The 56,431-nt window shown below is 69.9% G+C and carries 54 protein-coding genes (2 of these 54 running past the window's edge); 32 read left to right on the forward strand and 22 right to left on the reverse strand.

Annotated features, from left to right (window positions below):
- From RAC81_RS10755 to RAC81_RS10780, 6 genes are all read right to left on the reverse strand, one after another.
- On the reverse strand, positions 1–955 hold the 5' portion of the coding sequence (locus RAC81_RS10755) for an aspartate aminotransferase family protein (protein ID WP_375082336.1). 440 nt of this gene lie to the left of the window's left edge; 955 of the gene's 1,395 nt are visible here — the first part of the coding sequence; the start codon lies at positions 953–955; the stop codon falls past the left edge of the window.
- The gene (locus RAC81_RS10760; protein WP_096713803.1) at positions 952–1,419 is read right to left on the reverse strand and encodes an Lrp/AsnC family transcriptional regulator; all 468 of its coding nucleotides are present in this window, start codon (positions 1,417–1,419) and stop codon (positions 952–954) included. The genes RAC81_RS10755 and RAC81_RS10760 overlap by 4 nt, the downstream gene beginning before the upstream one ends.
- A gap of 86 nt (positions 1,420–1,505) precedes the next feature.
- On the reverse strand, positions 1,506–2,666 hold the full coding sequence (locus RAC81_RS10765) for an acyl-CoA dehydrogenase family protein (protein WP_375082337.1): 1,161 nt from the start codon (positions 2,664–2,666) through the stop codon (positions 1,506–1,508).
- On the reverse strand, positions 2,663–3,421 hold the full coding sequence (locus RAC81_RS10770) for an alpha/beta fold hydrolase (protein WP_375082338.1): 759 nt from the start codon (positions 3,419–3,421) through the stop codon (positions 2,663–2,665). Before RAC81_RS10770 ends, RAC81_RS10765 begins: the two co-directional genes overlap by 4 nt.
- A 56-nt stretch (positions 3,422–3,477) precedes the next feature.
- Positions 3,478–4,407, reverse strand: coding sequence for a sugar kinase (locus tag RAC81_RS10775; RefSeq protein ID WP_375082339.1), 930 nt, complete (start codon positions 4,405–4,407; stop codon positions 3,478–3,480).
- Entirely contained in the window at positions 4,404–5,612 is a 1,209-nt protein-coding gene (locus RAC81_RS10780; RefSeq protein WP_375082340.1) for an MFS transporter, read from the reverse strand. The genes RAC81_RS10775 and RAC81_RS10780 overlap by 4 nt, the downstream gene beginning before the upstream one ends.
- Before the next feature lie 390 nt (positions 5,613–6,002).
- Between RAC81_RS10780 and nrdH the strand changes: the two genes are divergently transcribed.
- From nrdH to nrdF, 4 genes are read left to right on the forward strand one after another with little or no spacing between them, the layout of a single operon-like run.
- Positions 6,003–6,236 (forward strand): glutaredoxin-like protein NrdH, encoded by a 234-nt coding sequence (gene nrdH / locus RAC81_RS10785; RefSeq protein WP_067118559.1) that lies wholly within the window; start codon positions 6,003–6,005, stop codon positions 6,234–6,236.
- A gap of 6 nt (positions 6,237–6,242) precedes the next feature.
- Complete coding sequence (gene nrdI / locus RAC81_RS10790) at positions 6,243–6,704, forward strand: class Ib ribonucleoside-diphosphate reductase assembly flavoprotein NrdI (protein WP_096713798.1); 462 nt, start codon at positions 6,243–6,245, stop codon at positions 6,702–6,704.
- The gene (nrdE, locus tag RAC81_RS10795) at positions 6,701–8,845 is read left to right on the forward strand and encodes a class 1b ribonucleoside-diphosphate reductase subunit alpha (protein ID WP_375082341.1); all 2,145 of its coding nucleotides are present in this window, start codon (positions 6,701–6,703) and stop codon (positions 8,843–8,845) included. Before nrdI ends, nrdE begins: the two co-directional genes overlap by 4 nt.
- A 32-nt stretch (positions 8,846–8,877) precedes the next feature.
- On the forward strand, positions 8,878–9,858 hold the full coding sequence (gene nrdF, locus RAC81_RS10800; protein WP_096713796.1) for a class 1b ribonucleoside-diphosphate reductase subunit beta: 981 nt from the start codon (positions 8,878–8,880) through the stop codon (positions 9,856–9,858).
- Positions 9,859–9,920: 62 nt separating this feature from the next.
- Here the strand turns inward: nrdF and RAC81_RS10805 are convergent, their stop codons facing one another.
- Positions 9,921–11,093 carry a serine/threonine-protein kinase gene (locus RAC81_RS10805; protein WP_375082342.1) on the reverse strand — a complete coding sequence of 391 codons (1,173 nt, stop codon included), beginning with the start codon at positions 11,091–11,093 and terminating at the stop codon, positions 9,921–9,923.
- A gap of 5 nt (positions 11,094–11,098) precedes the next feature.
- A complete protein-coding gene (locus RAC81_RS10810; protein ID WP_375082343.1) occupies positions 11,099–11,362 on the reverse strand; it encodes a DUF6458 family protein in 264 nt (87 codons plus the stop codon).
- A 139-nt stretch (positions 11,363–11,501) separates the two neighbouring features.
- On the opposite strand from RAC81_RS10810, the gene RAC81_RS10815 reads away from it, so the two are divergent.
- Positions 11,502–12,164 carry a helix-turn-helix domain-containing protein gene (locus RAC81_RS10815; protein WP_375082344.1) on the forward strand — a complete coding sequence of 221 codons (663 nt, stop codon included), beginning with the start codon at positions 11,502–11,504 and terminating at the stop codon, positions 12,162–12,164.
- 9 nt (positions 12,165–12,173) lie between these two features.
- On the opposite strand, the gene RAC81_RS10820 is transcribed toward RAC81_RS10815, so the two are convergent.
- The 3 genes from RAC81_RS10820 to RAC81_RS10830 are packed head-to-tail and all read right to left on the reverse strand — an operon-like array spanning position 12,174 to position 15,538.
- Positions 12,174–13,484 carry an FAD-dependent oxidoreductase gene (locus RAC81_RS10820; protein WP_375082345.1) on the reverse strand — a complete coding sequence of 437 codons (1,311 nt, stop codon included), beginning with the start codon at positions 13,482–13,484 and terminating at the stop codon, positions 12,174–12,176.
- A gap of 14 nt (positions 13,485–13,498) precedes the next feature.
- Positions 13,499–15,178 carry a glucose-6-phosphate isomerase gene (gene pgi, locus RAC81_RS10825; protein WP_375082346.1) on the reverse strand — a complete coding sequence of 560 codons (1,680 nt, stop codon included), beginning with the start codon at positions 15,176–15,178 and terminating at the stop codon, positions 13,499–13,501.
- A gap of 18 nt (positions 15,179–15,196) precedes the next feature.
- Positions 15,197–15,538 (reverse strand): ATP-dependent DNA ligase, encoded by a 342-nt coding sequence (locus RAC81_RS10830; protein WP_375082347.1) that lies wholly within the window; start codon positions 15,536–15,538, stop codon positions 15,197–15,199.
- Between the two features lie 185 nt (positions 15,539–15,723).
- Between RAC81_RS10830 and RAC81_RS10835 the strand changes: the two genes are divergently transcribed.
- Positions 15,724–16,050, forward strand: a complete 327-nt coding sequence (locus RAC81_RS10835; RefSeq protein WP_375082348.1) for a hypothetical protein — start codon at positions 15,724–15,726, stop codon at positions 16,048–16,050.
- Between the two features lie 4 nt (positions 16,051–16,054).
- Here RAC81_RS10835 and RAC81_RS10840 read toward each other — a convergent pair whose 3' ends face one another.
- A complete protein-coding gene (locus tag RAC81_RS10840) occupies positions 16,055–16,666 on the reverse strand; it encodes a flavodoxin family protein (protein ID WP_375082349.1) in 612 nt (203 codons plus the stop codon).
- A 147-nt stretch (positions 16,667–16,813) separates the two neighbouring features.
- Between RAC81_RS10840 and RAC81_RS10845 the strand changes: the two genes are divergently transcribed.
- The gene (locus RAC81_RS10845; RefSeq protein ID WP_375082350.1) at positions 16,814–17,017 is read left to right on the forward strand and encodes a hypothetical protein; all 204 of its coding nucleotides are present in this window, start codon (positions 16,814–16,816) and stop codon (positions 17,015–17,017) included.
- Here RAC81_RS10845 and RAC81_RS10850 read toward each other — a convergent pair whose 3' ends face one another.
- Genes RAC81_RS10850 through RAC81_RS10860 form a run of 3 tightly spaced genes read right to left on the reverse strand, consistent with a single transcriptional unit; the run spans position 17,018 to position 18,505 of the window.
- Complete coding sequence (locus RAC81_RS10850; RefSeq protein WP_375082351.1) at positions 17,018–17,620, reverse strand: GNAT family N-acetyltransferase; 603 nt, start codon at positions 17,618–17,620, stop codon at positions 17,018–17,020.
- Positions 17,621–17,654: 34 nt separating this feature from the next.
- Positions 17,655–18,095: an ImmA/IrrE family metallo-endopeptidase gene (locus RAC81_RS10855; protein WP_375082352.1), complete on the reverse strand. Its 441-nt coding sequence runs from the start codon at positions 18,093–18,095 to the stop codon at positions 17,655–17,657.
- Between the two features lie 35 nt (positions 18,096–18,130).
- On the reverse strand, positions 18,131–18,505 hold the full coding sequence (locus RAC81_RS10860) for a helix-turn-helix domain-containing protein (RefSeq protein WP_375082353.1): 375 nt from the start codon (positions 18,503–18,505) through the stop codon (positions 18,131–18,133).
- Positions 18,506–18,599: 94 nt separating this feature from the next.
- Here RAC81_RS10860 and RAC81_RS10865 point away from each other — a divergent pair, with 94 nt between their 5' ends.
- The 3 genes from RAC81_RS10865 to RAC81_RS10875 are packed head-to-tail and all read left to right on the forward strand — an operon-like array spanning position 18,600 to position 20,240.
- Positions 18,600–18,824, forward strand: coding sequence for a hypothetical protein (locus RAC81_RS10865; protein WP_375082354.1), 225 nt, complete (start codon positions 18,600–18,602; stop codon positions 18,822–18,824).
- Positions 18,825–18,873: 49 nt separating this feature from the next.
- The gene (locus tag RAC81_RS10870; RefSeq protein ID WP_375082355.1) at positions 18,874–19,803 is read left to right on the forward strand and encodes an aldo/keto reductase family oxidoreductase; all 930 of its coding nucleotides are present in this window, start codon (positions 18,874–18,876) and stop codon (positions 19,801–19,803) included.
- A gap of 38 nt (positions 19,804–19,841) precedes the next feature.
- Complete coding sequence (locus RAC81_RS10875; protein WP_375082356.1) at positions 19,842–20,240, forward strand: PLD nuclease N-terminal domain-containing protein; 399 nt, start codon at positions 19,842–19,844, stop codon at positions 20,238–20,240.
- On the opposite strand, the gene RAC81_RS10880 is transcribed toward RAC81_RS10875, so the two are convergent.
- From RAC81_RS10880 to RAC81_RS10895, 4 genes are read right to left on the reverse strand one after another with little or no spacing between them, the layout of a single operon-like run.
- Positions 20,237–21,226 (reverse strand): epimerase, encoded by a 990-nt coding sequence (locus RAC81_RS10880; RefSeq protein WP_375082357.1) that lies wholly within the window; start codon positions 21,224–21,226, stop codon positions 20,237–20,239. The two genes, RAC81_RS10875 and RAC81_RS10880, sit on opposite strands and share 4 nt — an antisense overlap.
- The gene (locus tag RAC81_RS10885) at positions 21,223–21,849 is read right to left on the reverse strand and encodes a DUF4166 domain-containing protein (RefSeq protein ID WP_375082358.1); all 627 of its coding nucleotides are present in this window, start codon (positions 21,847–21,849) and stop codon (positions 21,223–21,225) included. Before RAC81_RS10885 ends, RAC81_RS10880 begins: the two co-directional genes overlap by 4 nt.
- Positions 21,850–21,888: 39 nt before the next feature.
- On the reverse strand, positions 21,889–22,851 hold the full coding sequence (locus RAC81_RS10890) for an NYN domain-containing protein (protein WP_375082359.1): 963 nt from the start codon (positions 22,849–22,851) through the stop codon (positions 21,889–21,891).
- Positions 22,844–23,839, reverse strand: coding sequence for a Gfo/Idh/MocA family protein (locus RAC81_RS10895; protein ID WP_375082360.1), 996 nt, complete (start codon positions 23,837–23,839; stop codon positions 22,844–22,846). Before RAC81_RS10895 ends, RAC81_RS10890 begins: the two co-directional genes overlap by 8 nt.
- Positions 23,840–23,951: 112 nt before the next feature.
- On the opposite strand from RAC81_RS10895, the gene RAC81_RS10900 reads away from it, so the two are divergent.
- The 8 genes from RAC81_RS10900 to RAC81_RS10935 all read left to right on the forward strand — a co-directional run bounded on the left by RAC81_RS10900 (position 23,952) and on the right by RAC81_RS10935 (position 32,939).
- Positions 23,952–25,364 carry an NtaA/DmoA family FMN-dependent monooxygenase gene (locus RAC81_RS10900; RefSeq protein WP_375082361.1) on the forward strand — a complete coding sequence of 471 codons (1,413 nt, stop codon included), beginning with the start codon at positions 23,952–23,954 and terminating at the stop codon, positions 25,362–25,364.
- A 151-nt stretch (positions 25,365–25,515) separates the two neighbouring features.
- Complete coding sequence (locus RAC81_RS10905) at positions 25,516–27,150, forward strand: TIGR04028 family ABC transporter substrate-binding protein (protein ID WP_341933860.1); 1,635 nt, start codon at positions 25,516–25,518, stop codon at positions 27,148–27,150.
- 10 nt (positions 27,151–27,160) lie between these two features.
- Positions 27,161–28,108, forward strand: a complete 948-nt coding sequence (locus RAC81_RS10910; RefSeq protein ID WP_375082362.1) for an ABC transporter permease — start codon at positions 27,161–27,163, stop codon at positions 28,106–28,108.
- Positions 28,105–28,995, forward strand: coding sequence for an ABC transporter permease (locus tag RAC81_RS10915; RefSeq protein WP_375082363.1), 891 nt, complete (start codon positions 28,105–28,107; stop codon positions 28,993–28,995). Before RAC81_RS10910 ends, RAC81_RS10915 begins: the two co-directional genes overlap by 4 nt.
- Entirely contained in the window at positions 28,992–30,656 is a 1,665-nt protein-coding gene (locus RAC81_RS10920; RefSeq protein WP_375082364.1) for a dipeptide ABC transporter ATP-binding protein, read from the forward strand. The genes RAC81_RS10915 and RAC81_RS10920 overlap by 4 nt, the downstream gene beginning before the upstream one ends.
- The gene (locus RAC81_RS10925; RefSeq protein ID WP_375082365.1) at positions 30,653–31,708 is read left to right on the forward strand and encodes a putative FMN-dependent luciferase-like monooxygenase; all 1,056 of its coding nucleotides are present in this window, start codon (positions 30,653–30,655) and stop codon (positions 31,706–31,708) included. Before RAC81_RS10920 ends, RAC81_RS10925 begins: the two co-directional genes overlap by 4 nt.
- Positions 31,705–32,298, forward strand: a complete 594-nt coding sequence (locus RAC81_RS10930; protein ID WP_375082366.1) for a CMD domain protein — start codon at positions 31,705–31,707, stop codon at positions 32,296–32,298. Before RAC81_RS10925 ends, RAC81_RS10930 begins: the two co-directional genes overlap by 4 nt.
- Entirely contained in the window at positions 32,295–32,939 is a 645-nt protein-coding gene (locus RAC81_RS10935; RefSeq protein ID WP_375082367.1) for an alkylhydroperoxidase domain protein, read from the forward strand. The genes RAC81_RS10930 and RAC81_RS10935 overlap by 4 nt, the downstream gene beginning before the upstream one ends.
- On the opposite strand, the gene RAC81_RS10940 is transcribed toward RAC81_RS10935, so the two are convergent.
- On the reverse strand, positions 32,936–33,880 hold the full coding sequence (locus tag RAC81_RS10940) for a zinc-binding alcohol dehydrogenase family protein (RefSeq protein ID WP_375082368.1): 945 nt from the start codon (positions 33,878–33,880) through the stop codon (positions 32,936–32,938). The two genes, RAC81_RS10935 and RAC81_RS10940, sit on opposite strands and share 4 nt — an antisense overlap.
- Before the next feature lie 54 nt (positions 33,881–33,934).
- The gene (gene hrpA / locus RAC81_RS10945) at positions 33,935–37,861 is read right to left on the reverse strand and encodes an ATP-dependent RNA helicase HrpA (protein WP_375082369.1); all 3,927 of its coding nucleotides are present in this window, start codon (positions 37,859–37,861) and stop codon (positions 33,935–33,937) included.
- 85 nt (positions 37,862–37,946) lie between these two features.
- Between hrpA and RAC81_RS10950 the strand changes: the two genes are divergently transcribed.
- The 3 genes from RAC81_RS10950 (at position 37,947) to RAC81_RS10960 (ending at position 41,671) form a co-directional block, all read left to right on the forward strand.
- Positions 37,947–39,158, forward strand: a complete 1,212-nt coding sequence (locus tag RAC81_RS10950) for a heparan-alpha-glucosaminide N-acetyltransferase domain-containing protein (protein WP_375082370.1) — start codon at positions 37,947–37,949, stop codon at positions 39,156–39,158.
- A 67-nt stretch (positions 39,159–39,225) separates the two neighbouring features.
- Entirely contained in the window at positions 39,226–39,798 is a 573-nt protein-coding gene (msuE, locus tag RAC81_RS10955) for an FMN reductase (protein WP_096713769.1), read from the forward strand.
- A gap of 55 nt (positions 39,799–39,853) precedes the next feature.
- Positions 39,854–41,671, forward strand: coding sequence for a thioredoxin domain-containing protein (locus RAC81_RS10960; protein WP_375082371.1), 1,818 nt, complete (start codon positions 39,854–39,856; stop codon positions 41,669–41,671).
- Between the two features lie 2 nt (positions 41,672–41,673).
- On the opposite strand, the gene RAC81_RS10965 is transcribed toward RAC81_RS10960, so the two are convergent.
- Positions 41,674–43,230, reverse strand: coding sequence for a dolichyl-phosphate-mannose--protein mannosyltransferase (locus RAC81_RS10965; protein WP_375082372.1), 1,557 nt, complete (start codon positions 43,228–43,230; stop codon positions 41,674–41,676).
- Between the two features lie 63 nt (positions 43,231–43,293).
- On the opposite strand from RAC81_RS10965, the gene rsmI reads away from it, so the two are divergent.
- The 11 genes from rsmI to RAC81_RS11020 all read left to right on the forward strand — a co-directional run.
- Positions 43,294–44,115, forward strand: a complete 822-nt coding sequence (gene rsmI / locus RAC81_RS10970; RefSeq protein WP_375082373.1) for a 16S rRNA (cytidine(1402)-2'-O)-methyltransferase — start codon at positions 43,294–43,296, stop codon at positions 44,113–44,115.
- On the forward strand, positions 44,112–44,729 hold the full coding sequence (locus RAC81_RS10975) for a class I SAM-dependent methyltransferase (RefSeq protein WP_375082374.1): 618 nt from the start codon (positions 44,112–44,114) through the stop codon (positions 44,727–44,729). The genes rsmI and RAC81_RS10975 overlap by 4 nt, the downstream gene beginning before the upstream one ends.
- 66 nt (positions 44,730–44,795) lie before the next feature.
- The gene (locus RAC81_RS10980; RefSeq protein ID WP_375082375.1) at positions 44,796–45,893 is read left to right on the forward strand and encodes a LacI family DNA-binding transcriptional regulator; all 1,098 of its coding nucleotides are present in this window, start codon (positions 44,796–44,798) and stop codon (positions 45,891–45,893) included.
- Between the two features lie 131 nt (positions 45,894–46,024).
- On the forward strand, positions 46,025–47,689 hold the full coding sequence (locus RAC81_RS10985) for an ABC transporter substrate-binding protein (protein WP_375082376.1): 1,665 nt from the start codon (positions 46,025–46,027) through the stop codon (positions 47,687–47,689).
- Positions 47,686–48,666: an ABC transporter permease gene (locus tag RAC81_RS10990; protein WP_375082377.1), complete on the forward strand. Its 981-nt coding sequence runs from the start codon at positions 47,686–47,688 to the stop codon at positions 48,664–48,666. Before RAC81_RS10985 ends, RAC81_RS10990 begins: the two co-directional genes overlap by 4 nt.
- Complete coding sequence (locus RAC81_RS10995; protein WP_341933880.1) at positions 48,663–49,577, forward strand: ABC transporter permease; 915 nt, start codon at positions 48,663–48,665, stop codon at positions 49,575–49,577. Before RAC81_RS10990 ends, RAC81_RS10995 begins: the two co-directional genes overlap by 4 nt.
- Positions 49,574–51,301: an ABC transporter ATP-binding protein gene (locus RAC81_RS11000; RefSeq protein ID WP_375082378.1), complete on the forward strand. Its 1,728-nt coding sequence runs from the start codon at positions 49,574–49,576 to the stop codon at positions 51,299–51,301. The genes RAC81_RS10995 and RAC81_RS11000 overlap by 4 nt, the downstream gene beginning before the upstream one ends.
- Positions 51,302–51,334: 33 nt before the next feature.
- Positions 51,335–52,504: a glycoside hydrolase family 1 protein gene (locus tag RAC81_RS11005; protein WP_375082379.1), complete on the forward strand. Its 1,170-nt coding sequence runs from the start codon at positions 51,335–51,337 to the stop codon at positions 52,502–52,504.
- Between the two features lie 61 nt (positions 52,505–52,565).
- On the forward strand, positions 52,566–54,107 hold the full coding sequence (locus RAC81_RS11010) for a molybdopterin-dependent oxidoreductase (protein ID WP_375082380.1): 1,542 nt from the start codon (positions 52,566–52,568) through the stop codon (positions 54,105–54,107).
- A 51-nt stretch (positions 54,108–54,158) separates the two neighbouring features.
- Positions 54,159–55,748 (forward strand): methionine--tRNA ligase, encoded by a 1,590-nt coding sequence (gene metG, locus RAC81_RS11015; RefSeq protein WP_375082381.1) that lies wholly within the window; start codon positions 54,159–54,161, stop codon positions 55,746–55,748.
- Between the two features lie 12 nt (positions 55,749–55,760).
- Positions 55,761–56,431 carry the 5' portion of a TatD family hydrolase gene (locus RAC81_RS11020; protein WP_375082382.1) on the forward strand. It continues 208 nt past the right edge of the window, so 671 of the gene's 879 nt are visible here — the first part of the coding sequence; the start codon lies at positions 55,761–55,763; the stop codon falls past the right edge of the window.

Here is a 56,431-nt window from a genome sequence, read left to right on the forward strand (position 1 = left end):
CGTGCGAGAAGGGCTCGTAGATCCGATCGCTGACGATCGTCGCGCCGATCGGGGAGTAGCCGCTGGTCATGCCCTTCGCGCAGGTGATCATGTCGGGCACGTATCCGAGCCCGGTGCAGGCGAACGTGTGCCCGAGGCGGCCGAACGCGCAGATGACCTCGTCCGACACGAGCAGCACGTCGTACTTGTCGCAGATCTCGCGGACGCGGGCGAAGTAGCCGGGAGGCGGTGGGAAGCATCCGCCGGAGTTCTGCACGGGTTCGAGGAAGACCGCCGCGACGGTCTCCGGGCCTTCGAACAGGATCATCTCCTCGATGCGGTTCGCGGCCCAGAGGCCGAACGCCTCGAGGTCGTCGCTCGGGCCGCCCATCTCGGCCGCCCGGTAGAAGTTCGTGTTCGGCACGCGGAAGCCGCCCGGCGTCACCGGCTCGAACATCGCCTTCATGGCGGGGATGCCGGTGATCGCGAGCGCTCCCTGCGGGGTGCCGTGATAGGCGACGGCGCGCGAGATGACCTTGTGCTTGGCGGGCTTGCCCTGCAGCTTCCAGTAGTGCTTGGCGAGCTTGAAGGCCGTCTCGACGGCCTCGCCGCCGCCGGTCGAGAAGAACACGCGGTTGAGGTCGCCGGGGGCCTCGTCGGCCAGCCGATCGGCCAGCTCGATCGCGGCGGGGTGCGCGTACGACCACAGCGGGAAGAACGAGAGCTCGGATGCCTGGGCAGCCGCGGCCTCGGCGAGACGGCGACGACCGTGGCCGGCGTTCACCACGAACAGCCCGGCGAGCCCGTCGATGTACTCCTTGCCCTTCGCGTCCCAGATGCGGTGCCCCTCGCCCTTGACGATGATCGGCACGCCCGACTTCTCCATGGTGGACTGCCGGGTGAAGTGCATCCAGAGGTGGTCTTTCGCCATCGCCTGGAGTTCGGGCTCGGACGGGGTGGTGCGGGTGGTGCTCATCTGGTCCCCCAGTTGTAGAGCTGCTTCTGCAGCTTGGCGTAGATGAAGGTCTCGGTCGACAGGACGCCGTCGATCGGACGGATGCTGTCGTTGATCAGGGCGAGCAGGTCCTCATCGTCCTCGCAGACGACCTCGGCGAGGATGTCGAAGGCGCCGACCGTGATCACGACGTAGTCGATGGCCTGGATCGCCGCGATCTCCTCGGCGACGACGCGGGTGTCGCCGGAGACGCGGATGCCGATCATCGCCTGACGGCGGAAGCCGAGCTGCATCGGGTCGGTCACGGCGACGATCTGCATGACGCCGGCCTCCGTGAGGCGCTGCACGCGCTGACGCACGGCGGCTTCGCTCAGCCCGACGGCGCGGCCGATGTCGGAGTACGAGCGGCGCCCGTCCTCCTGCAGCAGCTCGATGATCGTCTTGGACACATCGTCGAGGGTGGGATGCTTCTTCGAGGACGGCATGATGCGATCCTCGCACCGAGAACGACTCTCGGCAACCGATTCCGCAGATCCGTGTCGCACGGAGTGCGGATTCGCTCCGTCGGAGGTCAGGACTCCACGGGGCCGAGCCAGGCCGTCGCCGCGGTCGAGTGCGCGGATTCGGGGTCGGAGGGGTGGAAGGCTCCGGCGAGCACGTCGCGGTACAGGCGCGAGAGCTCGTTGGCGGAGAAGTAGGACCCGCCGCCGGCCACGAGCATCGCCTGATCGACGACGTGCTTCGCCGTCGTGATCGCGCGGTGCTTGAGTCCGGAGAGGAGGGTGAACCAGCGGGCGCCGTGGTCGGCTCGGTCGTCGACGTCGCGGGCGAGCGCGGCGATCTGCGGGGGCAGGGCGTCGTAGGCGAGACCCATGTCGGCGACGCGCCAGCGGATGTCGGGATCCTGGCTGTACGAGGTGCCCGTGCGCTTCGACCGCCGCGTCCTGGCGGTCTGCACCGCGAGGTCGAGCGCGCGGCGGGCGATGCCGGTGTAGACGGAGGCGAGGAGGATCTCGAACACCGAGAAGATGCCGAACACGATCGGATCGGGGCTCGGTCCCGCGTCGATGCGGCGCACCACGTGCGCGGCATCCGCGATAGCTCCGTCCAGACGCGTCGTCCTGCTCTGCGTGCCGCGCATGCCCAGGGTGTCCCAGTCGTCGCTCGTGACGACCGCGTCGCTGCGCTCGACGAACGCGAAGACGAGCTTCGGTGCGTCCTCGCTCGTGGTGTCGAGGCCGTGCAGGCCCAGCCTCGTCCACACTGGGGCGAGCGAGGTGAAGATCTTGGTGCCGGTGAACGCGTACCCGCCGTCGCCCGTGGGCACGGCATCCGTGTCGCTGCCGAAGAGCACGAGGTCGTTGCCGCCCTCGCTGATGCCGAAGGCGAAGACCTCGCCGGCGACGGCGCCGTCCTGCACGAACTCCAGGCCGGGGACGCCTCGGTCGCTGAAGACCTTCGCGACGCCGGTCCAGACGAGGTGCATGTTGATCGCGAGAGCGGTCGCCGGTGCCGCCGTGGCCAGGCGCTGCTGCAGGACGGCGGCCTCGGCCAGCCCCAGGCCGGCGCCGCCCCGCTCGGCTGGCACGAGGATCGAGAGGTATCCCGCCTCGCGCAGCTCGTCGAGGTCCTGCTGGGGGAAGGTGTTGTCGCGGTCGTGCAGCGGCGCGCGCTCCCGGATGCGGTCGAGCAGGTCGTCGGGCAGGAACACCGACGGGTCGAATGCGCTCATGCGAGTGCCTCCTTCAGTTGACGGATCGATTCCTCGGGCCTGTCACGGTGGAGCGAATGCCCCGCGCCCTCGACGACCGACATCGTGATGAGGGGGTTCGCGGCGAGCACCGACCGCGCGACCTCACCGGTGAAGATGCTGTACACGGCCGGGTCGGAGCCGATCACGTGGGTCGGCACGGTCAGGCGCGCGGCGTCGGCCGTGACGTCCCACGGGGTGTTCTGCACACTGGTCTGCTCGACGGCCCAGGCGCTGGTGCGGTGCACGGCGTCGACCTTGAGCTCCCAATCCTGCGGATGCCAGTGCGGGTGCTCCTGCCGTACGAGCTCGATCCGGTTGTCGGCGAATGCGCGCTCCTGGCTCTTGCGCACGATCGCCGCATCGCGGCCGCCGACGAGGATGGCCGGGTCGAGCAGCACGAGTCGCGCGGTCCATGAGGGAGAGGATGCCGCGGCGACCGTGCTCGCGGCTCCTCCGAGCGAGTGGCCGACCACGGCATCCCATCGCCCGCCGCCCGTGGGCAGGGTCGAGACGAGATCGGCGCCGTACGCCTGCACCGAGTAGTCGAGGGCGCGGGGCGCGTCGCCGTGGCCGCGCAGGTCGATCGCGGTCGCGTGCCATCCGGCTGCGGCCAGCGCGTCGCCGAGACGCCACATCAGCGCTCCCGAAGAGCCGAGGCCGTGCACGAGCAGGACGCGGCGGGCGGACGACGGATCGCCCCAGCAGAGGCGGGGGAGGGTGAGCGGCGAGGCCATGCCCTCAGCCTACGACCGCCATCCGACAGCCGGTCCGGTGCGACTGCGCCGGGCTCTCAGTCGAGGGGCGGCAGGTCTCCGTGCGTCGTGAGCACGCGGGCCGCTGCCGCGTGTCCCGCTGACAGGCGCTCCGCCAGGTCGGCGCCCTCGAGCGTCGCCGCCAGGAATCCCGAGGCGAACGCGTCGCCCGCGCCGACCGGTTCGACGACCTCGACGCGCGGCGCGGGAACGAACACCGGCTCGTCGTCGCCGGAGAACGCGGTGGCGCCCACGTCGCCGTCCTTCACCACGAGCAGTCCGCAGTGCGGCAGGTGCGCGCGGATGTCGGATGCGGTCGGGGTGCCCCAGATGCGCTCCGCCTCGTCGCGGCCGACGAACGCGATGTCCGCGGCGTCGGCGAGGCGGGCGAGCGTGTGCGCTGCGTCCTCCCTGCTCCACAGGGCGCGACGGTCGTTGACGTCGAACGAGACCAGGGCCCCGGCCGCGCGGGCGTCGACGTACAGCTGGTCGACCATCTCGCGGCACGTGGCGGAGAGCGCGGGCGTGATGCCCGTCGTGTGCACGATGCGCACCCCGGCGAGGGCGTCGGCGTCGAGGAAGCCCCGGTCCATGAGGGAGGCGGCTGACCCACGGCGGTAGTAGTAGACCGACGACGATTCGACGCCGGGGTCCTTGAACATCACACCGGTCGGGGTGGCGTCGTCGGTCGTGACCCACAGGTCCACGCCGCGGCCGGAGAGCTCGGCGGCGATGCGCTCGCCGAACGGGTCGGCGCCGAGACGAGACGCCCAGGCGGCCCGGTGGCCGGCCGCGACGAGACCGACGGAGACGTTGCCCTCGGCGCCGGCGATGCCGAACGCCGCGGTCTCGGTCTCGACGAGGGGAGCACCGATGGCGGTGACGAGCCCCATGGACTCGCCGACGCAGACGACCTCGACGGGGGTCTCCGCATCGTTCGGGTGCGAGGAGGGGAGTGCTGTGCTCATGAGGGTGTGACCGCCAGGGGTTCGGTGTCGGGATGGGGGCTCGCGTCGCGGTGACGCAGGTCGGGGAAGGAGCGGACGAAGACGACGGAGACGATGAGGCCGACCGCGGCGAAGATCGTCGCGGCGAGGTAGGCGCCGCGAGGGTCGGTCGCGTCGACGAGGAAGCCGGCCACGGCGGATCCGGCGGCGGCCCCGATCAGCTGGCCGGTGCCGGTCCACCCGAACGCCTCGGCCGTCTCGCTGAACTTGACGCTCGCCGAGGTGATCGCGAAGAGCACGGCGAGCGCGGGGGCGATACCGATGCCCGCGACGATGAGGGTGCCGCCCAGCCAGAAGACGTTGAGCGAGATCATCGTGAGCGCGAGGCCGACGGTCACGATCAGCAGGCGGCGCGCCATGGCCCAGGGGCCGATCGGGATGTGTCCGAAGGCGAGCCCGCCCGCCAGGCTGCCGACCGAGAACACCGCGAGGACGAGCCCCGCGGCGAGGCTGCCGTGCTCGAACGTCGCGACCACTCCGACCTCGACGGCGGCGCAGGCGCCGATCAGCAGGAACCCGACGACCGTGGCGAGGAGCACCGGGGGTTTGAGCACCACCTTGCCGAGGGCGTTGCGGCTGCGGGGGATGCGCACCCGGCCGACCTCGGGGGAGAGGATGAACCACGCCGCGCCGCCGACGAGGATGACGGCGACGAGCAGCAGGCCCTCCATGGTGCCGACCTGGGTGGAGACCAGCGTGATGACCACGGGCGCCAGGATCCAGATGATCTCCTGCAGCGAGGCGTCGAGGGAGAACAGCGGCGTGAGCTGCGACGAGTTCACGAGCTTGGGGTAGATCGTGCGGACGGCGGCCTGGATGGGCGGGGTCGCGAGCCCGGCGACCATGCCGAACGCCATGTAGCCGGGGACGGTGAGGGGCAGCAGGGCGAGCGCGACCACCGCGATCACGCACACCGTGCTCGTGAGGGTGAGGACGCGACGCATTCCCCAGGCGCCCATCCAGCGGCTCGTGATGGGCCCGGCGACGGCCTGGCCGACACTCGTCGCAGCGAGCACGAGACCCGGCGATCCGTAAGACCCGGTCTGCTGCTCGACGTGCAGGAGGATCGCCAGCGAGGTCATGCCGCTGGGGAAGCGCGCGGTCAGCTGCGCCGCGATCATGCGCGCCACTCCCGGCGTGCGAAGAAGGTCCTGGTATCCCGCCACCCGACAACGCTACCGGCACCGGGGCGACCCTCGTGCGGGCGGTCGGACCCCGACACGCCGCGACACGCCGAACCGCACTTTCCACAGAAAATCGGATGTCGGTGGTCGGCCGTATCGTGCCCCCTGTGGATGGATCGCTCACAGGGTCCTCCCAGCCGCGATTTCTCGCGGTTCGCGATGTCCGCGGGCGGCCCTCCGCCTGTGGAAGAAACGGTGGAGAACCTGTGTTGTATCAGTGGAGAGCGGTGGAAAACTACACGGATGTAACTACTACCCCTTGTGGTCGCTCTGAATGTCCGTCCCTATATGTAGTATTGAGTTCCCGGTGAGGGTCTACCGGACAAACGCCTGATCACCACAGGCCAGAGATTTGAGGGGAAGCCGAAAAAGATGTCGATCACGGTCTACACCAAGCCGTCCTGCGTCCAGTGCAACGCGACCTACCGCGCTCTCGACGCGAAGGGTATCGAGTACGAGATCCACGACCTGTCGGAAGACCCGGCAGCCCTCGAGCAGGTCAAGTCGCTCGGCTACATGCAGGCTCCCGTCGTCGTCACCGACGAGGACCACTGGTCGGGCTTCCGTCCCGACAAGATCGACGAGCTCGCCTCGCGCCTGGCCTGAGGCACCATGAGCGCCGTCGCGACCGCTGCGCCGCTCCTGGTCTACTTCTCCAGCGTGTCGGGCAACACCGCACGCTTCATCGAGAAGCTGGGTCTCCCCGCCCGGCGCATCCCTCTCCACCGGCAGGAGGAGGACCTCGTCATCGACGAGCCCTTCGTGCTGGTCACTCCCACCTACGGCGGGGGTGAGGGGAGAGGCGTCGAGCGGGGAGCCGTTCCCAAGCAGGTGATCCGGTTCCTCAACGACGAACGCAACCGACGCCACATCCGCGGAGTCATCTCCGCAGGAAACACCAACTTCGGCGACGCCTTCTGCCTCGCCGGCGACATCATCAGCCGCAAGTGCCACGTGCCTCACTTGTACCGGCTAGAGATCTTCGGCACACAGGACGACGTTGATCGCGTGAGCGACGGATTGGAACGACGGTGGGTATCGCAGTGGAAGAGCATGCAGGACACGGCGCAGTGACGGAGACCGCGGCGTTCAAGGTGAACCCCGCGTACGAGGGCCTGGACTACCACGCCCTCAACGCGATGCTGAATCTCTACGACGCGAACGGGAAGATCCAGTTCGACGCCGACAAGCGGGCGGCGCGGGAGTACTTCCTCCAGCACGTCAACCAGAACACGGTGTTCTTCCACTCCCTCAAGGAGCGGCTCGACTACCTCGTCGAGAAGGAGTACTACGAGGGCTCCGTCATCGACAAGTACTCGTTCGAGTTCATCCAGAAGCTCAACGACCTCGCCTACTCGAAGAAGTTCCGCTTCGAGACCTTCCTCGGCGCGTTCAAGTACTACACGAGCTACACGCTGAAGACGTTCGACGGCAAGCGCTACCTCGAGCGGTTCGAGGACCGCGTCGTGATGACGGCCCTCGGCCTGGCCGACGGCGACGAGAAGCTCGCGGTGAACCTCGTCGAGGAGATCATCTCCGGTCGCTTCCAGCCGGCCACCCCGACCTTCCTCAACGCGGGCAAGGCGCAGCGCGGCGAGCTGGTCAGCTGCTTCCTGCTGCGCATCGAAGACAACATGGAGTCGATCGCCCGCGGCATCAACTCCGCCCTGCAGCTGTCGAAGCGCGGCGGCGGCGTGGCGCTCCTGCTCTCGAACATCCGCGAGTCCGGCGCCCCGATCAAGCAGATCGAGAACCAGTCCTCCGGCATCATCCCCGTGATGAAGCTGCTCGAAGACAGCTTCAGCTACGCCAACCAGCTCGGTGCGCGTCAGGGCGCCGGTGCGGTGTACCTCAACGCCCACCACCCCGACATCATGCGCTTCCTCGACACGAAGCGCGAGAACGCCGACGAGAAGATCCGCATCAAGACGCTGTCGCTCGGCGTCGTGGTGCCCGACATCACGTTCGAGCTCGCGAAGAACGGCGAGGACATGTACCTCTTCTCGCCGTACGACGTCGAGAAGGTCTACGGCGTCCCGTTCGGCGACATCTCGGTCACCGAGAAGTACCGCGAGATGGTCGACGACCCGCGCATCAAGAAGACGAAGATCAACGCGCGCGAGTTCTTCCAGACCGTCGCCGAGATCCAGTTCGAGTCCGGTTACCCGTACGTCATGTTCGAGGACACGGTGAACAAGGCGAACCCGATCAAGGGTCGCATCAACATGTCGAACCTCTGCAGCGAGATCCTGCAGGTGAACACGCCGACGACGTACAACGACGACCTGTCGTACGACCAGATCGGCAAGGACATCTCCTGCAACCTCGGCTCGATGAACATCGCGCTGTCGATGGATGCCGACGACCTCGGCCAGACGGTCGAGACCGCGATCCGCGCGCTCACCGCGGTGAGCGACCAGAGCCACATCCGCTCGGTGCGTTCGATCGAAGACGGCAACGACCGTTCCCACGCGATCGGCCTCGGTCAGATGAACCTGCACGGCTACCTCGCTCGCGAGCACGTCTACTACGGCTCGGAGGAGGGTGTCGACTTCACGAACATCTACTTCTACACCGTGCTGTACCACGCGCTGCGTGCCTCGAACAACCTGGCGATCGAGCGTCAGCAGACGTTCGACGGCTTCGAGGACTCGAAGTACGCGTCGGGCGAGTTCTTCGACAAGTACATCGACCAGGCGTGGGTGCCGGCGACCGAGAAGGTCAAGGAGCTCTTCGCGGGCAAGCACATCCCGACGCAGCAGGACTGGGTCGAGCTGAAGGAGAGCATCCAGAAGCACGGCATCTACAACCAGAACCTGCAGGCGGTGCCGCCGACCGGCTCGATCTCGTACATCAACAACTCGACGTCGTCGATCCACCCGATCGCGTCGAAGATCGAGATCCGCAAGGAAGGCAAGCTGGGTCGCGTCTACTACCCGGCAGCGTTCATGACGAACGACAACCTGGAGTACTACCAGGACGCGTACGAGATCGGCTACGAGAAGGTCATCGACACGTACGCCGCCGCCACGCAGCACGTCGACCAGGGCCTGTCGCTGACGCTGTTCTTCAAGGACACCGCCACCACTCGCGACATCAACAAGGCGCAGATCTACGCATGGCGCAAGGGCATCAAGACGATCTACTACATCCGTCTGCGCCAGCTGGCGCTCGAGGGCACCGACATGACCGAGTGCGTCTCCTGCATGCTCTGACCCGTCGACAGTCACCCGGAACGAGAACGAACATGACTCCCCACTCCCCGCTCAAGCTGGTCGACAGCGTGCAGGCGATCAACTGGAACCGCATCCAGGACGACAAGGACCTCGAGGTCTGGAACCGTCTGGTGAACAACTTCTGGCTGCCCGAGAAGGTGCCGCTGTCGAACGACGTCCAGTCGTGGAACACGCTGACCCCTGACGAGCAGTTGCTCACGATGCGCGTCTTCACGGGTCTGACCCTGCTCGACACCATCCAGGGCACGGTCGGCGCCGTGTCGCTCATCCCCGATGCGATCACCCCGCACGAGGAGGCCGTCTACACGAACATCGCGTTCATGGAGTCGGTGCACGCGAAGAGCTACTCCTCGATCTTCTCGACGCTCGCGTCGACCAAGGAGATCGACGAGGCGTTCCGGTGGTCCACCGAGAACCCGAACCTTCAGAAGAAGGCTCAGATCATCATGGACTACTACCAGGGCGACGACCCGCTCAAGCGCAAGGTCGCCTCGACCCTGCTCGAGTCGTTCCTGTTCTACTCGGGCTTCTACCTGCCGATCTACTGGTCGTCGAAGGCGAAGCTGACGAACACGGCCGACCTGATCCGCCTCATCATCCGTGACGAGGCGGTGCACGGCTACTACATCGGCTACAAGTTCCAGCGCGGTCTCGAGACGGCCACGCAGCAGCGCCGGGATGAGCTCAAGGACTACACGTTCTCGCTGCTCTACGAGCTGTACGACAACGAGGTGCAGTACACGCAGGACCTCTACGACGGTGTCGGCCTGACCGAGGACGTCAAGAAGTTCCTGCACTACAACGCCAACAAGGCGCTCATGAACCTCGGCTACGAGGCCATGTTCCCCTCGACGGTGACGAACGTGAACCCGGCGATCCTGTCGGCGCTCTCGCCGAACGCCGACGAGAACCACGACTTCTTCTCGGGGTCGGGCTCGTCGTACGTGATCGGCAAGGCCGAGGCCACGGAAGACGAGGACTGGGACTTCTGACCCGCCCCTGACCGCAACAGCGGTTCGCCGCCCGCGAAGTCGCTCGAGCCCCCGCCCGCTCCTCAGTCGAGAGGATGCAGGCGGGGGCTTGCCCACGTCACAGGTGCGGATACGGGGGAGCCGTAACCGGTGTCGTCGGCGCCCGCGGCGGAGCTCAGCGCGGTGATGAGCAGTATCCCGCCGAACATGATCGCGGCAGTGACGACGAGCGCGACGACGATGGCGCGATGAAGGCGGTTCGCCCTCTCGACCTCGGCTTCCACGACCGGTTCATCGGGCACCTCCGCGCAGCGCAGCAGCCGCGCGAGGTCGGGGGCGGTCGTCTCCGCGAGATGAGCCGCGGGAGGACGTCGGCGCCGGTCGCGGCGCAAGGGCCCAATTCGCGTCGTCGCCGTCCCGAGGCGGGAGGCCCTGTCGGCCACCTCGGACGCGGACAGTCGTGCGGAAGGATCGATCGTGGTCATCGCGCTGATCAACGACTTCCACCCGTAGCCGAGTGCGCCCGGAATGGCCGGCGCTGACGAGAGCCGTCCGACGATGGTGTTCTGCAGGGAGTCGGTGTCGAACGGGTGCCGCTGCGTGAGCGCTTCGAGAACGACCAGCCCGAGCGAATAGACGTCGGAGGCGGGTCCGGTCGCTTCCCCTCGGACCTGCTCCGGCGCCAGGTAGGCGGCGGTGCCCATGATCGCGCCGGGAGCCGTGAGTCGTGCCGCGTCGACGAGGTGCGCGATGCCGAAGTCCGCCAGTACCGCTTCGAAGGGCGCCTCAGCGTCGCCGGTCGGTCTCAGGAGAACGTTGGCCGGTTTGATGTCCCGGTGGACTATGCCCGCGGCGTGCACAGCGGCGAGCCCGGCGGCGATCTGATTCAGCCACGCCGCCAGCTCCTGGCCGTCGAGAGGGCCCTGGTCCATCCGCTCGCGAAGCGTCGGTCCAGGGACCAGCTCCATCACGAGGAACGCGTGGTCCGCGGCGCCGATGTGTGCATCGTAGAGGGTCACCAGCGACGGGTGGTCGAGCGCGGCCAGCGCCAGTGCTTCGGCGTTTCGCCGCTGTGAGGCGACCTGGTCGGTCGCGTCGATCGAGAAGAGCTTCACTGCGACGTCTCGGCCGAGGATCTCATCTCGAGCGCGATAGACCCTCGCCATTCCGCCTGACCCGATGCGCTCGATCAGGCGGTATCGCCCCGCGAGCAGCCCACCCGTCTCAGGGAGAGCTGCTCGCAGGAGGTCGGTCATGCCCGTCAGACGATCGGGTCACCGTTGTCGCTGGTGCGACGGGTCGTGACGCGCTCACCCGTGGCGGGGTCGACGGCGGAGCGCGCCGTCGAGACGGTCGAGCGACGGCGCATCACCAGCACGAGGCTGATGAGGAACACCACGACGCCGGCTGCCATCAGGATGTAGCCGATGAGATCGAGGTTGACGACTCCACCCAGGTCGACGTTCACTGCGAACGCCAGGATGGCTCCGATCACGAACAGAGCGATTCCGCTTCCGATGCCCATGCTGATCCTCCTTGAGAGTCATTGCCCTGTGTTAGGTTGACCTAACAGTGGGCTGTCGCGGGTGCGACGTTCGCTCAAACTGTATTGAGTAATCGGGTGGCCCGGCATGGGCTGGCGCCCGCTTCCGGGGTGGTGCATAATGACCGATCTGCAACGACGATCGGATGCGTTCGCCGCCCTCGCCGATCCCAATCGGCTACGAGTGGTCGACCTCCTGACCGTCGGCGACCTGTCGCCGAGCGAGATCTCCGCTCAGCTGGGAATGGCGTCCAATCTCGTCGCCTTCCACCTGGGAGTCCTGGAGGACCGGGGGATCGTGCGTCGCACCAGGTCCGAGGGCGATCGACGGAGGAGCTACCTGAGATTCCTTCCCGAGGTGTTCCAGTCGATGGAGCCGGCTCCCGTGCATGTGCGGGGCAAGGTCATCTTCGTCTGCACGGCGAATTCCGCACGCTCGCAGCTGGCCGAAGCACTGTGGTCGACGGTGAGCGACCTGCCGGTGCTCTCCGCGGGAACGGATCCCGGCTCCGCGGTGAACCCCGGCGCACTGGCGGCTGCTCGCCGACACGGCTTCGACCTCGTCCGTGACGCGCGACCGAAGACTCTCGACGAGGTCGTCCACCGCGGCGACTACCTGATCAGCGTGTGCGACCGCGCGCACGAGAAGCTCGCAGGCCGCGATGACGCGCACTGGTCGATCCCGGACCCCGCGGTCACCGGAACGGAGGCAGCCTTCGACAGGGCGGTGGAGGATCTGCGCGACCGGGTCGCTCGGGTCGCTCCCCGGTTGATCGCCGCCTGAGAAAGCAGCTCAGGAGGTCGACCGCGCCGGGCATCCGCGTGTCGTCAACGGTGTAGCACCGGCCGCGTGCCGGACGATCCCGCGGCGCTGAGCACGGCTCGCGCGGCGCGCTCGCCGGAGGCGAGTGCGCCCTGAATGGACGCGGTGTCGCGGTGGTCCCCGGGCGATGTAGAGTCGCTCGGCATGGCGCGGCGGTCGCGCCGGCCCCAACGGCGCCGGCTGGGCCGGGAGGGCGTCTGCGATGTCGTCCCGCCGCAGCAGCTCCCAGGCAGTCACGTCAGCGCCCGAGATCTCTCCGAGGTGACGGCGCACCTCGCGCTCGGCCGGTGCGTCGCCGTCGCGCGGCAGCAGGCACGTCGCGGCGACGAGGTGCCGCCCGGCGGGCGCGTACGACGGCACCGTGTGCGTCATCACGACGGTGTTCACGACGGGGCCTCGTCGACGACCGTCGACCGTGAGCAGTGCGGAGCGGGTCGGCGGCTCGTCCGTGGCGAACCACCATGTCTGCAGACCGTTCGCCGCCGGCCGGTGCAGGTCGGTGAGGTCGGCCACGGCATCCGCCCCGACAGCGATGACGACGCGGGCTGCGCGCTCGGTGTCGCCGCCCGCGACGCCGATCTCGACACCCTCGCCGGACATCGAGATCCGCTCCGCGCGGGAGAGGAGGCGGATCTCGGCGCCGGCGGCTCGGACTCGTGCGGCGAGCTGGGCGGGCACCTCAGCGATCCCTCGCGCGGGAAGTCCGGGCCGCCCGAACGCGAAGTAGCTCACGAGCAGCCTGGCGAACGCGTTCGACGTCGCGCCGCGATCCTCCGCCAGCACTCCGGCGAGGAACGGCTCGAGCACGGCGGTGCGCAGTGGCCCGCGCAGCCCCGCGGCATCCCATCCCTCGCCCAAAGAGACGTCGCCGTCTGCGAGGCGCGAGAGGGGGAGCACGAGCGCGGGTGTCACCCAGCGCGCGAGCGCCACGGCATCCGCAGGACTGACGAGGCCGCTGGCGAGCGTCGCCGGGATCGACAACGGATGCCGGAGCGGATGCCGCAGTTCCACGACCCGGTCTTCCGTCCGTACCCGCACGCCCACCGGGAAGCGCCCCATCGACAGTGCGCCGAGGTCCACGCTTCGTCGGAGCGCAGGGTACGCCGGATTGAGTACCTGGAACCCGCGATCCAGTCGGAAGCCGTCGACGAGGTCGGTGCGCTGGCGTCCGCCCACGACGTCGCCCGCCTCGATCACGACTAAGTCGAGCCCTCGTTCTGCGAGCAGCCCCGCGCAGCGCAGTCCCGCGAGTCCCGCCCCGATCACGACCACGTCATGCATGGCGGTGGTCCTCGTCAGCCCCGGTGCGCGCGGTAGTACTCCAGCAGCGCCTTCGTCGACGGGTCCTGGGCGGCCACGGCATCCTCGTCTCCGCCGATCGCGGGGGCGATCTGCATGGCGAGCTGCTTGCCGAGCTCGACGCCCCACTGGTCGAAGGAGTTGATGCCCCAGATCGTGCCCTGCGTGAACGTGATGTGCTCGTACAGCGCGATGAGCTGCCCCAGCACCTGCGGCGTGAGCGCCGGCGCGAAGATCGACGTCGTGGGACGGTTGCCCGCGAAGGTCCGTGCGGCGACGAGCGCGCCCGTGGTGCCCTCCGCTTCGACTTCGTCGGCTGTCTTGCCGAACGCGAGAGCCTTGGTCTGCGCGAGGAAGTTCGCGAGGAACAGCTCGTGCACATCCTGGGCACCGTCGCTGAGGGGATACGCGGGATTCACGAACGCGATGAAGTCGGCGGGGATGAGGCGGGTGCCCTGGTGGATGAGCTGGTAGAACGCGTGCTGCCCGTTCGTGCCCGGCTCTCCCCAGAAGACCTCCCCGGTGTCGGTCGTGACGGGCGAGCCGTCCCAGCGCACGGACTTGCCGTTCGACTCCATCGTGAGCTGCTGCAGGTAGGCGGGGAAGCGGTTGAGCTGCTGCGCGTAGGGGAGCACGGCGTGCGACTGCGCGCCGTGGAAGTTGTTGTACCAGACGTTCAGAAGCCCCATCAGCACGGGCACGTTGCGCTCGAGCGGCGTGGTGCGCACGTGCTCGTCGACCGCGTGGAAGCCGGCGAGAAGATCCCGGAACACGTCGGGGCCCAGCACGACGGCCAGGGAGAGGCCGATCGCGGAGTCGACCGAGTAGCGGCCGCCCACCCAGTCCCAGAAGCCGAACGCGTTGACCGGATCGATCCCGAAGTCGGCGACCTTGTCGAGAGCCGTCGACACGGCAACGAAGTGGTGTGCCACGGCGTCGGTGCGTGCGTCGTCGGAGTCGGCGATGGCACCGGATGCCGTGAGCCCTGCCCACAGCCACTGCCTGGCGAGCCGCGCGTTGGTGAGGGTCTCGAGCGTGGTGAAGGTCTTCGAGGCGACGATGAACAGCGTGGTCTCGGGGTCGAGGTCGGCGGTCTTCTGCGCCAGGTCCGTCGGGTCGATGTTGGAGACGAACCGCGCCTCGATGCCCGCGTCGGCGTACGGCTTCAGCGCTTCGTAGACCATGACCGGGCCCAGGTCGGACCCGCCGATGCCGATGTTGACGACGTGCGTGACCTTCTTGCCGGTGACGCCGAGCCATTCGCCGTCCCGCACCCGCGTGGCGAAGGCGGCGAGCGAGTCGAGCACCGACTGCACGTCGGCGTCGACGTCCTGCCCGTCGACGAGGAGCGTGGGCTCGGCTCCGGCTGGTCGCCGGAGCGCCGTGTGCAGCACGGCACGATCCTCGGACGTGTTGATGTGCGCCCCGGAGAGCATCGCGGCGTACCGGTCGGCGACGCCGGTCTCCTCGGCGAGCCGCAGCAGAGCCGCCAGCACCTCATCGGTGACGAGGTTCTTCGACAGGTCGACGTGCAGATCGGCGAGCGGGAACGAGAGGCGGTCGGCGCGGGTCGGGTCCTCCGCGAACCAGCCGCGAAGATCGGGGGAGAACGTCTCGCGCAGCGCGCGGAGCTCGGACCAGGCGGACGTGACTGTCGGATCGACGGGAGCGCTCATGGCTCAACGCTACTGCCGTCAGACCAGCAACGGGTTCTCCTCGTTGCCCCATGTCGGATCCCCGCGCAGAGGTTCCGGTGTGAGGTACAGGCCAGCCGGCTGAGCGGCCGTCACGGCGAGGTCCTGCATCCAGTGCCGGTTGAGATCGGGGGAGCGGCTCCCGAAGAACTTGAAGACGAGCGAGCTCGCCGGGTGGATCCACACGGTGGTGCGGCCCCCGCCGACGCTCGCGTCCTCGCGCCAGCTGAAGGGGAAGGCCTCGCCACGACGCAGCTTCGCCGTCATCACGAGCTGCAGGTGCGTGAGCGCACGATCCTCGATCTCGACCCTCGGTCCGCCGTCGTACGTGAATCGTCCCATCGGTGCCACCTCCTGGATGTCGAACGTCCCACGCTCGCACGATGGCGCTCCGCCGCACAGGGGGTGTACACGCGGGGCGCAGGAGAGGATCATGGCAGACGCACTTCATCCGCTTCTCCCGAGCGGCTCCGTCAGAGTTCCCGGCGATGCACGCGGAGGGTGCCCCACCGGGGTACGGTTCACTCATGGGAAGACTGCGGTACGACGGCACCTCCGAGCCGATCCACATCGACGACGAGACACTCGCGGTCCTGAAGGTCATCGTCGGGACGAAGTTGCGCCGCCAGGAGAGCTTCATGATGACGTGGCGCCCCGCCGAGGGCGGCGACCCCGGGCGGGTGACGGTCTGGATCCATCCCGCCATCCCGTTGCAGTTCCTCTTCACGGCATCGGAGCCGCAGCACATCGAGAAGCGCCGCGTCGAAGAGGTCATGCAGGCGCTCAACGCCTCGGGAGAGCTCGTGATCGACGACTGGGGGCGCATCGAGGCCGCGAAGACCGCGCCTGCCTGAACGCCTACTCGGTGGGGAAGCTCTGCGCCTTCAGGACGGAGGCGAGGTGCGCGGCGTTGCGTGCCGCGGTCGCCGTGGCCGAGGCGACCGCCTCGGGCGTCTCAGAGAGGTCCTTGTAGTCCACTCCCTGCATCGCCTCGCCGTTCCAGTACACCGACCCCTGCGCGGCGATCGTGTAGCCGACGTCGTTGAGCCCCTGGAAGAGGATCGCGGCGATGTGATGCGCGCCGTCCTCGTTGCCGACGATTCCGGCGATCGCGACCTTGTCGAAAAGGATCGGCCGGCCGGCGTCGTCCGTCTCACTGAGTTCGGCGTCGAGTCGCTCGAGCACCCGCTGGGCGACGCTCGAGTGCTGGCCCATCCATGTCGGCGTCACGAAGACGAGGATGTCGGCGTCGAGCACCGTGCGGCGGAGCTCGGGCCATTCGTCGTCGCCTCCCATATCGGCCTCGACACCGGGACTCAGTGTGTAGTCCACTGCTCGGACGAGCTTCCCGTCGACGCCGTGCTCGGAGAGGGCGTCGAGGATCTGCGAGGCCAGGAGGTCGGTGCTCGACTCGGAGGGCGAAGGCTTGAGGGTGCAGGAGATGGCGATGGCCGTGGGGTGTGCGCTCATGACCGCAACGAAACCATCCGTCCGGTCCGCGGCCAAGGGGGTTTCGGAGCCGCGGGACGTGCGCTAACCCCGATCCGGATCGGGGTGCGGCGGGCGAAGCGCGCTGTCGGCGGTATCCTGGATCACGCCCGCAACGACAGGAGCCCCGTGATCCTCAGCTTCATCTTCTTCCTGGTCCTCTTCCTCGGAGGGATCTGGCTCCTGGGCCTCGCGCAGGTGCTCCCCGACTTCCAGGGCGTCGTCTTCGCGGCCGGCATCCTCATCATCTGCCTGTCGCTCGCGTACGTGATGCGCCAGCGCGGGTCCGCCACCCGCCGCGACGACAACTGGTCGGGCAACGCCACCGAGTGATCAAACCCTGGCGGCGAGTCTCGCCTCCAGGTTCGCCCGCACTGCGGGCCACTCCGGCTCGATGATCGAGTACTCCACGCTGTCGCGCAGGGCGCCGTTGCGGTAGCGGCTCATCGCGCGCATGATGCCGTCCTGCTTCGCCCCGAGGCGCTCGATCGCCGCTCGAGACTGGAAGTTCACCCACTGCGTGGTGAGCCCCACGCGGAACACCCCGAGGTCATCGAAGGCGTGTCGCAGCAACAGCAGCTTGGACTCCGCGTTCGTACCGGTGCCGTGGGCGGACGGCCGGTTCCACGTGTATCCGATGTGCAGTCGCGGGACGTCGGGGACGATGTCATAGAAGGTCGTGAGGCCGAGGGTCCTCCCCGTGGCGTCGAACGCCGTGAAGGGGATCATCTCCCCGGTCGAGAGCAGCCCGAGCCGACGGTCGATCTCCGCTGCGAGACCCTCGGGTGAGGGGATCGAGGTGTACCACGCGCGCTTCCAGAGATCGCCCTCGGTGAGGGCCTCGAGGAGTCCGTCGTGGTGCGATCGCTCGAGAGGTCGCAGCTCGACGAGGCTGCCGCTGAGTGTGACGGGTGCAGGCGTGGTGGTGAACGTCATGCCCTCATTCAATCAGCGCTGAAGCAGGGCCCCGTCACGCGGAGACGACGCGATGCGCCCACTGCCCCCGCCCCAGTCGCGGTTCGACGTAGGTGCTGTCGCCCACGCGACGGAGCAGGCGCCGGTAGGCGAGCACCAGGTCGACGGTGACTTCGAGGTCGAAGGCCATGCTGGCGGCGTGCCCGTCGCGGGCGGCTTCGGCCTCGGCGTAGGCGGCGGGAGTGATGAGCAGCCGCGCCGCCCACTCGTCTGCGCGCCGTTCCTGCCTGGCGCGCTCGGTCGGATCGTGCGTGTGCTCGTGGCCGAGCATCGCGTGGCCGAGCTCGTGGGCGATCACGCTGCGCGTCGTGCGTGCACTCATGCCGGGCGCGACCCGGATGGTGGCCGAGTTCGGTTCGTATCCGCCGCAGGAGCGCCCAGCTCGCTCGACCAGGGGCAGGCCGTGGGTCTCGACGAGTCGCAGGAGCGCGTCCACGGGGCTCCTCTCGTCGGTGGCGGTCGGTGGCGGCGTCAGTCGTACAGGTCGTCGGTGTCGGCGTCGTGGGAGAGGGGCGAATCGAACGCGACCTCTGCGTCATTCTGTCGGCGACCGGGGACATCGGGTCGCGAGGGGAACGGGATCACCGCAGCGGAGTGCTCGTTCTCGGTGGCCAGGCGCTCTTCCGCGCGCGACAGGATGACGTGGGGTGCGACGCCGAGCGCCGCGCCGACGGCGTAGACGACCGGGACCGGGATCGCCCGCTTGCCGGTGACGTAGTTGTCGAGCGCGCTGCGCGCGTACCCGATCTTCCGCGCCATGGCTGCGATGCTGCTGCCCTTGGCCGCGATCTCAGCACGGAGCTGGCTCCCCACGGCGGCATTGAATGACTCGGCCGGTGTCTTCACGCGAGTCACGATAGCACCGGCCTGAGGCCAGGATGCCGTCATATCGGCGCGCTGAATGTTGTCCGCGTTCCATATGCGGCGATACTGTCGACGTATGACGACAGAAGTGAGGCGTCTGGTAGCGTCCGCGGTCCTCGCCGAGTTGGGGAGAACCGGACGAGACCCCGTGTGGCTGGCGGATCGGTCGGGCCTCGGCCGCCCGGACGTCGAGATGTTGCTGGCGGGCGCGCGCGACCTCACGGTCGACGAACTCGCGGCGATCGCGACGGCCCTCGCGGTGTCACCCGCGCGCCTCGTGCCGGATCTGCCGTCGGACTGACCTGCTGCGGAAGCACCCGTGCGCAGGCGCGCCACGCTAGCGTGGACGCATGAAGACCGTACCCCTCGGACAGTCCACCGCCCCCGCCGTCGTCGCCGGGATGATGCGCATCGACGACAAGAGCGACGCGCAGATCCGGGAGCTGTACGAGGCCGCGCGCGGCTCGGGCATCGACTTCTTCGACCACGCCGACATCTACGGTGGCAGCATGCACTTCTGCGAAGAGCGCTTCGCCTCGGCCCTCGGGTTGAGTTCGTCGGAGCGCGACGAGATCGTGCTGCAGACGAAGTGCGGCATCGTGCCGAAGCAGGGCATGTTCGACTTCTCGTACGAGCACATCGTCCAGCAGGTCGACGGATCGCTCGCGGCTCTGGGCACCGACCGCATCGATGTGCTGCTGCTGCACCGGCCCGATGCCCTCGTCGAGCCCGAAGAGGTCGCCAGGGCCTTCGACGAGCTCGAGTCGTCGGGCAAGGTGCGCGCCTTCGGCGTCTCGAACCACACCCCGCGGCAGATCGACCTGCTGCGCACCGCGGTCTCGCAGCCGCTGGTGGCGAACCAGCTGCAGCTGTCGATCACGCACGCGCCCATCATCGCCCAGCCCGTCGCCGCGAACATGGCGGGGGAGGATCAGAGCGTCGTGCGCGACGGCGGCGGAGTCGTCGAGTACTGCCGGATCAACGGCATCACGATCCAGGCGTGGTCGCCGTTCCAGGGCGGATTCTTCACCGGCGTCTTCCTGGGCAACCCCGAGTACGCCGAGCTGAACGCGGTGATCGACCGCCTCGCGGCGGCGTACCGGGTCGAGCCCATCGCGATCGCGACGGCGTGGATCACCCGACACCCGGCGAAGATGCAGGTGGTGCTCGGCACCACGACGCCGCAGCGGGTGCGGGATGCCGCGGCCGGCGCCGATGTCGAGCTGACGCGGGCCGAATGGTACGAACTGTTCCGCGCCGCGGGGCACCTGCTTCCCTAGCCCGCGCGCGGCGCTCCGCGGTCGTCTACCCTGAACACATGCCGTTCCTGTTCTCGCTCCTGGTCATCGCGCTGATGGTCGGTGCGCTGGTCGACATCATTCGGCGCGAGGACTCGCAGGTCCGCTTCCTGCCGAAGATGGCATGGATCGTCGTCGTCGTCCTCCTGCCGCTCATCGGCAGTCTGCTGTGGTTCGCGATCGGTCGCGAGTACTCGGAGGCGGGTCTGCGGATTCCGCGGATGCGGGCGGCCGCGACGCCGTCCGCGCCCCGGCGGGCCGACCCGATGCCGACCGCTCCCGTCGACACCCGGTCTACCGAGGAGCAGATCGCCGATCTCGACCGCGAGATCGAGGAGTGGCGGCTGCGCGCCGAGATCGAGAAGCGTCGTCGTGACAGCGGCGAGAGCGCATCGGGGTCGGAGACCGCTGCGGGCTAGGCGGGGCCTCCTGTGGCGTCGAACGACTCTCTGATCGCCGGCTCCAGCGTCGGGTAGGAGAAGGAGAAGCCGGCGGCTTCGAGCTTCTCCGGGACCACCCACCGGCTCTTGAGGATGAGCTCCGTCTCGGTGCGGATGCCGATCGCGCCGAGTTCCAGCATCCATCGCGGCATGGGCGGCCCGAACGGCACGCCGAGGACCCGGCGGACGGTCGCCATGAACGTCGTGTTGTCGACCGGGTTCGGGGCGGCGGCGTTCACCGGGCCGCCGAGCGACGGGGTCGCCTCGAGGAAGTCGATGATCCGCGCGACATCCTCCACGTGCACCCAGCTGAACCGCTGGCGTCCCCGACGTGCTCCGAACTCGTGCCCCGTGCCGGCCGCGCGCCGGGCGCGGCTGATCGGCCAGCGGCCGTCCCACTGGGCACCGCCCATGCCGAGGCGGGCGAGGTTCTTCAGCGGACCGAGCACCCCGCCGTGCCCGAGCACGATCGCGCTGCGCAGGGCGACGCGGCGCGTCCCGGGCAGATCGTCCGCGAAGAGCGCGCGCTCCCAGGCCTTCGCCACCTCGACCGAGAAGCCGGTGCCGATCTCGCCCGTGGACTCCGTCATCGGACGGTCCTCCGCGTGCCGATAGATCGTGGCTGTCGAGGAGTTCACCCAGAGGGCCGGCGGCTCGGCCGCCCGGGCGATCGCGCCGGAGAGCGCGGCCGTCGTGTCGAGGCGCGAGCGGAAGATCGCCGCGCGGTTCTCGGGGGTGTAGCGGCAGTTCACGCTCTTGCCGGCGAGACCGACGACCAGCGTCGCGCCGTCGACGGCGGCATCGATCCCGTCCTGATCGTCCCAGCGGAGGTCCGCACCCGATCGAGAGATGGTCACGACCTCTCGGCCCGCCGCCTGGAACCGCGGCACGAGATGGCGCCCCATGAACCCGGTGGAGCCGCCGATCACGACGCGGCCGGCAGCGGAGGGGGAAGGTGTCGTCACGGGTTCTCGCTCTCGATCGCGTACTCGAAGAATCCGATGTACTCGTACACGCGCCCGAGCACCGGCGCGTCGATGGTCATGGAGACGTGGTGCCGCTCGCGCTCCTCGTCCCAGCGCTCGACGAGTCCGATCCGCGGGCTGAGGAACCCGGGGACTGCGAGCCGCAGGGGGCCGAGGCGGAGCCCGACTCGTCGGATCGTCAGGACGACGGCCTCGTCGCGCACGTCGATGTCGAACGTGGTGACGACGGTGCGGCGCGGACCGATCTCATTGCGGAGTATCCCGCCGGAGGTGAGTTCCACGACGTCCGGCATCACCCACGTACGACCGGGCAGCTCGAACCACCGGGTGGCGAGTGCGCGTCCGTCGACGGTGCGGTTCTCGATGCGGAACGGGACGTCGCGCTCCCAGCCCGCGAAGGCGACGCCGAGGGCCTCCGCGATCCGGAACAGGGGCCTCAGCCAGCGGAACCGGGATCCGGCGGTCGTGAACACGCCGGTGCCGATGCCGACGTGCCCGACTGGGATCGTTCGGAAGTACCAGGCGGTCTTCGGGTGGAGCTCGGAGATCCGGGCGCCCAGAGCCCGCTCGTACGGAGATGTCGGGGCGTCCTGCGCGGTCACGCCCTCAGCCTAGCGAGGCCGCGGGACGGTGGTCGACGCTCACCGCTCGCGCAGGCGCACGAGCCGCTCGTGCCCCGTCTCCTCCAGCTCGGCGATGTCGTCGCGCGACTTCAGGAAGTCGGAGAAGGACCGGTAGCCGAGTGCCTTCTCGCTGAACGAGGGGTCCATGCGGCGCATGTGCGTCTTCACCGCCGAGCTGTGCAGCCATTCGTCTGCATCGGCCTTGTCGTGGCCGAGCCGCAGAGCACGCTGCAGCAGCTCCGTCGCCTCGTCCCTCTCGTCGGCCTCGTCCTTCTCGTCGGCCTTGGCCGGAGCGGCAGCCGCCTTCTGCTTCGCGGTCTTCGCCGGCTGTCGCGACTTCGTCTTCGCCGCCGGCTCGACCGTGGGCTCCGGCACGGTCTCCGGCAGCTCGGGCGCGGCGGGCGACTTCGACGGGCGCACCACACCGGGGAGGGAGTCGTAGGCCTCGAACTCGTCGCAGGCCGCGGCCAGCGACTTAGCGGTCGACCCCGCCACCCCGACGCCGATCACGTAACGGCCCAGCCGCTTGCAGCGCTGCGCGAGCGGGACGTAGTCGCTGTCGCCCGCGACGATCACCACGTGCGTGAGATCCGGCAGGCGGAACATGTCCTCCACGGCATCCACCGCGAGCCGGATGTCGGCGCCGTTCTTCGCGTACGCGGCTGCGGGGAAGAGCTGAACGAGGTCGACCGCGCGGGCGACGAGCTGCGAGCGGTACTCGGCGTTGACCGGCGATGACCAGTCGGCGTAGGCGCGGGTGAGCACGAGGGTGCCGAACGAGGCCGCGTAGTCGATGATCGCGCCGACTTCGATCATCGCGCGCGCGAGGCGCTCCGCGACGTCCGGATCGTCGGGGTTCTCGGAGATCCGCTGACGGTCCTTGCCGTACGCGTTGCGTCCGTGCACGCGGTCGTACCAGGAGATGACGATGTTGTCGAAGTCCAGGTAGACCGCCACGCGGGCGTCGGTGGCCTCAGCCATTGGTGGCCCCTTCCCTCGGGTAGCGCACCCCGATCTGCGCTCGGATCTCGTCGAGCGCGCCCATGATCGCGACGCTCTCGGCGATGGGCAGGATGTCGCCCTCGAGGATGCCGTCGCGCACGAGCCTCTCGGCGGCCATGGCCTGGTACTCCATGCCGCGACCGGCCACATCGGAGACGTACTCCTCGGCGACGGTGCCGTCGGGGAGCACGACGCGGAAGGTCGTCGGCGTGTACCAGACGTGATCGATGTCGATGCGGGCCTCGGTGCCGATGACGCTCGCGGTGTTCGGCCCGGCGGCCCGGGACGAGGAGAGGCTGGTGGAGATCGCCCCGCCCGAGTGGGTCATGATGGTGGCGACCTCGGCGTCCGCCCCGGTCTCGACGAGTCGCGCGACGGCCGTGATCGTCTCGGGTGCGCCGAGCACGTCCCAGATGAACGAGATCGGATAGATGCCGAGGTCGAGCAGCGCGCCGCCGCCGAGTGCGAGGTCGTTGAGGCGGTGCGAGGGGTCGTCGGAGATCTTCTGCGTGTGGTCGGCGGTGACGGTGCGGATCTCACCCAGCGTGCCGGCTTCGATGATCTCGCGGATGCGCACCATGTGCGGCAGGTAGCGGGTCCACATCGCCTCCATGACGAGCAGCCCGCGCTCGGACGCGAGGCGCTGCAGATCTTCGGCCTCGTGCCGGTTCAGCGTGAACGCCTTCTCGACGAGCACGTGCTTGCCGGCCTCGAGCGCGAGCTTCGCGTTCTCGTGGTGCATCGGGTGCGGCGTCGAGACGTAGACGATGTCGATGTCGGGATCGGCGACGAGGGCCTCGTACGACGGGTGCGCGTGTGCGATGTCGAAGCGGGCGGCGAACGCATCCGCCGATTCCTGCGAGCGCGAGCCCACGGCGACGAGATCGAGTCCCGCGGTGCGCAGGTCGGATGCGAAGGCGCCGGCGATGCCGCCGGTCGCGAGGATTCCCCAACGAAGTCCAGTCATGTTCTCAGCGTAGAGGGTGCGGGCGCGGAGACATGTGTCGTCGTGTTGCGCCCGGTGTCGTCGCGCTTCCTCCTCGTTGGCCAGGAGCGCGGCGCGCTCCTACTTTCGGGGCATGACCGAACCTCTCATCGTCGGCGCCATGGTGCGCACGCTCGGCGCGTACCCCTCGGGCTGGCGCTATCCCGGAGCCCACCGGACCCCGCAGACCGACGCCGAGATCCTGCGACTCGTCGCACGGGAGGGCGAGGAGGCGGGTCTCGACTACCTCTTCTTCGGCGACTGGCTCGCCACCGGACCCGACCTCGAGTTCCGCGACCCCTATCTGCTCGCGCGCATCGACCCGGTCAGCGCGGTGCTCTTCCTCGCCGGGGTCACCTCGCGCATCGGCCTCATCGCGACCGTCAACACCACGTACGCGGATCCGTATGCGACCGCGCGGTCGCTCGCGTCGCTCGACGTGCTCACCGGCGGGCGAGCGGGCATCAACCTCGTCACCGGGGCGGAGCCGAGAGCTGCAGGCAACCACGGTCGCGACGCGCACGCCGACAACGAGTCCCGGTACGACCGCGCCGAGGAGTTCGTCGCCGCGCTGCGCGGACTCTGGGTCTCGTGGAGCGAGGACGCCTGGATCGCGGATGCCGAGCGCGGCGTCCTCATCGACCCCGACGGGCTGCGCGCGACCGATCTGGACGGTCGGCACGTGCGGGTGACCGGACCGCTGAACGTCGCCAGGCCGCCGCAGGGGCGCATCCCGATCGTGCACGCCGGGACCTCGCCCCGGTCGCGCGCGCTCGCCGCGACCGAGGCCGACCTCGCGCTGATCGCCGCTCCGCAGCGGGACGACGCCGTCGCCACCCGTCGTGCGCTCCGCGAGATCGCCGAGCGGTCGGGTCGTGATCCGGAGTCCCTGAAGGTCATCGCGCCCGTGCTTCCCGTCGTCGCGGACACGGATGCCGACGCGCACCGCATCGTGGAGCGGCTGCTGGCTCTCGTTCCTCTCGCCGACGACGCCCACGCCGGGCGTACGGCCTTCCCCGCGAACCGCTCGGTCGACGCGCTCGCGGACGCTCTCGGCGTCGACGCCGACGACCCGCTGCGGGCCGCGGCGTTCGACAGCGCGGTGAGCGCCGACGAGGCGCATCGACTCGGAGCGGCGGGGGAGGCGCTGATCGAACGGCTCGCGCGGATCGCCGGCCTGCGGGTCGCTGGCCGATCGGGCGGGGCCGGCGACGGCATCCTCAGCTGGCGTCATCTCGCGGCAGCGCATGCGGTGCCGGCGGCCTTCGTGGTCGGCGACGCGTCGACGATCGCCGACCACTTCGAGGCCTGGCGCGACGCGGGTGCCGCAGACGGGTTCAACGTGCTCTCGGCATTCCAACCCGCGCAGTTCCAGGCGTTCACGCGCCTCGCCGCCCCTGAGCTGCGCCGCCGTGGACTGCTGGGGCGCGGCGACGGCGCCGAGGCGTCGACGCTGCGCGACCGCCTCGCCGGATTGCGCCCCGTGACGAGACATGACGCTTCGTGACAGGTCGCGTCGGCCCGTGACATCCGCATCGCCCCCTCGGCGCCGCAGTCCCTAGCGTGATCCACACCTCGCACCCACCCGAACGACCTCGCACCCACCCGAACGACCTCGCACCCACCCGAAACCACAGCATCCCTCCTGGAGGACACCCATGAACCGCCGTCTCACCCGGATCGCCGCCGTCGCGCTCCCGCTCGTCCTCGCCGCAGGGCTCGCCGCGTGCGCCTCGTCGCCCGCGCCGAGCGGCGCGACCTCCGAGACGGGCGATCCCGTCACGGGAGGCACGCTCACCTACCTCGAGCACCAGACGTACACCAACCTGTACCCGCCGCAGGCAGGCTTCTACCCCAACGGCGGCCTCGTCAACAACATCACCGCGCGCCTCACCTGGCAGAACCCGGAGACGCTCGAGATCGAGCCGTGGATCGCATCCGAGTGGACCGTCAACGACGACGCGACGGAGTACACCTTCACGCTCCGCCCCGACGTGACGTTCTCCGACGGCACCCCGCTGGATGCGGCCGCCGTGGCGAAGAACTTCGACACCTACGGACTCGGCGACGCGGACCGCGGGCTCACCGTGTCCGAGGCCATCAACAACTACGCCTCCAGCGAGGTCGTCGACGACCGGACCGTGACGTTCCGCTTCACCGCGCCGTCGCCGGGCTTCCTGCAGGCGACGTCGACCATCAACTCGGGGCTGCTGTCGCCCGCGACTCTCGACGGCACGATCGAGGACTTCGGGGCGGGCAACGCCGAGGAGATCATCGGTGCCGGCCCCTTCACGATCACCGACGAGAAGCTCGGCACCGAGCTGACTCTCGAGGCGCGCGAGGACTACGCCTGGGCGCCCGAGAGCGCCGAGAACCAGGGACGCCCGTACGTCGACGCCGTGCACCTCATCGTGACCCCCGAGGACTCGGTGCGCATCGGGTCGCTGCTCGCCGGGCAGGCCGACTACGTCCGCTACGTCCAGGCGTTCGACGAGGACCGCGTCGAGAGCGCCGGCTTCACGCTCTACGCGCCGCAGACCCGCGGTGTGAACAACTCGATCTCGCTGCGCCCGCAGAATCCGCTGCTCGCCGATCTGAAGGTACGCCAGGCTCTCGTGGCGGCGGTCGACGCGCAGGAGGTCGTCGACACCCTGTTCACCGAGAACTACCCGGTCGCGACCTCCGTGCTGTCGTCGCAGGCACTCGGGTACAAGGACGAGTCCGCGCACTACGAGTACGACCCGGACAAGGCCGAGAAGCTGCTCGACGAGGCAGGGTGGGAGCCCGGCTCCGACGGGATCCGCGAGAAGGACGGGCAGCGCCTGGCGATCACGGTGTACGAGGCCGGACCGCAGCCGCTGTCGAAGCAGACGCTCGAACTCGTCGCGCAGCAGCTGGCGAAGGTCGGCGTCGAGCTGACCGTCAAGCCGGCGGACGCCGGGTCGTACGCCGCCGACACCCGCGACCCGCTCAAGACGGGGTTCTACCACTCGATGGTCGGACGCGCCGACCTCGACGTGATCAAGAGCCAGTACTTCACGAAGAACCGCGACGCCCTCATCTCGAACGACAGCGAGCTCGACGCGCTGCTGCAGGCGGTGGCCTCCGAGCCGGATGCCGAGAAGCGCGTCGCCGCATCGCAGGCCGTGCAGGACTACATCGCCGAGCAGGCGTACGTCATCCCGCTGTTCGAGGAGCCGCAGGTCTACGGCGCGGCCACGTACGTGCACGGAGTGGACTTCGAGTCGGTCGGCCGGCCCACCTTCTCGGGCGTCTGGCTCGCCGAGCACTGATCGGAACGAGATGACCTTCGTCCTCCGACGAGCCGGGCAGGCCGCGATCGTGCTGATCGCGGCCTTCACGGCCACCTTCTTCCTGCTGCAGCTCCTGCCCGGAGACGCGATCCTCATCAAGTTCTCGGATCCGAGCCTCGGGCTCTCACCCGATCAGCTCGACAGCATCCGCGCGAGCTACGGCGGCGACCTGCCGTGGTGGGAGCAGTACCTGCACGCCGGACTCGGATTCCTGGCGGGGGACTTCGGCTTCTCGACGCAGTTCGGCACCCCGGTGCTCACGATGCTCGCCGACGCGCTCCCCGCGACGCTGCTGCTGGCCTCGCTCGGACTCGTGGTGGCCCTCGTGATCGCGGTCCTCGTCGCCTGGGTGTCGTCGCTCGCGCCGTTCGGCTGGCTGCGCACCGGCCTGCGGCAGGTCCCCGGGCTGTTCGTGGCCGTGCCGGTCTTCTGGCTCGGCATCCTGCTCATCCAGGTGTTCTCGTTCGGCCTCGGCTGGGTGCCGATCGTCGGAGCCGACCCCGTCAGCGGACTGGTCCTGCCGGTGCTCACGCTCGCCGTGCCGATCTCGGCTCCCCTCGCGCAGGTGCTCGTGCGGGCGATCGACCAGGTGCAGGCGCAGCCCTTCATCACGGTCGTCCGCGCCAAGGGCGCCCCGCCGTCCTGGGTGCTGACCCGTTCGGTGGCCCGCAACGCCGCGCTGCCCACACTCACGATCGCCGGCGTGCTGTTCGGCGAACTCGTGGGCGGTGCGGTCGTGACCGAGACCGTGTTCGGCCGCACCGGTATCGGCCGGCTCACCGAGCAGGCGGTGTCGAACCAGGACATCCCGGTGCTGCAGGGGGTGGTGCTGCTGTCGGCTCTCGGCTTCGTGCTCATCAGCTTCGCGGTCGATCTCGTCACCCCGGTCATCGACCCCCGGCAACGCGCCCTCTCGAAGGCAGGAGCCTCCGCATGACCGTCACCGCCATCGCCGCGGCCTCCGACATCGAGACAGCGCCCGAACCGCCGCAGAACCCCGCAGCCGCCGCCCCCCGCCGGAGGAGCATCCGCCGGCTGCCGTGGGGCCTGTTCGTCGCCGTCGCCGTCGTGGCGCTGGCCGTGCTCTGGGCCGTCATACCCGGCGTGTTCGCCCCGGGGGATCCGCTCACCGGCACCCCCGCGGACAAGCTGCTGCCGCCGAGCGGCGCCCACTGGTTCGGCACCGACACGCTCGGCCGCGACCTGTTCGGCCGGGTCGTGCACGGCGCTGTCCATTCGCTGTCCGGGGCGCTCATCGCCGTCACCGTCGGCCTCGCGCTCGGCACGCTCCTCGGCGCGATCGCCGGTGCCGTGGGAGGTGTCGTCGACGACATCCTCATGCGGGTCGTCGACGTGCTGCTCGCGATCCCCGGTCTGCTGCTGTCGCTGTCGGTCATCATCCTGCTCGGTTTCGGCACCGTGAACGCCGCGATCGCAGTCGGTCTCGGCAGCGTCGCGGCGTTCGCGAGGCTCATGCGGGCCGAGGTGGCCAGGGTGCGGCGCTCCGAATACGTCGAGGCGGCCTACGGCAGCGGCGGCACGTTCTTCACGGTGCTGCGTCGCCACGTGCTCCCGAACTCGCTCACCCCGATCGTGGCGCTCGCCGCTCTGCAGTTCGGAACCGCGATCCTCGCGATCTCGACACTCGGGTTCCTCGGCTACGGCGCCCCGCCGCCCACGCCGGAGTGGGGGCTGCTCATCGCCGAGGGGCGCAACTACATCGGCACGGCGTGGTGGCTGACGGCTCTGCCGGGTCTCGTCGTCGTCGCGGTGGTGCTCAGCGCCAACCGCATCTCGCATCGCATCGGAAGGAACAGGGCATGACCGCGGCATCCTCGTCTCCCGCAGTCCCCGGGGCGCCCGTCCTCGCCGTCGACGACCTCCACGTCTCGTACGAGACCCGCGCCGGTCGGCGCGAGGTCGTGCACGGCGTCTCGTTCGAGATCGCGGAGGGGGAGACGCTCGCCGTCGTGGGGGAGTCAGGCTCGGGCAAGTCCACGACCGCGCACGCCCTGCTCGGACTGCTGCCCGCCGGCGGACGCGTCGAGACCGGCACCGTGCGCTTGGGCGACCTCGACATCTCCGGATGGACGGATCGCGCGCTGCGCGGCATCCGCGGTCCGGAGATCGGACTCGTGCCGCAGGACCCGGTGACCTCACTCGATCCGGTGCGCCCCATCGGCGCCCAGGTCGCCGAGGTGCTGAAGCTGCACGGGCACCGCGACGCCCGTCAGCGACGAGCACGCGTGATCGAACTGCTCGACCGGGTCGGCATCGACGATCCCGACCTGCGGGCTCGGCAGTACCCACATGAGCTGTCGGGCGGCATGCGGCAGCGCGTGCTCATCGCCACGGCGATCGCACTGCGCCCGAGGCTGCTCATCGCCGACGAGCCGACCAGCGCCCTCGACGCCACCGTGCAGCGCCGCGTGCTCGACCTGCTCGACGAACTGCGTCGGGAGGAGGGCACCAGCATCCTGCTCGTCACGCACGATCTGGGTGTGGCGGCAGACCGCGCGCAGCGCCTGGTGGTGCTCAAGGACGGACGCGTCGTCGAACGGGGAGCCAGCGAGAAGGTCCTCGCCGCTCCGACCGACGGATACACGAGGCAGCTGCTGGCCGACGCCCCGGCGTTCGCGACCGGATTCCGGCGCCCCGACGCGCCGCCCTTCCTCCGTGACGCCGCCGCCGTGGCCGCCGAGAACCCCTTCGCCATCACCGCCTCCGGGCTCGTGAAGGAGTTCCGGGTCGCTGGTCGGGAGCGGTTCCGCGCCGTCGACGACGTCTCATTCCGCGTCCGCCGCGGCACGACCCATGCCCTCGTCGGCGAGTCCGGGTCGGGGAAGACGACCACCGCCCGCCTCGTCACGCGGTTCCACCAGCCGGATGCCGGGACGATCGACATCGACGGCGACGACGTCACAGGGCTCTCGGGCTCCCGCCTGCGCGCGCTCCGTCGGCGCATCCAGCTCGTCTATCAGAACCCGTTCGCGTCGCTGGACCCCCGGCAGCAGATCGTCGACATCGTCGCCGAGCCGCTGCAGAACTTCCGTGTGGGGTCGCGGGGAGAGCGTCGCGATCGCGCACTCGCGCTCATCGACCGGGTGTCGCTGCCGAGCGACGTGGCGCGCCGAACCCCGCGCGAGCTCTCCGGAGGGCAACGGCAGCGCGTGGCGATAGCGCGTGCCCTCGCGATCGATCCCGACATCGTGGTGCTCGACGAGGCCGTGTCAGCGCTCGACGTCACGGTGCAGGCCCGCATCCTCGAACTGCTCACCTCGTTGCAGGCCGAGCTCGGTCTCACCTACCTCTTCATCTCGCACGACCTCGCCGTGGTGCGGCGCATCAGCCACACGGTCTCGGTCATGCGCGGCGGCCGCATCGTCGAAGAGGGGCCGACGGAGGAGCTCTTCCGCGACCCGCAGCACGACTACACCAGGGAACTGCTCGCCGCAGTGCCAGGACGAACGGAGCAGCCCGCATGACGGCCCCCACCCTCGCCTTCTTCACCCGGCTGCTCGACGACGCCGCGCCGGGGGAGCGGTTCGCGCTCGCCGCCGAGCAGATCCGGCATGCCGAGCTGCACGGCATCGGTCGAGCCTGGGTCGCGCAGCATCATTTCCGCGCGGCCGAGGGCGGGTTGCCGTCGCCGCTCGTGTTCCTCGCGCATCTCGCGGCGCGCACGACCCGCATCCGCCTCGGCACCGGGGTGATCACGCTGCCGCTCGAAGACCCGGTGCGCGTCGCCGAGGATGCGGTGGTCGCCGACCTGCTCGCCGACGGACGCCTCGACCTCGGGCTCGGCAGCGGCGGCACCCCGTCGTCGTTCGTCCCGTTCGGTGAGGACGTGCGCGACAAGGCCCAGACCTACGATCGCAAGCTGAGCGTGCTGCTCGACGCACTCGCCGGGCGCGACATCGGCGCGGACAACACGCTGTACCCGGATGCGGGAGACCTGCGCGACCGGATCTGGCAGGCGACCTTCTCGGCCGCCGGCGGCCGGAGGGCCGGCATCCACGGCCACGGCCTGCTGCTGTCGCGCACCCAGCCGAGACCGGCGGACTCTCCGCACGCGCCGCTCGCGGCGCTGCAGGAACCCATCATCGACGCCTACCTCGACGCGCTGCCGTCGGGCGCCGCCCCGCGGATCACCGCCTCGCGCACCGTCTTCGTCGCCGACGACCGCGCGGACGCCCTGCGATTCGCCGAGGTCGGTCTGCGCCGCGCCGCAGAGGGATTCCGTCGCCAGGGGCAGACGATCCAGGGCGACGACCTCGACGACCTGATCGCGGCGCTCGACACGCACCTCGGGACCCCGGAGGAGGTGGCCGAATCCCTCGCGGCTGATGCCACGCTGTCTCGGGCGACCGAGATCGCGTTCCAGGTGCACTCCGTCGACGCCCCGCCCCCGCACGTCCTCCGCTCGATCGAACTGTTCGCGCAGGAGGTCGCGCCGGCGCTCGGCTACGCCCTCCATCCCGCACCGGCCGACACCTTCACCGACACACTCACCGACACACTCAGGGAGAACGCATGACGCACGACATCGTCGATCGGATCGTGGGGGTGACGCCCGCGCTCGACGAGCTGCGACGACGTCGTCCCGTCACGAAGGAGCAGTTGCAGGCGAGCTTCGACGCCCTGTTCGCGCCGGTCTCCGTCGAGCACGCCTCGCAGGCCGAGCGCGAACTCGTCGCCGCTTTCGCGACGCGACTGGCGGGCGACACCGACCCCACAGGCACCTTCTACGCCGACCGCGCGCTGGCCGTCGACCCCGACCGCGCGCCGATCGTGCTCGCCGAGGCCGCATCGGCGGCGACGGGCGGTCCCTTCGGGTCGTACGCCGAGGCGGGCCTGCAGAGCGAGAACACCGACGGTGAGCGGTACACGCCGTCCGCAGCGGTCGTCGAGTCGCTGGGGGAGCGTCTCGCCGCGGCTCTCGCGCACACCCACCTGCTCGTGCTGCGACCGCGGGAGGCCTCCGGCGACGACATCCAGAGGCTGCTCGACGCGGGATGGACGGCCGACGGAGTCGTCACGCTCTCGCAGCTGGTCTCGTTCCTCGCCTTCCAGCAGCGGGTCGTGACGGGTCTGCGCGCCCTGTCCAGGGCGGGGGCGGCCGCATGACCTCCTCCACGACGCCCGAGACCGCTGCGACCGTGCTGCACGACGTCGCGCCGCATCCCGATTCCTTCACCCGCGCCGAGGTCGGCTGGACGCCGCATCTGCCTCCGCTGCCCGAAGACGAGCTCACCGACCGGCACTACGACGGCCTCGTCGACGCGGGTCGTGCCAAGAGCGACTACTTCCGGCTGCTCGCCCGCGACCCGGAGGTGCTCAGGGCGCGAACCCTCGTCGATAAGGACATCTTCTACAACGCGCGCGAGGGCCTTCCCCGTGCCGAGCGCGAACTCGCGGCGACGGCCGCGTCCCGACGCAACGGCTGCGTGTTCTGCGCGTCGGTTCACTCCCGCTTCGCCGCCCACCACGGCGGGCGGCCGGATGACGTCGACCGTCTGCTGGAAGAGGGGGTGAGCGCCGACCTCGGATCCCGATGGAACGCCGTCGTCGCGGCATCCGTCGCGCTCACCGACACTCCGACCGCGTTCGGCGACGACGAGATCGCCCGGCTGCGGGCGGAGGGTCTCGACGACCTCGAGATCGCCGACGTGATCCACGGCGCGGCGTTCTTCAACTGGGCCAACCGGCTCATGCTGTCGATCGGCCGGGCCGTCGCGCCGACCGACGCCGAGCCCTCCCAGCCCTAGGGGATCAGGACGATCTTGCCCGAGGCGGCGCCGGACTCCACGAGCTCGTGGGCCTGTGCCGCCTCGGCGAGCGGGAGCTCCCGGCCGATCTCGATCGTGAAGTCGCCTGAGTCGAGCAGCGCGATCGTGGCCTGGAGGGCTTCGGCGCGCCACGCCAGCTCCTCGTCGTTGAGCGGTTCGGGTGCGCCGCCGGAGAAGGCGCGGATGCCGAAGTCCGCGGCGTCGGGGCCGCGCACGATCGTGGCGATCCGCTCGCGGTCCGCGACCAGCTCGAGGGACGTCTGAATCGCCTCGTCGGTGCCGGCGCAGTCGAGGGCGACCGTGACGCCCTGCGGTGCGGCATCGCGGACGCGGTCGAGCAGCCCGTCGCCGTACGCGATCGGCGTCGCTCCGAGCTCGCGCAGCAGGTCGTGACGCGCGGGGCTGGCGGTCGCGACGACGGTGGCGCCCCAGGCGACCGCGAACTGCACGACCGCCTGTCCGACCGACCCGGAGCCGCCGTGCACGAGCAGCACGTCGCCCTCGGAGACTCCGAGCGAGCGGAGCGCCTGATACGCCGTGCCGGCGGGGATGCCGATGCCGGCGCCCTCCGCCGCGGTCACCGAGTCGGGCAGCAGCGCGAGGTGCTCGGCCGGCACAGCGAGGGCGCTCGTGTAGGTGCCTCTGGTGTCGCGGATGGCGACGCGGTCGCCCACCACGAGACCCTGCACGCCGTCGCCGATGCTCTCGACGACGCCGGCTCCGTCGAAGCCCACGCCGCGGGGTTCCGTGATCGGCGGCGACGGACGCTTCGCACTGCGCAGCTTCGCGTCGATCGGATTCACGCCCGCCGCCTCGATGCGCACGACCACCTCGCCCGCGAGGGGGAGCGGGTCGGGGACCTCGATCTCATGCAGGACGTCAGGGGAACCGAACTCTGTGTAGACGATCGCGCGAGCCATGCAGCCAGGCTAACGCGGATGCGGTCGCCACGCGTCTCGTCTCGCTCCGCTCGCTCAACGACCCGCGGCGAGGGCCTTCATGATGCGCTGGGGCGAGACGGGCTGGGCCGTGCCGAGGCGCTGCGCGAACACGCTGACGCGGTACTCCTCGAGCAGCCAGCGCGTCTCGACGAGCGCGGCCGGCGCGTCCGGTGCGGGAGGGATCGTGCCGCCGGCATCCTCGAACGCCTTCGCCATCCGCTCGTACTCGCTCATGCGTGTGCGGTCCTTACCCGGTTCGCTGCCGAGCGTCTTCAGTCGGTCGAGCATGCCGTCGAGATAGCGGGGGTAGTGCGCGAGGCGGTCGACGCCCGTGGCCGACACGAATCCGGCGTGCAGAAGCCCGGAGAGCTGGGTGCGGATGTCATTCAACGGGCCGAGCAGTGCGAGCGAGTTCTGCGACTTGATGCCGCGTTCGACCTCCCGCGCCTTCGTGAGGATGCGTGAGACGAGCGATACGCACGCGAAGAGCTCGTCGACGAGCGCTGCCGACACGAGGTCGCGCACACGCGTGAACTCCGCCTCGGTGCGGATGACGCCGTGCGCGGCGCCGGTGGCCGCGTCGATGAGTCGCTGAACGACGGCGGCACGGCAGTCCTCGATGAGCGCGGCCGCGGAGGGGTAGGGCGACGCGGCGAGGGCGAGCTTCTCGGCGCTGGTCAGGTGCTCCTGCACGTACGAGCTGGGAGAGGGGACGCCGAGCAGGACGAGTCGCAGCACTCCGGCCCTGGTCGCGGCGGTCGCGGCGTCGGCGGTCGCCTCGACCCGCACGGAGACCGTCTTGCCTCGGTCGACGATCGCCGGGTAACCGCGCACCACTCCTCCGGCCACGCGCGTATCCAGCACCTCGGGGAGGTCGCCGAACGACCAGGCGGTGAGACCGTCCTGCTCGATCGACGCGGCGGAGGAGGCTGCGGCGGGCTGCGGACCCGACCTCGGGCCGGGCCGACGGGGCGGCGCGGCGATCGATCGGGCGACGCTGCTGCGGGCGCGGTCGGACAGCGCCTGCTGCAGCACACGCAGGTCGCGGTCCGATCCCACGACGCGTCCGCGCTCGTCGACCGCGCGGAAGTTCATCCGCAGGTGTGTCGGCACCCTCTCGTCCTCGAAGTCCGCGGCGGACACGAGCTGGTTGGCGAGCGGCTGGATGAGCCTCGCCAGCGCCTCCTTGAGTCCGCGCGGGGGCAGCCCGGCGTGCGACTCCGGCCCATCACCCGCGAGTTCGGCGCCGAACTTCTCGGCCCAGTCCGCCGCAGGTACGACGTGTCGTCGGATGGCCTTCGGCAGCGCGCGCAGGAGTCCGGTGACGAGTTCGGCGCGCAGACCGGGCACCTGCCAGTCGAAGCCCCGATCCTCGATCTGCGCCAGCAGCGGCAGCGGGATCACGACGCTCACGCCGTCGTCCGCCGCTCCCGGCTCGAACCGGTAGGCGAGACCGAGCACCTGATCGCCCTGGGTCCATCGCGTCGGGAACTCGCTGCGGTCAGCCCGGCTGTCGTCGTCGACGAGATCGGCCTCGCGCATGACGAGGAGCTTCGGGGTGGAGGTCAGGGCCTCGCGCCACCACTTCTCGAACGATCGGACGTCGAACACGTCGGCCGGGATGCGTTCGTCGTAGAACCGGAAGACGGCCTCGTCGCCGGCGAGGATGTCGCGTCGGCGTTCGCGCTCCTCGAGCTTCTCGAGGCGTTTGCGCAGCTCGGCGTTGCTGCGCCAGAACGCGCTGACGCGCTTGTCGATCCGACCGGGGTCCCACTCGCCCTCGACGAGGGCGTGGCGCACGAACAGCTCGCGCGACGCGGCACGGTCGATGCGGGCGAACTGCACGCGGCGCCTCGGGATGATCTCGACGCCGAACAGCGTGACCTTCTCGTAGGCGACGGCGGCCCCGGCATCCTTCGACCAGTGCGGCTCAGTCACCTGCCGCTTCGCGAGATCACCCGCGAGAGCCTCGGCCCAGGCCGGGTCGATCGCGGCGAGGGTGCGGGCGTAGGTGCGCGAGGTCTCGACGATCTCGGCGGCCATCACGGCCTGCGGGCTCTTCTTGCGCAGCGCCGAGCCGGGGAAGATCGAGAAGCGGATGCCGCGGGCTCCCCGGTACTCCGCCTGACGGCGCCTGGCGTCCTTCGGCGGGGTCTTGCTCTGTCCGCGTCCTCCGGTGCTGCGCTCGTCGAGGATGCCGATCTGCGACAGTAGGCCGGAGAGGAGAGCCCGGTGGATCGCGTCGGGATCGCTGGTGCCGGGCTGGGACTCCTTGGGGCGTACCAGGGTGCGGAGCTGGCGGTGCACGTCGAACCACTCGCGCACGCGGACGTAGTTCAGGTGCTCGGCGCGGCAGAGGCGGCGGAAGGCACTCGACCCGAGTTCGCGCTGCTGCTCGCGCAGGTGGTTCCACAGGTTCAGGATCGAGAGGAAGTCGCTCGTCGGGTCGGCGAACCGGGCGTGCATGCGGTCGGCCTCGTCGCGCACGCTCTGCGGTGCATCCTGCGACGGGCGCTCCCGGACGTCCTGGATCGACATGCCGGCGACGATCGCGAGCACATCTCGCGTGACGGCCTCGGAGGTGCGGGAGCGCTGCGCCTCGATGAGCATGCGCGCGAACCTGGGATCGATCGGGATGCGGGCGATGTCGCGTCCGACGCGCGTGAGCCGCGGCTCGTCGCGCGCGACGTCCACCGCGCCCAACTCGGCGAGGAGGTCGAACGCCGCCTTGACGCCACGGGAGTCGGGCGGGGTGAGGAACGGGAAGGCGGTGATGTCGCCGAAGCCGAGCGACAGCATCTGGAGGATGACCGAGGCGAGCGAGGTGCGCAGGATCTCGGGTTCCGTGAACTCGGGCCGGCGCTCGAAGTCCTCCTCGCTGTAGAGGCGGATCGCGATGCCGTCGCTCGTGCGGCCCGCTCGTCCGGAGCGCTGGTTGGCCGATGCCTGCGAGATGGCCTCGATGGGGAGGCGCTGCACCTTCGACCGGGCGCTGTAGCGGGAGATGCGTGCGGTGCCGGTGTCGATGACGTATCGGATGCCGGGGACCGTGAGGCTCGTCTCGGCGACGTTGGTGGCGAGCACCACGCGACGCCGCACGCCGGCTACACGGCTGCGCTCGAACACCCGGTGCTGCTCGGCCGCCGACAACCGGCCGTAGAGCGGGAGCACCTCAGTGGGCGAGCGGTCGTTCGCATAGGCGCCGCGCACGGCGTCGGCGGCATCGCGGATCTCCGCCTCCCCGGGCAGGAACACCAGCACGTCGCCGGGCGTCTCGCGGTCGAGCTCTCGCAGGGCGGCGACGATGGCCGAGACCTCGTCGACCTCCTGCGCGGCGTCGGGATCGGCATCCTCGTCGACCGGGGCGCGGTAGCGGATCTCGACCGGGTACGTGCGGCCGGAGACCTCGATGATCGGAGCCGGCGTGCCGTCGGCCGCCGCGAAGTGCCGCGCGAAGCTCTCGGGGTCGATCGTGGCCGAGGTGATGACGACCTTGAGATCCGGGCGCTCGGGGAGGATGCGGGCCAGGTACCCGAGCAGGAAGTCGACGTTGAGCGACCGCTCGTGAGCCTCGTCGATGATGATCGTGTCGTAGCGCCGCAGCAGCCGGTCGCGATTGATCTCGTTGAGGAGGATGCCGTCGGTCATGAGCGCGATGCGCGTCTCGTCCGACACCTGGTCGGTGAAGCGCACCTTGTATCCGACGAGACCGCCGAGCTCGACCTGCATCTCCTCGGCGACGCGCTCGGCGATCGTGCGGGCGGCGAGGCGTCGCGGCTGCGTGTGCGCGATCCGCTCGCGGCCGAGCTCCAGGCAGATCTTCGGCAGCTGCGTCGTCTTGCCCGAGCCGGTGGCGCCTGCGACGATCACGACCTGGTGATCACGGATGGCATCGGCGATCTCGCCCCGGGCGGCGCTGACGGGCAGCTCGGCGGGGTACGAGATCACGGGGGAGGACATAGCCCTCCATCGTATGACGATATGCGGGCGCGCTCGCCCGCTCGGCGCACGGCGGAGCCAGGGGTGCGCGACTTACGATTCATGCGTGACCACCTCGTCTCCTCCCGTGCCCGCGCCGCGGCCGACCACGCTGCCCGTGACGCACTGGTTCCACACGTTCGGGCGTCCTCCGCGCATCCTGGGGCTCGACGTCGCCCGCGCGCTCGCCATCCTCGGCATGGCCGGGGCGCACATCGGCGAGACGCCCGCGTTCGACCTGCTCGACCCCTCGACCTGGCTGGACCTCGTGCACGGTCGTTCGTCGATCCTCTTCGCTGTGCTCGCCGGGGTCTCCATCGCGTTGATGACCGGTCGCCGCGAGCTGCCCGAACCGGCGCGCGTGCCGAGCCTGCGACTGCAGCTCGTCGGGCGGGGCGCGGTCATCTTCCTCATCGGGCTGGCTCTCGAGCTGCTGGGCACCCCGATCGCCGTGATCCTCACCCTCTACGGACTCCTCTACGTCGCTGTCATCCCGTTCCTGCGCTGGCGGCCGCGGACGCTGCTCCTCGCGGCCGGTGTGCTGGCACTCATCGGCCCTGCGGTGCTGGCGCTCATCGCCGCGCTCGCTCTGTTCCCGTACGGCGCCGGGATCGGCCTGGTCCTGTACGGCTCCTACCCGATCACCGTGTGGCTCGCCTTCGTCTTCGCGGGGATGGCGCTCGGGCGCCTCGGGATCGAGCGGACGCACGCCGCGGCGGTGGCGCTCGGCGCCGGCGTCGGGCTGATGATGCTCGGCTACGGCCTGGGTCTGGTCGGTGCCTTCTCCGGCATCGCGACGGGCGCGGCGGGGGAGGGTTCGTCGGGGGGATCCGCCTCGGGATGGGGTACGTACCCCGAGGCTCTCGCCGCCGCAGACCCGCTCGGTGCGGTGCTCTCCGCGATCTTCGCGGTCGACGCGCACTCCGGCGGGACGGCCGAGATCCTGGGGTCCGGCGGTTTCGCGGTCACGGTGATCGCCCTGTGCATCCTGCTCAGCCGTCCGCTCCGATGGCTCCTCCTTCCCCTCGGCGCGCTGGGATCCATGCCGCTGTCGGCATACACCGCTCATGTCGTCTCGGTGGCGCTGATCGGCGGCCCGGGCGGATTCTTCACGAACAACCTCTTCTGGGCCGGGACCGCCGTCGCGCTGCTGCTGGTCACCACCCTCTGGTCGATCCTCATGGGCCGAGGTCCGCTCGAACGACTCGTCGGTCGAGTGGCGGTCGCGATGGCCTCGCCGCCCCGCGAGAAGGGCGACCGGGCGGCATCCGTGCCGTGACCGCCCCGCATGTCGTTGTGTGTCGCTCCTCGCGACAGCGGCCCCGCTCGTGGGTAGCGTCGTCGGCATGACAGCCCCCTACCGTGTCGTCGCCGTGTCCGGCTCCCTGCACGAGCCGAGCAAGACCACGGCTCTCGTGCGTGCGATCGCCGACGCCGTCGCCGAGCGCGCCGAGGTCGAGGTCGAGCTCATCGAGCTCACCGCGATCGGTCCGTCGCTCGCGGGAGCGCTGCGTCGCGATCAGCTCCCCGCCGAGGTGGAGGAGAAGCTGAAGGCGATCGAGGCGTCCGACCTGCTGATCGTCGGCAGCCCCGTGTACCGCGCCTCGTTCACCGGGCTCTTCAAGCATCTGTTCGACTTCGTGGGGCAGTACGCGCTCGTCGGAAAGCCGGTGCTGCTCGCCGCCACCGGTGGGGGCGAACGGCACGCGCTCATCATCGAGCACCAGCTTCGTCCGCTGTTCGCGTTCTTCCAGGCGCTCACCCTGCCGCTCGGCGTCTACGCCAGCGACACCGACTTCGACGGCTACACGATCGCCTCCGACGTGCTGCGCTCGCGCATCGATCTCGCAGCCGACCGGGCACTGCCGCTCGTCGGGTACGCGGCCTCCCGCCCCGCGGAGACGCTGCTCGTCTCCTGATCGCGACCCGCACGACGCGGCCCCGCAGGGCCCTGCGGCGCGTAGCGTGGATCGCATGACGAACCGGCTCGCCGACACGCTCAGTCCCTACCTCCGCGCGCACGCCGACAACCCCGTCGACTGGTATCCCTGGGGTGACGCGGCGTTCGCCGAGGCCGAGCGCCGCGACGTCCCGATGCTCATATCGATCGGCTACTCCACGTGTCACTGGTGTCACGTGATGGCCAGGGAGTCGTTCGCCGATCCGGCGACGGCGGCCCTGATGAACGAGGGCTTCGTGGCCGTCAAGGTGGACCGTGAGGAGCACCCGGAGGTCGACGGCGCGTACATGGCGGCCGCATCGGCCTTCACGCAGAACCTCGGCTGGCCGCTCACGGTGTTCACGACCCCACGCGGCCGCACCTTCTACGCGGGTACGTACTGGCCACCCGAGTCGCGCGGTGGGATGCCGGCGTTCCGCGAGGTGCTCGCCGCGGTGCAGGAGGCGTGGACCCAGCGACGCCAGCAGGCGGAGGAATCGGCGGACGCGGTGACCGACGCGCTGCGGCGGGCCGCGGCATCCGCTCCGTCCGACCTGCCGGATGCGGCGGCGATCACGGCGGCCGCCCGCGCGATCGCCGCCCGCGAGGACTTCGAGTTCGGCGGCTTCGGCGGCGCACCGAAGTTCCCCGTGGCGACGACGCTGTCGTTCCTTCAGGCGCCGCTCGTCGAGCGAGAGGCACCGGATGCCGCAGCGGCCGCCGCCCGCGCGCTCGCCGCGATGGCCGCATCCGATCTCCATGACGACGACGGCGGGTTCTTCCGCTATGCGACTCGGCGGGACTGGTCGGTGCCGCACTACGAGCGGATGCTGACCGACAACGCCCAGCTCCTCGACGTCGCTCTCGCGGCAGGCGACGAGGCCACGGTGCGCGGTGTCGCCTCGTTCCTGCTGACGACACTGCGTCGTGAGGGCGGCGGCTTCGGCGCTGCTCAGGACTCGGAGTCATGGATCGACGGGACGCGCAGCGAGGGCGGGTACTACCTGCGTCCCCTCGCGGAGCGCACCGGACTCGAGCCGCCCGCGGTCGACGGCAAGGTCATCACTGGCTGGAACGGTCTGGCGATCGCCGCGCTCGCCCGTGCCGGGGCGGCGTTGAGTGAGCCGGACTGGATCTCCGGGGCGCGGGACGCGGCCGCGTTCGTGCTGCACGTCAACCGCGACTCGACTGGGATGCTCCTGCGCGCATCGCTCGACGGATCGGCGTCGCCCGCCCGGGCGACGACCGCCGACGTCGCGCTCCTCGCGGACGGACTGTTCGCACTCGCTGTGGCGACCGGCGAGGCGCGCTGGGCGGTCGAGGCGCAGGGATTCCTCGACCTGGCCGTGGCCGGGCTCGAGGGCGATCCGTTGCTCGCAGCCCGCGGCATCGCGACGGCGCCCGACCAGACCGACGGCGACCTGCCCTCGGGCTCCGCCGCCCTCGCGCACGCCGCGCTGACCGCCTGGAGACTCGGAGCGGGCGACCGCTATCGCGCGGTGGCGGAGGAGGCCGTCCGCACTCATGCCGCGGCGGCCACCGGCCAGCCGTTCGCGCACGGCAGTCTGCTGCGCGTCGCCGCCGACCTGCTCGACGGACCGCGCCAGATCGTCGTCGTGACGGACGAACCCGACGGCGCTCTCGCGGCCGCCGCTCGGGGTGCCGATGCCGACGTCGTGGCGATCGTCAGCCCGGCGCAGGCCGGCGCGTTCGCGGAAGCCGGCTTCGAGCTCTTCGAGGGCAAGGCCGACGCATCGGGACGGGCCGACGCAGCGGGCCGGGCCTTCGACTGCCGATCGTTCGTGTGCCGCCTGCCGGTCACGGATCCGGCCGAGCTGTCGAGGACGCGCTGAACTCAGACCCAGCCGGGCAGCCAGTTGTGCAGCAGCCAGAAATCGTACGGCACGCTCACGCCGGTCCAGACGGGGTAGTAGAACGCCGAGACGAGCACGACGACGGCCAGGAAGATCAGCACGGTGCGTTCACCGGCCTGACGCCTGTGCAGCGGATCCTGCCGGCGCCCGGCGATCTGTCGCAGCACGACGGCGAGGGCGATGACGAGGAACGGCGCCATGGCGACGGTGTAGAACTGGAAGATGGTGCGCTCGGGGAACATCAGCCACGGCACGTACGTCGCGGCGAGTCCGACGAGCGGGAACGTGAGCGCGGGCCCGCCGACCGGACGCCGCGTGATCCACGCCCGCACCAGGCGGTAGAGCAGGTAGACGGCGGCGGCGACGCTCGCGTACCAGATCAGCGGGTTGGGGATCGTCGAGATCACCGCGATGCAGTGGTCGACCCCGCAGGGTCCGGGGTCGCTGCCCACCCACACCGCTGTCGGGCGGAGCAGGAACGGCCATTCCCACGCGGGGCTCGCGTACGGGTGCCCTCGGGTGAGGCCGACGTGGAAGTCGAGGATCGCCCTGTGGTAGTTCCAGAGGGCGATCAGCGGGTTCGGGTCGCTCTGTCTGGCGTAGCCGCCCGCCGTGACGAGCCACCCGGTCCAGCTGACGAGGTAGGTCGCGGCGGCCGGCACGATGAGCAGCACGAACGAGACCGGACCCTGCGTGAACGCGGCGGCCGTCGGCCACAGCACCACGCCGGCGCGACGGCGGGCGAGCGCGTCGGTGACCACGACGTACAGCCCGAAGGCTGCGAGCGCGTAGAGACCCGACCACTTGACGGCGCAGGCTGCGCCCAGCGCGACCCCGGCGGCGATGAGCCAGGGGCGACGCCACAGCACGCGCCCCCACATCGGGTCGGGTCCGTCGGGGTCGGGGCGCTCGAGGATCGGGATCGTGCGGTCCCGGTCGTACAGGATGAACAGCGCGCCCAGCATCAGGAAGAACGTGAGCGGACCGTCGAGCAGCGCGGTGCGGCTCATGACGATGCTGAGTCCGTCGATCGCGAGCAGGGTGCCGGCGACCGAGGCGACGACGATCGAGCCGGTCAGGCGCCGCGCGACGAGGTAGACGAGCAGCACGGTCGCGGTGCCGAGCAGTGCGGTGGCGAGACGCCATCCCACCGTGTTGTCCGGGCCCCCGAGCGCCATCCCGAGTGCGATGAGCCACTTGCCGAGCGGCGGATGCACGACGAACGACCCGGCATCCGACAGCGGAAGCTCCTGCAGGGTGATGAACGCCTCGTTCGCGTTCTCACCCCAGGTGCCCTCGTAACCCAGCAGCCACAGCGACCAGGCGTCCTTGACGTAGTAGGTCTCGTCGAACGCCAGGTGATGCGGGTGTCCGAGGTTGACCAGCCGCAGCACCGCGGCCAGCGCCGTGACGACGAGAGGCGCGAACCAGCGCAGCATCCGTCCCCAGTCCGGATCGAGCAGGATGCGGTCGCGCAGCCGTCCGTAGCGCGTCAGCCGGTCCTCGGCGGGAGGCAGCAGAGGGACGGGCTCGATCACCGCTCCAGCCTAGACAACGCCCGGTCCAGGCTGGACAACCGCCGCCGCGTCTAGGCTGGGCGGGTGATCATCCTCGCCGCGACGCCGATCGGAAACCTCGGGGATGCCTCCCGCCGCCTCGTCGAGGTGCTGGAGAACGCGGAGGTCGTGGTGGCGGAGGACACCCGCACGACCGGACGCCTGCTGCAGGCGCTGAAGATCGAGAACCGTCCGCGACTCATCGCTCTGCACGATCACAACGAGAAGCAGAAGTCGGCGGAGCTCGCGGTCCTCGCCCAGGAGCACGACGTCGTCGTCGTGAGCGATGCCGGGATGCCGGCGATCAGCGACCCCGGCTACGGACTGGTGGCCGAAGCGGTCGCGCAGGGAGTGACGGTCACGGCGATCCCCGGACCCAGTGCGGTGCTCATGGCGCTGGCGATCTCGGGCCTGCCGACCGACCGGTTCACGTTCGAAGGCTTCCTGCCGCGCAAGCCCGGGGAGCGGCGCTCGACGCTCACGGCGCTCGCCGCAGAGCCGCGCACCATGGTGTTCTTCGAGTCGCCGTCGCGCCTGGCATCCTCTCTCGCCGACATGGGCGCAGCCTTCGGTGCCGACCGCCGCATCGCGGTGTGCCGGGAGCTGACGAAGCTGTACGAGGAGGTGCGCCGCGGCACGGCATCCGAGCTCACGGACTGGGCGGCCGGGGGCGTGAAGGGCGAGATCGTCGTGGTGGTCGAGGGCGCGCCGCGGCGGTCCGTATCCGCCGACGACGCTCTCGGACAGGTGCAGGAGTTGGTGGCCTCCGGCATCCGCCTCAAAGACGCCTGCGCCGAGGTCGCCGCCGCGACAGGCCTGTCGTCTCGTGATCTCTACCAGTCCGCGCTCGCCGCGCGACGCCCGTGACGGAGAACGGTCACCCGATCGCCGCAGCCTACGACCAGCGCGCCGCGGAGTACATGACGGTCGGGGGACGGCTCTCGCAGATGGACCCCCGGGACGTCGCGGTGATCCGGAGCTGGCGTGACAGCACGGAAGGGACGCTGCTGGATGCCGGGTGCGGACCCGGACACTGGAGTGCGTTCCTCGCCGAGGATGGGCGCGATGTCCGGGGCGTCGACCTCTCGCGGGAGTTCGTCGCTTCTGCGCGGCGGAGCCATCCCGGCATCCCCTTCGAGACCGGCTCCTTCCACGACCTGTCCGTTCCGGATGCGGCGCTCGGCGGCATCCTCGCCTGGTACTCCCTGATCCACACCCCGCCTGCGCAGGTGCCGGTCGTGCTGCGCGAGTTCGCCCGCGCACTCCGACCCGGTGGCTCCCTGCTCGTCGGATTCTTCGACGGGGAGCCGGGGGAGCCGTTCGCGCACGCCGTGACGACGGCGTACTTCTGGTCGGCGGAGGCGCTCGGCATCCTGCTGGTCGATGCGGGCTTCGAGGTCGTGGCGTCCGAGAGGCGTGAACGTGCACCGGGCGAGATGAGCGCGCGTCCGCACGGATCGCTGATCGCCCGACGCTCCTGACACCGGAGCGTTCGGCGGAGTCCGGGCGGGTTAGCCTGGTGCTCACCCGAGCGGCAAGGAGCGAGCGTGAGCAGGAAGGCGACGGTCTACGACGTGGCAGAACGCGCTGCCGTGTCGATCGCGACCGTCTCCCGTGTGCTGCGGCAGCCGGATGCCGTTCGCCCGGCGACCCGCGAGCGCGTTCTCGACGCCGTGACCGCCCTCGGCTATGTGCCGAGCGGCAGCGCCCGGGGGCTTGCCGAGCGTCGCACCGGTGTGCTCGGCCTGTACTTCCCGGGTTTCGACGCCGCGGAGGACGCGCCGCCGCTCGACGTTCTCGGCGATCGGAGTCGCCCCTCGTTCACCGTGGCCGAGGAGTCGACCGAACCGGCGCCGGCTCCGACCATGCTGTTCCTCGACGAGGTGCTGCGCGGTGCCGAGCTCGAGGCGTGGAAGCAGGGGTTCGTCCTCATGATCGGCGTCGGTCGCGACGACCCCACGCGCGAGACCGTGCGCGACATCGCGGGCCGCGTCGACGGGCTCATGGTGCTCGCGCAGAGCGTGCCAGACGACGTGCTGGCGCGGCTCGCGCAGCGGATCCCGGTCGTGGTGCTGTCCGGCCCGTCGCGGGGCGATGACTACGACCATGTGACCGTCAGCAACGCCGAGGCGATGGCCGAGCTCACCCGCCTCGTGCTCGCGGAGGCGGCCCCCGGACGACTGGCGTTCCTCGCGGGACCCGAGGACTCGCCCGACGGCGCGCAGCGCTGGGAGGGCTTCGCCGCCGCGCTCGCCGAAGCGGGGATCGCGGTCGACGACGTGACGGTGCTGCGTGGAGACTTCACGCGGGAGTCGGGGCGTCGCGCCGGCGAGGAGCTGATCGCCGACGCTCCACCGGCGGCGCTGATCGCGGCGAACGATCAGATGGCGCTGGGAGCGATCGACGCGTTCCGGTCGGCGGGGCTGCGGGTGCCGGACGACGTGCGCGTGACGGGTTTCGACGGCATCGAGGCCGCCGCGCTCGCGCGCCCGGCGCTCACGACCGTGCGGCAGCCCATGATCGACCTGGGTCGCGCCGCGGTGCAGCTGCTCGCGCGGCGCCTCGAGCGCCCGGATGCCGCGCCGGTGACCGTGCGGCTGCCGCTGCAGATCCTGCTGCGCGAGAGCTCGCACCCGCGCGCCTGAGACGCCCCACTCTCGGCGTCGGGGGTTGCATCCGCAAAATGTATGCGCTTACAATCGCTCATGCGGCCTCGGCCGCAGGGCGTCCCGACCCGCGGGACCCCTTCATGACAGAGACGACATGAGGTGGCAGTGTGGCGAAGACGCACATGCTCCGACGCTGGCGCAGGGCGGCGATCGTGGGACTGGCGGCAGCGGCCGTGGTGCTCAGCGGCTGCAGCATCCAGATTAGCTCGCAGCCCGACCCGTCGATCGGCGACGACACGATGCTGATCAACGCCGACAAGGGGAATCCGTTCTTCACGCGGAACTTCAACCCGTACCTGACCAACACGCGCACCGCATCGCGCTGGATCTACGAGCCGCTCATCCTCGTGAACCCGCTCGACAACACGCTCAACCCGTGGCTGGCCGAGTCCTGGTCGCAGCCCGACGCCCGCACCGTCGTCATGACGATCCGCGACGACGTCGAGTGGAGCGACGGCGAGAAGCTCACGCCCGAGGACGTCGCCTTCACGTTCCAGCTGCTCAAGGACAACCCCTCACTCGACATCAAGGGCGCGTGGCAGCACCTCGAGTCGGTCGAGACCTCCGGCGACGACGTGATCATGCACCTGCAGGGCGATGACGCGCCGTCGCTGTCGATCCTCGGCCTCACCATGATCGTGCCGGAGCACATCTGGTCCGACGTGAAGGACCCGGGTACATTCCGCAACGAGGAGCCGGTCGGCACCGGACCGTTCGTGCTCGGCAACTACAACGACCAGCAGTACTCGATGGACAAGAACCCCGAATACTGGCAGGCCGACAAGATCCAGATCGAGCACATCATCCTGCCCGCGACGAACACGCAGCTCGACACGGTCACGCGCGGGTACGACTGGTCGTACTCGTTCATCTCCGATGTCGAGGGCACGTGGGGCGCCGCGAGCGAGCACAACACCTGGTGGTTCCCGCCGGGCGGCGTGATCGCGCTGCTCCCGAACCTCGAGGTCGCCCCGTTCGACGACGTCAACGTCCGCCGCGGGATCGCGCTCGCGCTGAACCGAGACGAGATCGCCGAGACGGCCTCCGAGGGGTACATGCAGCCGGCCGGGCAGACCGGCCTCATCCTCCCCAACCAGGAAGAGTACCTCGACCCGTCGATCCCGGACGGCGGCATGATCACGCAGGACAAGGATGCCGCGCTGGCCGCCTTCGCCGAGTCGGGTTACACGCTCGACGGCGACCGCCTCGTGGGTCCCGATGGCGAGCAGTTGGAGTTCGCTCTCACCACCGCGAACGGGTACTCCGACTGGACCCGCGCCGCGCAGACAGTGCAGCGCCAGCTCGCCGACGTCGGCGTGAAGGTCACCCTGAAACTCCCGCAGCCCGCCGGATACCAGAGCGCCATCAGCAACGGCGACTTCGAGATGGCGATCGGCGGCATGGGAGGCGGCGACCCGTACCAGGCCTTCAACAACCTGCTCTCCAGCGAGTTCTACGTGCCGTCCGGCGAGCAGACCGCCAACAACTTCGAGCGCTATCGCTCCGACGAGGCCGATGCGCTGCTGGCCGAGTACCGCGAGACGATCGACCCCGCCCGCCAGACGGAGATCGTGCACGAGCTGCAGGGGATCGTCTACGACGAGCTCCCCGTGATCGGCATGTACTACGGCGGCATCTGGGGTCTGTTCAACGACGCGAAGTTCACCGGATGGCCCAGCGCTGAGGACCCGTACATGATCCCGCAGAACTACGACTCGGCACCGCTGCTGATCTTCACGAAGCTCGAGCGCGTGAAGGGAGACGACAAGTGAAGTACGTCCTCCAGAAGCTCGGCCTGTTCGTGCTCACCCTGTGGGCCGCGGTCACCCTGAACTTCTTCCTCCCTCGCATGATGCCGGGGTCGCCGGCGGATGCCGCGATCGCGAAGCTCTCGCAGAACGGCCCCGTGTCGGATGCGACGCGGCGTGCCATCGAGGCACAGCTCGGCGTGCCGACCGGATCGCTGTGGGACCAGTACGTGGCCTACCTCGGGCAGGTCGTCCGGCTCGACTTCGGCGTCTCGTACACGTTCTACCCGCAGAGCGTGTCGAGCATGGTCTCGACCGCGCTGCCGTACACGATCGGCCTCGTCGGGATCGTCACGGTGCTCGCGTTCGTGATCGGCACGCTGATCGGCGTCACGGCGGCCTGGCGTCGCGGAACCTGGCTCGACACGCTGCCGACGCTGACCGGCTCCTTCCTCAGCACGTTCCCGTACTTCTGGACGGCCCTGCTGCTGCTCTTCTTCCTCGGCTACGTGCTGCACTGGTTCCCGACGACCGGGGCCTACGCGGCGACGACGACGCCGGGGTTCACCGGCGACTTCCTCGCCGACCTGCTGCGACACGCGGTGCTGCCCGCCCTGACTATCCTGTTGACGTCGCTCGGCGGCTGGATCATCGGCATGCGCAACGCGATGATCAACACGCTCGGCGAGGACTACGTGACCTTCGCCGAGGCCAACGGCCTGCGCGGCCGCACGATCGCCCTCCGCTACGCCGCCCGCAACGCGATCCTGCCGAACCTCACCGGCTTCGGCCTCACGCTCGGAGGCGTGGTCGGCGGATCGATCCTCGTGGAGCAGGTGTTCCAGTACCCCGGTATCGGGTACCTGCTCTTCAACGCCGTGATCGGGCAGGACTACCCGCTCATGCAGGCGCTCTTCCTGATGATCACCGTGAGCGTGCTCATCGCCAACTTCCTCGTGGACATCCTCTACGGGGCACTCGACCCGAGGACTCGCCGATGACCTCCACCATGAACGTCAAGGTGCCCACCGACCGGATCGCGGCGCCCAGCCCCTGGCGCGCGTTCGCCAGAATGGTCGGCACGCTGTGGTCGAACGGCAAGGCGCGGCTCGGCCTCATCATCCTCGGGCTGTTCGTGCTGGTCGCCGTGTTCGCGCCGCTGCTGGCCCCGTACGGAGCGAAGGACAACAGCTTCGAGCGCAACGCCGACGCGTCGCCCGCGCACTGGTTGGGCACGACCGCCGCCGGCGAGGACGTGCTGAGCCAGCTCATCTACGGCTCGCAGGTCAGCCTGCTGGTCGGGCTCGCCGCCGGCATCCTCTCCACCGTCGTCGCCGTGCTGATCGGACTCAGCTGGGGCTACATCCGCGGATTCGCGGGCGAGGTGATCGGCTTCATCGTGAACCTCTTCCTCGTCATCCCCGGCCTGCCGCTCATGATCGTGATCGCGGCGTACCTGCAGAACGGCGGCATCCTCATGATCATCGCGGTGATCGTGATCACCGGATGGGCGTGGGGCGCACGAGTGCTCCGCAGCCAGACGCAGTCTCTGCGCGGCAACGACTTCGTCGCCTCGGCGCAGTTCTCGGGCGACAGCCCGGCGCGCATCGTGTTCCGGGAGATCCTGCCGAACATGACGTCGATCATCGCCGGCACCCTGTTCGGTGCGGCGACCGCGGCGATCCTCGCCGAGGCCGGACTCGAGTTCCTGGGCCTCGGCGACTCCAGCATCGTCAGCTGGGGCACGATGCTCTACTGGGCGCAGAACTCCAACTCGCTGCTCACCGGGCAGTGGCTGCTGCTGTTCGCCCCCGGACTCTGCATCGCGCTGCTGGCGCTGAGTCTCACACTCATCAACTTCGGCGTGGACGGCATCTCGAATCCGCGCCTCCGCGAAGGGAAGGGCCGATGAGCGCCATGACCGAGAACGCCGTGATCGAGAACGACGTCCTGCTGCAGGTCGAGTCCCTCTCCGTCGAGTACGCCTCGCCGGGCGTCGCCCCCGTGGCCGCCGTGGACGACGTGTCGTTCACCCTGCGTCGAGGCGAGTTCGTTGGGCTCGTGGGGGAGTCGGGGTCGGGCAAGTCGACCCTCGGCTTCGCCCTCACCCGCCTGCAGAAGCCGCCGGCGCGCATCAGCGCCGGACGCATCCTCTTCGGAGGACGCGACATCCGCGAGCTGGATGCCGAGGAGCTGCGCCGTCAGCGCCAGGGCGGATTCGCGATGGTGCTGCAGTCGGGCATGAACGCGCTGAACCCCGTGCGCAGGGTCGGCGACCACTTCCGCGACATCTTCGCCGCGCACGGTCATGTCGCCGGAGACGACCGCGACGCCAGGGCGCGGGAGCTGGTCGGCAAGGTCGGCCTCGATCCGAGCGTGCTCGCGAGCTACCCCGGCGAGCTGTCCGGTGGTATGCGGCAGCGCGCCTCGATCGCGCTCGCCCTGTCGCTGGAACCCCAGCTCATGGTGTTCGACGAGCCGACCACCGCGCTCGACGTGCTCGTGCAGCACGCGGTCATGGACACCATCAAGGACCTGCAGCGCAGCGAGGGATTCACGGCGATCCTCATCAGCCACGACCTCGGCATCGTGCTCGAGGCGACCGACCGCGTCATGGTGATGCACGAGGGGCGGATCGTCGAGGACGCGCCGAGCCTCGACATCCTGCACCGTCCGCAGGACGAGTACACGAGGATGCTCCTCAGTCACTACGCCGATCCCCGCGCCGAGTCGATCTCGATCCCCGGCTTCGTCGATCTGGGCACGCGCCGCCGCGAGGGTCGCGCGCGCACCGACGTCACAGAGACGGTGCCGACGGTCTCGCAGCGCGACACGCGTCGGGCGGATGCCGCGATCGTGCTGCAGGGCGTGTCGAAGGTCTACCCCGCCCGCCGGCGCGGCGAGAAGCCCGTCACGGCGGTCGACGACGTGTCGTTCCGCCTGGAGCCGGGCGAGGCGCTCGCGCTCGTCGGGGCGTCCGGCTCGGGCAAATCCACGATCGCGAAGCTCATCACCGGAGTCGAGAAGCCCACGGACGGATCGGTGCGCTTCGGCGACGTCGACGTCGCATCGCTGCGCCGCGGGGGTCTGCGTGACCTCCGCAAGGACGTGCAGATGGTGTTCCAGGACCCGTATGCGGCGCTGAACCCGCTGCACACCGTCGAGTACACGCTCAGTCGACCGGTGCGCAACTACACCGCCCTGCGCGGAGCCGAGGCACGGGCGCGCGTGCTCGAGCTCCTCGAGACGGTCGGCCTGACGCCGGTCGAGCAGTTCGCGGCGAAACTACCGCATCAGCTGTCCGGCGGTCAGCGTCAGCGCGTGGTCATCGCGCGGGCCCTCGCCAGCGACCCCCAGGTGCTCATCGCCGACGAGCCGGTGTCGATGCTCGACGTGTCGCTGCGGGCCGGGGTGCTGGCGCTGCTGGAAGACCTTCGCGAGCGGTGGGGCATCAGCATGCTCTACATCACGCACGACCTGCTGAGCGCGCGTCTGGTGACCGAGAACATCCTCGTGCTCAACGGCGGTCGCGTCGTCGAGCGCGGCGAGACGGCTCAGGTGCTGCAGCATCCGGAGGATCCGTACACGGTCCAGCTGCTCGACGCGGTGCCCAACCCGGCGCGCGCCGAACGCTGAACAGAACCACCCGCACTATCGAAAGGAGCACTCGTGCTCGCATTCCCTGACGGCTTTCTCTGGGGCGCTGCCACCGCAGCCCATCAGGTGGAGGGGAACAACACGACCAGCAACTGGTGGGTCATGGAGCACGCTCCGGGGTCGCCGATGGTGGAGCCGTCCGGCGACGCCGCGGACCACTTCCACCGGTATCCGGAGGACATGCGTCTGCTCGCGGAGGCCGGGCTCAATTCCTACCGGTTCTCGGTGGAGTGGGCCCGGATCGAGCCCGAGCGCGGCTTCGTGTCGCGCGCCATGCTCGACCACTACCGGCGCATGATCGACACCGCGCGCGACAACGGGCTCGACCCGACCGTGACGCTCATGCACTTCACGGTGCCGCAGTGGTTCCAGAGGGACGGCTTCTGGCGGGCGTCGGACGCCGTCGACCTGTTCTCGCGCTACGTCGAGACGGTGCTCCCGATCCTCGACGACGTCACGTACGTCTGCACGATCAACGAGCCGAACATCGCCGCCATGCTCGCGGGGGGTGAGGATGCCGCGAACCTCGTGGCCTACGGCCTCCCCAACCCCGACCTCGCGGTGGCGGACACGCTGCTCGACGCGCACCACCGCGCGTCGGACATCCTGCACTCCCGGTCCGGCATCCAGGCGGGGTGGACGATCGCGACGCAGGCGTTCCACTCGACCGGGGAACCGGGCGCCGACGAGATGCTCGCCGAGTACGGCGACCCCCGCGACCACTGGTACCTGGAGCAGTCCGCCGGCGACGACTTCGTCGGCGTGCAGGCCTACACCCGCACGTTCATCGGCCCGGAGGGGCCGCGCCCCGTCGCGGCCGACGTCGAGACCACGCTCACCGGGTGGGAGTTCTTCCCGGCCGCGCTGGAGCTCGGCGTCCGCAGCGCGTGGGAGCGCAGCGGCGGCGTACCGGTGCTCGTGACCGAGAACGGCATCGCCACGGGCGACGACACCCGCCGAGTCGCCTACACCCAGGGCGCCCTGGAGGGGCTGCACCGCGCGATCTCGGACGGCATCGACGTGCGCGGCTACCAGCACTGGAGCGCGCTCGACAACTACGAGTGGGCGAGCGGCTACGGCCCGACCTTCGGCCTGATCGGCTTCGACCGCGAGACGTTCGCCCGGTCGCCGAAGCCCTCGCTCGCGTGGCTCGGCGAGGTCGCGCGCCGCAACGCGCTCTGACCGATCGCCGTCCGGGGGCCGCACGGCCCTCGGACGGCTGCGCCGGGGTTACGCTCGGTCCATGAGCCATGCCATGACCGCGCGCCGTGGCAGCCGTCTGCGCGCGGCGGCCGCGGGTCTGAGCGCCGCGGTTCTGGCCGTCGGCGCCGGCGAGCTCGTCGCGGCGATCGTCGAGCCGGCAGCCAGTCCGGTGGCCGTGATCGGCAGCGGCCTGATCGACCTCGCGCCCAGTTGGGCGAAGGATGCCGCGATCACCCTGTTCGGCACGGGCGACAAGGCCGCCCTGATCACCGGCATCGCCATCGTACTGGCCGCGGTCGCCGCCCTCGCCGGCATCCTCGAGGCGCGCCGCGCGGCGCTCGGCTCCGTCGTGCTCGGGGCGCTCGGTGCACTGGCACTCGTCGTCGCGATGATGCGGCCGGGTGCCGGGCCGTTCGCGTGGCTCCCTGGATTGATCGCCGCCCTCGTCGCCGTCGTGGCGCTGCGGCTGCTCATGCGCACGGTGCAGTCGATCCCGTACGTCCGCACCGAGCCGGAGGAGCGTCGCCGTTTCCTGCTGTGGACCGCCGGTGTCGCGGCCACGGGCGTCGCCGCGCTTCTCATCGCAGGCGTCGCTCGCGGGGCGACGCGGTCGATCGAGGCGGTGCGCTCCGCGCTCCGGCTCCCGCAACCCGCGAGTCCCGCCGCCCCCGTCGCGGCGAGTGCCGACCTCGGCATCCCGGATCTCACCCCGGTCGTCACGCCCAACGCCGAGTTCTACCGCATCGACACGGCCCTCGTCGTGCCCCGCATCGACCCTGCCGACTGGCGTCTGCGCATCCACGGGATGGTGGAGCGCGAGGTCGAGATCGGCTGGGACGAACTGCTCTCGCTGCCCATGCAGGAGTCGCACGTGACGCTCGCCTGCGTGTCGAACCCTGTCGGCGGGGATCTCATCGGGAACGCGCTCTGGCTGGGTCACCCCGTGCGCGAGCTCCTGGCGCGGGCCGGGGTCGACGCGGATGCCGACATGGTGCTCTCCACGTCATCCGACGGCTTCACGGCATCCACGCCGATCGAGGCGCTGACCGACGACCGCGACGCGCTGCTCGCCGTCGGCATGAACGGCGATCCGCTGCCGCTGGAGCACGGCTTCCCGGTGCGGATGGTCGTCCCCGGACTCTACGGGTACGTCTCGGCGACGAAGTGGGTGACGGAGCTGGAGGTCACGCGGTTCGACCGGGCGACGGCGTACTGGACGACCCGCGGCTGGTCCGATCGCGGGCCGATCAAGCTGCAGTCGCGCATCGACGTGCCGCGTCGCAGTCAGACCGTCGCGCCGGGGGAGACCGTGATCGCGGGAATGGCCTGGCAGCAGCACGTCGGCGTCGAGGGCGTCGAGGTGCGCGTCGATGACGGGCCGTGGCGTGCCGCCGAGCTCGCGACGGCGATCTCGGCCGACACCTGGGTGCAGTGGAGCATCCCGTGGACCGCCGAGGCCGGGTCGCACACCATCGAATGCCGTGCTGTGAGCGCCGACGGCGAGACGCAGACCTCCGAGCCGGCGGCACCGGCCCCGGACGGCGCGCAGGGCTGGCACCGCGTGCAGGTGACCGTCGGCTGAGGCCCGCCGCCGCGGCGTAACCGCTCCCGGCATCGCGCCTAGAATTGCTCCATGCCCGCAGGCGAATCCTTCTACATCACGACGCCCATCTACTACCCGTCCGACGTGCCCCACATCGGTCACGGGTACACCTCGGTGGCGGTCGACGCGCTCGCGCGCTGGCACCGTCAGGGCGGCGATGACACGTGGATGCTGACGGGCACCGACGAGCACGGCCAGAAGATGCTCCGTGCGGCGGCGGCGAACGGCGTCACCCCGCAGGAGTGGGTCGACAAGCTCGTCACCGAGGCCTGGTTCCCGCTGCTGGAGACGCTCGACGTCGCGAACGACGACTTCATCCGCACGACGCAGGAGCGTCATGAGGAGCGCGTGAAGAAGTTCGTGCAGGCGATCTACGACCGCGGCTACATCTACGCGGGCGAGTACGAAGCGCTGTACTGCGTGGGTTGCGAGGAGTTCAAGCCGGAGTCCGAGATCCTCGACGGCACCGGCCCCTTCGAGGGGCTCAAGGTGTGCGCCATCCACTCGAAGCCGCTCGAACTCCTCCAGGAGAAGAACTACTTCTTCAAGCTCAGCGAGTTCCAGGACCGCCTCCTCGAGCTCTATAAGACGCAGCCCGACTTCATCCGTCCCGAGTCCGCGCGCAACGAGGTCGTCTCGTTCGTGCGGCAGGGACTCAAGGACCTGTCGATCTCGCGGTCGGCGTTCGACTGGGGCATCGAGGTGCCGTGGGACAGCTCGCACGTCATCTATGTGTGGGTCGACGCGCTGCTCAACTACGCGACAGCGGTCGGATACGGTGACGACCCCGAGACGTTCGACCGCCGGTGGCCGGCGTATCACGTGGTCGGCAAGGACATCCTGCGCTTCCACGCCGTCATCTGGCCGGCCATGCTGATGGCTGCCGGGCTCGACGTGCCCAAGGGCGTGTTCGCGCACGGCTGGCTTCTCGTCGGCGGCGAGAAGATGTCGAAGTCGAAGCTCACCGGCATCGCGCCGACCGAGATCACCGACGTCTTCGGATCCGACGCGTACCGCTTCTACTTCCTCTCGGCGATCGCGTTCGGGCAGGACGGCTCCTTCTCGTGGGAGGACCTCGCCGCGCGCTATCAGGCGGAGCTGGCGAACGGGTTCGGGAACCTCGCCTCGCGCACGACGGCGATGATCGAGAAGTACTTCGAGGGCGTCGTGCCGCCGCCCGCGGAGTATCTCGAGCAGGACCTCGTGATCCAGCGTCTCGTCGCGCGCGCGACGACGGATGCGGATGCCGCGATCGAGCAGTTCCGCATCGACGAGGCGATCCGCGCGATCTGGACCGTCGTCGACGCACTGAACGGCTACATCACGGCGAACGAGCCGTGGGCGCTGGCCAAGCAGGCCGCCGGCGGAGACGACGCTCAGCGCGAGCGCCTCGGGACTGTGCTGTACACGTGCGCCGAGGGTCTGCGTGCGCTGGCGGTGCTGCTGTCGCCCGTGATGCCCCAGTCGACCGAGAAGCTGTGGATCGCGCTGGGCGCGGCCGAGAGCCTGGGTCGCCTGCAGGACCAGCCGATCCGCGAGGCGGGTGCCTGGGGCGCGCTGAAGCCCGGCACGAGCGTCAACGGACTCGCGCCGCTGTTCCCGCGCGTCGAACAGGCCTGACGGAGTCGCTCCGTGCCTGAGACCTACGTGCAGCGTCGGGACGGCGACGGGCGCAAGGACCTGCGGTACCCCGCGGCTCCCGAGCCCCTCGCCGTCCCCGTGTACGACAATCACGCGCATCTCGAGATCCTCGACGGCGACGAGCCGCTGTCGCTGACCGAGCAGCTCGACCGGGCCGAGGCCGTCGGCATCGCCGGCGTCGTCCAGGCGTCGGGCGACATCGAGTCGTCACGATGGGCGGTGGAGGCCGCGGCATCCGATCCCCGCGTCCTCGCGGCGGTGGCCATCCATCCCAACGACGCCCCGACGTACGCCGAGGAGGGGCGCCTCGACGAGGCCCTCGCGGTGATCGACGAGCTCGCCTCGCATCCGCGCACGCGGGCGATCGGCGAGACCGGGCTCGATTTCTTCCGTACCGAGCCTGAGCGCCGCGATCCGCAGTTCGCCTCTTTCGAGGCGCACATCGCTCTCGCCAAGAAGCACGGCATCGCGATGCAGATCCACGACCGCGATGCGCACGACGCGGTGCTCGAGGCGCTGTCGCGGCTGGGGGCCCCCGAGAAGACGGTCTTCCACTGCTTCTCCGGCGACGCGGCGATGGCGTCGGTCTGCGCGGATGCCGGCTACCACCTGTCGTTCGCCGGCAACGTGACGTTCAAGAACGCCCAGAACCTGCGCGACGC

This window comes from Microbacterium sp. CR_7 (assembly GCF_041954755.1).
In the GTDB taxonomy this organism is placed as follows: domain Bacteria; phylum Actinomycetota; class Actinomycetes; order Actinomycetales; family Microbacteriaceae; genus Microbacterium.

Excerpts from the sequence above, each read along its gene's own strand:
- RAC81_RS10760 (WP_096713803.1), bottom strand. The coding sequence starts at position 1,419 with ATGCCGTCCTCGAAGAAGCATCCCACCCTCGACGATGTGTCCAAGACG.
- RAC81_RS10765 (WP_375082337.1), bottom strand. The coding sequence starts at position 2,666 with ATGAGCGCATTCGACCCGTCGGTGTTCCTGCCCGACGACCTGCTCGAC.
- RAC81_RS10770 (WP_375082338.1), bottom strand. The coding sequence starts at position 3,421 with ATGGCCTCGCCGCTCACCCTCCCCCGCCTCTGCTGGGGCGATCCGTCG.
- RAC81_RS10775 (WP_375082339.1), bottom strand. The coding sequence starts at position 4,407 with ATGAGCACAGCACTCCCCTCCTCGCACCCGAACGATGCGGAGACCCCC.
- nrdH (WP_067118559.1), top strand. The coding sequence starts at position 6,003 with ATGTCGATCACGGTCTACACCAAGCCGTCCTGCGTCCAGTGCAACGCG.
- nrdI (WP_096713798.1), top strand. The coding sequence starts at position 6,243 with ATGAGCGCCGTCGCGACCGCTGCGCCGCTCCTGGTCTACTTCTCCAGC.
- nrdF (WP_096713796.1), top strand. The coding sequence starts at position 8,878 with ATGACTCCCCACTCCCCGCTCAAGCTGGTCGACAGCGTGCAGGCGATC.
- RAC81_RS10805 (WP_375082342.1), bottom strand. The coding sequence starts at position 11,093 with ATGACCGACCTCCTGCGAGCAGCTCTCCCTGAGACGGGTGGGCTGCTC.
- RAC81_RS10810 (WP_375082343.1), bottom strand. The coding sequence starts at position 11,362 with ATGGGCATCGGAAGCGGAATCGCTCTGTTCGTGATCGGAGCCATCCTG.
- RAC81_RS10815 (WP_375082344.1), top strand. The coding sequence starts at position 11,502 with ATGACCGATCTGCAACGACGATCGGATGCGTTCGCCGCCCTCGCCGAT.
- RAC81_RS10820 (WP_375082345.1), bottom strand. The coding sequence starts at position 13,484 with ATGCATGACGTGGTCGTGATCGGGGCGGGACTCGCGGGACTGCGCTGC.
- pgi (WP_375082346.1), bottom strand. The coding sequence starts at position 15,178 with ATGAGCGCTCCCGTCGATCCGACAGTCACGTCCGCCTGGTCCGAGCTC.
- RAC81_RS10830 (WP_375082347.1), bottom strand. The coding sequence starts at position 15,538 with ATGGGACGATTCACGTACGACGGCGGACCGAGGGTCGAGATCGAGGAT.
- RAC81_RS10835 (WP_375082348.1), top strand. The coding sequence starts at position 15,724 with ATGGGAAGACTGCGGTACGACGGCACCTCCGAGCCGATCCACATCGAC.
- RAC81_RS10840 (WP_375082349.1), bottom strand. The coding sequence starts at position 16,666 with ATGAGCGCACACCCCACGGCCATCGCCATCTCCTGCACCCTCAAGCCT.
- RAC81_RS10850 (WP_375082351.1), bottom strand. The coding sequence starts at position 17,620 with ATGACGTTCACCACCACGCCTGCACCCGTCACACTCAGCGGCAGCCTC.
- RAC81_RS10865 (WP_375082354.1), top strand. The coding sequence starts at position 18,600 with ATGACGACAGAAGTGAGGCGTCTGGTAGCGTCCGCGGTCCTCGCCGAG.
- RAC81_RS10870 (WP_375082355.1), top strand. The coding sequence starts at position 18,874 with ATGAAGACCGTACCCCTCGGACAGTCCACCGCCCCCGCCGTCGTCGCC.
- RAC81_RS10875 (WP_375082356.1), top strand. The coding sequence starts at position 19,842 with ATGCCGTTCCTGTTCTCGCTCCTGGTCATCGCGCTGATGGTCGGTGCG.
- RAC81_RS10890 (WP_375082359.1), bottom strand. The coding sequence starts at position 22,851 with ATGGCTGAGGCCACCGACGCCCGCGTGGCGGTCTACCTGGACTTCGAC.
- RAC81_RS10895 (WP_375082360.1), bottom strand. The coding sequence starts at position 23,839 with ATGACTGGACTTCGTTGGGGAATCCTCGCGACCGGCGGCATCGCCGGC.
- RAC81_RS10900 (WP_375082361.1), top strand. The coding sequence starts at position 23,952 with ATGACCGAACCTCTCATCGTCGGCGCCATGGTGCGCACGCTCGGCGCG.
- RAC81_RS10905 (WP_341933860.1), top strand. The coding sequence starts at position 25,516 with ATGAACCGCCGTCTCACCCGGATCGCCGCCGTCGCGCTCCCGCTCGTC.
- RAC81_RS10910 (WP_375082362.1), top strand. The coding sequence starts at position 27,161 with ATGACCTTCGTCCTCCGACGAGCCGGGCAGGCCGCGATCGTGCTGATC.
- RAC81_RS10915 (WP_375082363.1), top strand. The coding sequence starts at position 28,105 with ATGACCGTCACCGCCATCGCCGCGGCCTCCGACATCGAGACAGCGCCC.
- RAC81_RS10920 (WP_375082364.1), top strand. The coding sequence starts at position 28,992 with ATGACCGCGGCATCCTCGTCTCCCGCAGTCCCCGGGGCGCCCGTCCTC.
- RAC81_RS10925 (WP_375082365.1), top strand. The coding sequence starts at position 30,653 with ATGACGGCCCCCACCCTCGCCTTCTTCACCCGGCTGCTCGACGACGCC.
- RAC81_RS10930 (WP_375082366.1), top strand. The coding sequence starts at position 31,705 with ATGACGCACGACATCGTCGATCGGATCGTGGGGGTGACGCCCGCGCTC.
- RAC81_RS10935 (WP_375082367.1), top strand. The coding sequence starts at position 32,295 with ATGACCTCCTCCACGACGCCCGAGACCGCTGCGACCGTGCTGCACGAC.
- RAC81_RS10940 (WP_375082368.1), bottom strand. The coding sequence starts at position 33,880 with ATGGCTCGCGCGATCGTCTACACAGAGTTCGGTTCCCCTGACGTCCTG.
- hrpA (WP_375082369.1), bottom strand. The coding sequence starts at position 37,861 with ATGTCCTCCCCCGTGATCTCGTACCCCGCCGAGCTGCCCGTCAGCGCC.
- msuE (WP_096713769.1), top strand. The coding sequence starts at position 39,226 with ATGACAGCCCCCTACCGTGTCGTCGCCGTGTCCGGCTCCCTGCACGAG.
- RAC81_RS10960 (WP_375082371.1), top strand. The coding sequence starts at position 39,854 with ATGACGAACCGGCTCGCCGACACGCTCAGTCCCTACCTCCGCGCGCAC.
- RAC81_RS10995 (WP_341933880.1), top strand. The coding sequence starts at position 48,663 with ATGACCTCCACCATGAACGTCAAGGTGCCCACCGACCGGATCGCGGCG.
- RAC81_RS11000 (WP_375082378.1), top strand. The coding sequence starts at position 49,574 with ATGAGCGCCATGACCGAGAACGCCGTGATCGAGAACGACGTCCTGCTG.
- RAC81_RS11010 (WP_375082380.1), top strand. The coding sequence starts at position 52,566 with ATGAGCCATGCCATGACCGCGCGCCGTGGCAGCCGTCTGCGCGCGGCG.
- metG (WP_375082381.1), top strand. The coding sequence starts at position 54,159 with ATGCCCGCAGGCGAATCCTTCTACATCACGACGCCCATCTACTACCCG.